This window comes from Aristophania sp. ESL1142, from assembly GCF_058107345.1.
Genome location: NZ_JBYLUH010000001.1, coordinates 1511199 through 1568869 on the forward strand (window position 1 = coordinate 1511199; position 57671 = coordinate 1568869).

Sequence of the window (57671 nt, forward strand, 5' to 3'; positions counted from 1 at the left end):
GCCAGGAATATTCCCCTCAGCAAAATCTGCATTGGAAGATGTTTTACGATAGATTGAGAATTCATTCAGAACAGCTTCAGCCCCACTCATATTATGTTCGCATTGGTAAAGTGCCTGAACCGATGCCACACGAGCGATTGTCCGGCTCCGTTTGCGTGGTGAAGAAGAGTGGTCTTGTGATGACACGTTCATGAAGTTTCCTGAGATGTTTTTTTAAGCGTATTGGTCGGTGACGTCATATCTGCCAGAATTTTTGAAAAAGCTTCAATTTCTCGAAAATCTTCGTAAACACTTGCAAATCGGACATAAGCCACGCTGTCTACCTGACGGAGTGCGTTCATGGCAAGTTTACCGATAAATTGTGAAGAAATTTCTGAAGCACCGGACGATTCTATCGCCTTTACAAGTTCATTCACAAGCCTTTCCTGTCTGACTTCATCAACAGGGCGTTTACGCAAGGCAATACGGATCGAACGCGCCAGCTTATCACGATCAAAAGGAATACGTCGCCCGTCTGCTTTAATGACGCTTAACTCACGGAGCTGAATACGTTCTATTGTCGTAAATCGCTGGCCACATTCAGAGCAAACGCGTCTGCGTCTGATGGCAGCCCCTTCTTCGCATTGGCGACTGTCTTTAACCTGTGTTTCCTGATTCCCGCAGAAAGGACAATACATAATTCAATCCGACATTTCTCAATAAGCTTTTGTGATCTTTCTGTCGTGTAAAATCAATGGTAATACCATGAAAAATTGGACATTCCATCCAAGCTGGTAATAATATAACCGTGTTGGATACTATATAAGGTAAAAATTATCCCCTTTTAAGGATGCTTTTATGAAGAAACTTTTTTGCAATCCAGTTTATGCTTTGCGCGCTTCCTTACTCCTGGCAATGATTTCATCACCTGTTTTGGCCGATACAACACAACAGGATCAATCACATGATCTTGGCCAAAAAATCAAAGTTGAAAAAGGCGTTTTGGTACCTTTCGAACAAAATCCTGGTTTTGGACAAGGCTTCTTCGTCATTGAAAATAAAAGCTCCCACGACTTGCTTCTGCAAGGAATCAGCTCATCTGCGTGCGATCATGTCAGCGCAAATCACAGTGACGATCTGGAGCTGTCAGATCAGACTGGTGGGGATAATATCTTCAAACATCTTGCGATTCCGCGCAAATCAGTCATGGTTTTCCCCAAAGAAGGTTACCACCTTATCTGTTATGGCCTGAAACCCATCAAAAAGGACCAGACAAACATAGCTTTTACCTTTTATTTCCGGGGAGACGTCAAGGTTACAGCAGATTTTACCTATAAAGCCAAAGAAGACACCAATAAGGTTCCCTAATCATTATCAGGATTTGCTATTATAGAAAGGACGTCCTCTCCATAACGTTTTAGCTTGCTTTTGCCCACACCTTTAATGATTTCAAGCTCAGAAAGGCTGATTGGTTTAGTGCGGGCAATATCACGCAGGACGAGATCCTGAAAAATGATATAAGGCGGTATATCCTGTGCAAGTGCTTCTTTTCGGCGCCAGTTTTTTAAAGCTGCAAATAACGTCTGCTCATAAGAGGTCAGGTCTAATTCGGCACGCCCGGCACTTGCTGGACGTTTCATTATCTCTGAAAGAGTATTGTCTTCTTTAAAAGCGATTTCTACTTCTCCACGCAAAAGCGGGCGTGCTTTCTCCCTGTCCAGGGCTAGACCGCCATGCTCATTTCCTAACCTGACTGCTCCATTGGCAATAAGCTGGCGGATAATCATACGCCACCAGATCTCGCTCTTTCCTTTTCCCACACCAAAAACTGATAATTTGTCCAGCCGATATCGTTTTATGACCTCATTTGTCTGCCCCCGCAGAATATTTGCAATCAGAACTGCCCCAAAGCGCTCACCAGAACGATAGATTGCTGACATAACTTTCTGGGCTGCCTCAAGACCGTTAAAGGTTGTAACCGGATGTGTGCAATTATCACAGTGGCCGCATTTATCAGGCATGATTTCCCCAAAGCAGGCCAATATTGTTTTTGTCCTACAATGGGCAGTTTCTGTTAAGGCAATCATTTTCTCAAGACGTGAACGCATGATATGACGTTCACTTTCTGGCGCTGTTGACTGATCCAGCCAGTATCTGGCACGAGCAATATCATTGCCGCCATACAGCAGAAGTGTATGAGCATAATCGCCATCCCGACCCGCCCTGCCTATCTGCTGATAATAGGCCTCAGGGGAATGAGGCATGTCTAGATGTATAACAAGACGGACATCAGGACGGTCAATCCCCATTCCAAAGGCAATAGTAGCCACGATGACAAGGGATTCTCCTGAACGAAACCGTATTAATAATGCTTTCTTTTCAAGCGTTGACAACCCGGCGTGAAAAGGAAGAGCAGTATATCCTTTTGTTGAAAGGGACATAGCAATACGTTCTGTTCTTTGTCGACTTCCACAATAGATAATGGCAGCCCCCTCTTTGAATTTCGCCTCAAGGGTTTTGATAAGCTGCCTTGTTTCTGAATATTTTGGCTTTACTTCTATATAAAGATTGGGACGATGAAAGCTGGCAGTTAGAACCAGCGCCTCAGACATATTCAGGACATCAAGCAGGTCCAGTCTTGTCCGTTCATCAGCAGTCGCTGTCAGCGCGATACGTGGTACACCGGGGAAATGCACCGTTAATGCAGAAAGCTCACGATATTCCGGGCGAAAGTCATGTCCCCAAGCTGAGACGCAATGAGCCTCATCAATTGCAATCAATGATATAGGAACTTTTTTCAGAAATCCGAGCGTTGCCTGAGATAGAAGACCTTCAGGTGAAATAAAAAGAATTTCTATTTCAGAACGTTTTAGTTGGTTCCATAACGTAAGACGCTCTTCATAGGTTAATTCCGAATGAAGCGCAGCTGCTTTTACACCTGCCTGCTTCAGACCTGCAACCTGATCTTCCATCAAGGCAATCAGAGGAGAGATAACCAACCCCATTCCATGACGGCATAGGGCCGGAACCTGATAACACAGACTCTTTCCCCCACCTGTAGGCATAAGCAGGAGAACGTCTTTTCCCTGCATGAGGGCATTAATGGCCTCTTCCTGTAATCCTCTGAAATGGTCAAACCCGAAAACGCTCTTCAGGATCTCCTTTGGAGACGCTATTTCCGTAACCTTATCAAACAACAGGAAAAGACCTTTATAATTTCATATTTTATTTGGCTATCTTGATAGAGACACGTCGATAAGCCAACGCAGAATCCTCTACATCCTTTATGGGAAGCTTATCTTTGGAAATAAGGTTGGGATCAATACCATTTATTTCCAGGAGCTCTACAATTGCCAAAGCCCTTGTTGTTGCCAATTCCCTGATAGCAGCGGGGTCTCCTGCTTTTTCAGCTGAGCCATACACATAAATATGGTGAGCATGCATGGTAAGAGCTGCGTCGGCGGCTTGTTTCACAACTGCCTCTCCTACCTCGTCAAGCTTTACTGAATCATGCTGAAAAAAGACAACATAGCTGTCTCTCGCTGTCGGTGTTGCACATCCCGCCAGCAGGGCAACCGTCGCCAGAGGGATAGCTGACTTCAAGAAACGCTGACGTAATTTATCAAACTGATGAGACATCATAGCCTCCCTAAGTTAAATTATTTCTCTTTAACCTGCCTGTCCTGAAGACGAGGGTCAATCTTTAAATAAAAAAACAGATTATTATACAGGACAAGAACTGAGGGTTTTAGCATCCATTTTTAAAACACGATTTACTTTCTCAAGTCCTGTTATCCTATGTGTGATAATCAGGATTGATACTTTGTTATCAAGGCAATTCAATGTGTTGATAAATTCTTTTTGTGCCTCACGATCAAGCCCTTCTGTCGGTTCATCTAAAATCAGAATCGACGCTTTGCTCATTAAAACACGCGCTAATGCAAGACGACGACCCTGCCCCCCCGATAAAGTGGAACCGTTTTCCCCTATCCAACTATCAAGCCCTTCAGGCAGGGATCTTACAAACTCTGCTAATTGTGCCTTTTCCAAAGCTGCCCAAAGCTCCTGCTCTGCAATATCAGTCCTTCCCAAAAGCAGGTTATTACGGATCGTATCGTCAAAAAGATGACTGGACTGGGAAAGCCAGCCAATTTTTTTTCGTAAGGAATTTGAATCAATTTCAGAAACCGGAATATTCCCTAAAGTGATCTCTCCTTTCCATGGTTTTGCAAGTCCCATCAGAAGTATCGTCAAGCTTGATTTGCCATTTCCTGAGCCACCAAGAAGAAGGACGCGCTCGCCTTCTTTCAGTGTGAATGAAATATCTTCAAAAAGTGGTTTGCTCTCTTCCCAGCCAAAAGTAAGATGTTCTGCTATCAATTCATAAGAAACAGGCGCACCAACTCCTCCATGATCTGAAATCTGTCCCTTACTGTCTAAAGGTTCTGTCACTCTTTGTGCAGCATGAAGGGCCTGACCGGCGAGGAAACCTGCTCGTGGCAAATCCGCAAATTGATCGAAGACAGTCATCACGACAAAGAAAAGTGTCAAGCCTCTGACAATATCAGGCTGATGAAAACAATATCCCCCCGCAAATAATAATGTCAGCAAAACCCCTATACGAGAGAAAAAACCAGCCATATTCTGACAAAAAGCCATCTGGACAGCTTCACGATGCTGTTCTTTATATAAAATCTGCTCTTCTATAAAAAACTTGGAAGCCATACGCTCTTCAGCCTGGAACAGTCGTGCTTCACGAAGACCTGTCGCTATATCAAGTGATTGCGCATAAAGAGAAGAGCGTGCTTTTAATAAACGCGGCCCGATCTGATAGGCATATACCCCCGCAAGGAAGGGGATCCCTATGATCATACATGCTAAAAGAGCGGTAATGATAAAAGCAAACCCTATATTTTCCCGAACACAGAAAAGGAAGAGGAATGGGAGTGCGACAAACCCAACAGTGAGAGGGACGAGAATTCTTATATAAAGATTATCCAGATTCTGGATATCAGCCACTAATTTGGAGAGAAGATCTCCAGAGCGCTTACGCCCGATACCTAAGGATGAAGAACGTGCAAGCTTGCGAAAAAACCAAACGCGCACATCAGAGAGTGCACGAAACAGCGCATCATGTGTGACATATCTTTCACAATAGCGCAGGACCAGCCTTGAGAGACCGGAAAAACGCAGGAGATAAAATCCCGCACCGATGCCTAAGGCAGCCCCAGTTAACCTGGCACCTGCCTGCCCCATTAAAATCAGAGAAGCAACAAATGCCAGAACTGCTAAAACACACCCTAATAAAAGTCTGAGCGTATGAGGACGCCATAAAGAGAGGATCACCAGAACCGATTTCATGGTAACACCTCTTTACCTTTATGCTCTTCCAAGCTGGATAAATGCAGACTTTTTATATTTTCAAACAAGTCAAACTCTTCTGAATGTGTAGCGATAATAACTGTTTTATCTTTAAGAAGAGGCTCTAATGCTGCAATCACCTCTTTTTCCGTTTTCGTATCAAGGTGCGCTGTAGGCTCATCCATTAAAATGATAGATGATTTTCTGAGGTAAGCTCTTGCAATAGCAATACGCTGTATCTGTCCTCCTGAAAGACCATACCCCCCCTCACCAATCACGGTTTCCAGCCCTTCTGGTAATTGAGAGATAAATGTTTCAGCCTGAGCTGCTTTCAAAGCAGCCTGTAATTCTTCCTCTGAAGCTTCAGGATAGGCAAAAAGAATATTTTCTTTCAATGTCCCGTAAAATAAAAGCGGCTTTTGCCCAAGATAACTGATTGATCTTGCAAGAAACTCTGAAGAGAGAGCAGCACTATCCTGCCCGTTGAAATAAATATGCCCTTTTTCCGGCTTGATAAAGCCCAGCACCAATTCCAGCAGGGTTGATTTACCTGCGCCCGAAACACCAGTCAGCAGCAGAACCTCATTAGGACCAATCGTAAAACTGAGATCTTTTAAAACCCATCCCCGCTCTTCGGACCAGCGATAGCTGACCTGATCAAATCTAAGCGTGACAGGACCTGAAATTTCAGAGACATTCTTTTCAGAATGGGAGATTTCGGAAGTAACTGGCAAAGAAAGCGCGATTTCGGCCGTTTCTGTTATTTTTGCACGATCTTGATAAGAGGCAGAGAACGCTCTGAAGGGAGCAAATGCCTCAGGAACAACAAAGACAGCAAATAATGCACTTGCTGCTTGTTCGACATTCCCGCCATGTAGCAGATAATGACTTTCAGTAACGACTATCCCAATAAGAGCCACAATCATCACGAGATCAGTCGATGCCGATGTCAAAAAGGCTATACGCAGGACTTTCATGGTTCTGCGCCGCAACTCATCGGCTGATCTGCTCAATGATTGGGCCTCTTCCTCAGATCTGCCTGCCATAATGATCGTCGAAAGACCCCTAAGCCGGTCAAGAAAACGTCCCTGCAAACGACTGAGTGCCAAGAATTGTTTGCGCGAGGCCCTTCCAGTCGCAATCCCGAAAAATGCCTGAAATACAGGAAGAAAAAAGCAGCATATCCCTAAAATTATACCAGCTTTATGATCTTGCCAGTAAAGAACGAGAACAACAAACCACTGAGCAGGTGCCCATAATTTGGAAAATGGAAGCCAACGGGCAAAATATCCTTCAAGGGACTCAACATGATCGACTAGAAGGGACGCAATTTTGGCGCTATGGTGCCTTCGCAAAAGAGCTGGACCAATGGTAAATATCTTTCCCAGAAACTGGCGCCTGAGTTGTGCTCTTGTTTTCTGACTGGATCGTGAGCCAATAACTTCCTGGAAAAAACCCAGAAGTAAACGCAAAACACAAACACCCAGAAACCAGCATATGAAAGGGAGAAAACCCGTCCTGTCGGAATCGAGGATACAAGCCAGAGCATGGGCCAAAAACCAGGCCTGAAAGCAGCCCAGAATAACATTCAGAAAGCCTAGTGCAGCCAATATGTTGACGGCTTTTTTATGAATTCCGTTTTGACGGCGAACCCAGAGCTTTAATTGTTTCTTATCTACGACCATAGTCTCATCATATAAAAGCTCTGCCTCAGGATAAACAGAGTGAATTTTACCTCTGACGTAAAAATCTTTCCCTCAGCTTCTTGCAAGGATTTCAAGAAAGGCTCATGGAACGAAAAACTTTCTTTCAAGGCTTGAATTTTCCCTGATAAATTGTTCACATTCTCACCTATGTCAGCACCTATTCTTAATTTACAGAACATTTCATATACACTTGGTGGCCGCCCTCTTCTGGTTGATGCCAATCTCGCAATCGAACCGGGGCAACGTCTCTGTCTTGTCGGACGCAATGGAAGTGGCAAATCCACCTTACTGCGTATTGCAGCAGGCGAAATACTTCCCGATCATGGAAAATGCTTCCTTCAGCCTGGGCTAAAAATACGCTACCTCCCCCAAGAGCCTGATTTCAGTCAATGGAAAACAACATTTGAGGCTGTAACACAGGACCTTGCCCTGGAGGATCATTATAAGGCGCGCTCTTTCCTTTCCGAACTTGGTCTCACAGGAGAAGAACATTGCGCAACCCTTTCCGGGGGAGAAGCACGGCGGTGCGCCCTTGCGCAGGCTCTGGTACATGCCCCCGATCTACTACTGCTTGATGAGCCTACAAACCATCTGGACCTCCCTTGTATCATGTGGCTTGAGCGCGAATTATTATCCTCAGAAACAGCGCTTATTATTATCAGCCATGACAGGCGATTCCTTGAAACTCTTTGTCAGTCAGTTGTCTGGCTTCATCAGGGAAGAACATCTCGGCTCGAGGCCAATTTCTCGCAATTTGAAGAATGGCGTGACCAGCAAATGGAGCTGGCAGAGCTTGAAGCACATAAATTATCCCGACAGATTGCCCGTGAAGAAGACTGGATGCGCTATGGTGTCACAGCGAGACGAAAGCGCAATGTCAGGCGCGTTGCAGAGCTCGCCCAGCTTCGTGAACAACGACGTGAGATCAATGCCCAGAAACAGGGAACGCTCAAACTTTCAGCCCAGCAAGCAGATAATACCAGCAAAATTGTCATAGCCGCTGAAGATATATCATGGGCTTATGATGAGCGTCCTGTGGTCAAAGATCTTACACTTAAAATTCTCAAGGGAGACTGTCTCGGCCTCTGTGGAGCGAATGGCACAGGAAAAACCACCCTGCTCAAACTGTTAACGGGTCATCTTGAACCAAAAAACGGCCATGTTACTCTTAGCCCGTCCCTACAGGTCGTTTCACTTGACCAGCAAAGAACCGTGCTTGAGGAAAACCGTTCTGTTGCGGATATCCTCACAGGAGGACATGGCGAAATGGTTCAGATCGGAGACGAAAAGCGCCATGTTATTGGTTATATGAAAGAATTTCTTTTCCGTCCTGAACAGGCAAAAACCCCCGTCAACCACCTTTCCGGGGGAGAACGCGGACGCCTCGCCTTGGCATGTGCTCTTGCCAGACCATCTAACCTTCTAGTTCTGGACGAGCCGACAAATGATCTTGATCTGGAAACACTCGACCTTCTGCAGGAAATGCTCAGTGACTATAAAGGAACGATCCTGCTTGTCAGCCATGATCGCGATTTTATTGATCGTCTTGCAAGCTCTGTGCTCGTTCCTGAAGGGGACGGTTTCTGGATCAATTACGCTGGGGGATATTCCGATATGCTTGCTCAACGCGGCATAGCGGAACAAAAGGAAAAATTACAGAAAAAGGAAGAACGACAAGTACAATCCGCCATAAGTGGAAAGAAAACCTCGCCCTCTGCGCCTTCCCGGTTAAATTATAAAGAACAGCGTGAACTTGAGACACTTCCTGACAAAATTACAGCTTTAGAGTCAGATATAAAAGTCTGTCGGCGCGCTCTTTCTGACCCTGATCTCTATAAGCGTGACCCTATGAAATTCGAGAAGATCACAGTCCTTCTCAACCAAAAGGAGATAGAATTATCATCGGCCGAAGAGCGCTGGCTGGAACTTGAAGCAAGACAAGAAAATTTACAGGCGCTTTAACAACCCTGCCTGAGCCATAAGATCATAAGAGTGATGGATATTCTCTGTCACTCTTAATGCAGCGTCCAGAGCACGGATGCCTGCCTGTATGTCAACGAGCACTGATCTACCATCGAGACATGATGCTACGAATGCTGTATGTTCGGCTGTCAGATTATCGTGATCCGTCCAGCTTATGGACTCTCGCCTGTACCCTCCGCTTCCTGGCAAGGGAAGGCCTTTTTCCTTGTTTAAATAGGTCAAATTCCTTGCCATAAAATCAGCAGAAAGGTACCCTTCTGAAGAGAAAAGACGCATTTTCCTCTCAGTCTTGAGTGAAATACGGCTTGCCGTAATCGTCGCCACACTTCCATTCTCAAACCGCACCCTCGCATTGGCAATATCTTCATAATGGCTTGAGACAGCAGCCCCCAATGCATCAATCGTTAAGATCGGGCTATTGATAAGGGAAAGGATAAAATCAAGGTCATGAATCATCAGGTCTAGAACGACTGAGACATCTGTTCCACGCGTCTTGAAAGGCGCAAGACGTGTTGCCTCGATATAAAGAGGCTTGCTGATACGCTGCGCAATCGCCTCATACTCAGCCGAATAGCGAAGTAAATGGCCTATTTGTACGACAAGATTTTTTTCTTTAGCAATTTTCTCAAGAATGAGGGCTTCTTCTACATTTGAAGAGACAGGTTTCTCAATCAGCAAGTGCTTTCCAGCGATAAGCGCCTGTCTGGCCAGTTCAAAATGTGTTTCAGCAGGCGTTGCAATAATAACCGAGTCAACAGACTCTAATAAAGCTTCATATGACGAAAAAACATGACAGTGAATCTCATGGACCAGTTTCTGGCATGAACGCTCCGAAATATCGTAAATGCCAACAAGGACTTCACGGGGATTCTGTATGGATTTTAACACATGAAAGCGGCCAAAATGACCAGCTCCAATAATACCGACCTTGAGCATTTTATCCTTTTTCATGCTTTCTCTTTAACCTGTTTTTTCAGATTTAGACATTCCCCAGATGAAAGATATCAGACTAATCTTGAGCGGGGCCTTGCATATTAAATCAGGAGAGGGCATTTTCATTTTCGAAATTTTCTGGATCACTTAAGGTTATTCATCCCTTTATGATGTATTATAGTCGCCTGAAAATGTTGGGGGTTGTCGGTGTCTGCCTAGTCGGCCTTCTGCTATGCCTGCCCAATTTCATCAAAAATCCTATTCGAGCCCTTCCCTGGCATCAGGTGCACCTTGGCCTTGATCTGAAAGGTGGGTCTTATCTCCTCCTTCAACTCGATACGGATACGTTGAAACATGATCGGCTCCAGTCCCTAGAAGGACAGATCCGCCAAGGGCTGATCGCTGCGCATCTTGGCTTTATTGGCATTAAACGTGATGATTCAACCAATAGCGTCAGTTTCCTGCCACGTGCTGAAAGTGAACGTGATCCAGCACGTAAGGTTCTTGAAAACATTCCTCAGGCTGCTCCAGATGAATTTATAATCAGTGAGCAAAACCGTCGCCTTACTTTAACCCTTCAGCCGAAGGCCGTTCAGCAACGCGCCAGAGAAGCTGTAACACGTTCTATTGAGATCGTGCGGCGCCGTATTGATAGCACCGGCGCCATAGATCCCAGCATCGCTCGTGAGGGAGAGGACCGGATTGTTCTCGAACTTCCTGGTATCAGTGATCCTGAACGTATTAAAACGCTTCTCGGCACAACTGCCCGAATGACCTTCCATCTATTGGCTCCCAACCCTACCCAGCCCTATCCTAGTGCCACCATGCTGCCAACCCCTGATGGAAATGGGCAACTAGCTGTTATGGACCAGATTGAAGTTGATGGTGCCAATCTTGCTGATGCAGCCGCCACGATGAGTGAAGGGAAATGGGCCGTACATCTAAAGTTTGACAATAAGGGTGCTGATGATTTCGCCCGTATCACAACGGCAAATGTTGGAAAGCCTTTTGCGATCGTTCTGGATGGGAAAATTATTACTGATCCTGTTATTAACGGCCCCATAACAGCCGGATCAGGCGAGATTACAGGTAATTTTACCGCCCGAACAGCCTCTGACCTGGCTTTGCTATTACGAGCCGGAGCACTGCCAGCACCTTTAAGTGTTATCGAGCAGCGTACAATTGGCCCAAGCCTCGGGGTTGCCTCTATTCATGCTGGTATGATCAGCCTTGCCGTAGGCTTTGTATTTGTCGTAATTTTCATGCTACTTTTTTACGGACGTTTCGGTCTTTATGCTGACTGGGCCCTTCTGGCCAACCTCGTCCTTATGCTTGCAGTTCTTTCCTTGTTCCAGGCAACTTTAACGCTTCCAGGCATGGCAGGGATATTGCTGACACTTGGCATGGCCGTCGATGCCAATATCCTTATTAATGAACGCATTCGTGAAGAAGTGAAACGCGGACGCGCTCCCTTGCAGGCACTTCAGGTTGGCTTTGAGCGCGCCACAGGAACAATCATTGATAGTAATGCAACAGCCTTTCTCGCCCATGTAATGCTCTTTGTGTTCGGAAGTGGCGCCGTCAAGAACTTTGCCCTTACAATTACCATTGGCATTGCCACCACCTTATTCACCACACTTGTTTTTTCGCGCTTACTCATCATCAGATGGTATGCTCATACTCGCTCTAAAGAATTGCCGGTCTAAATCCTATGCTTTCTCGTCCACTTTTTCGATTTGTTCGTGATGATCGGAAGATTGACTTCATGCGTGGCCGGCATGCTGGCCTTATCGTATCAGCCATTCTCTCCATCGCTTCTGTCATTCTCTTTTTTACGCCAGGATTAAATCTCGGCCTTGATTTCAGAGGTGGCATTATTGTCGAAACACACGCACCATCGCAGCAGGATCCTGCCCATATCAGGGAAATTCTTGAAAAAGCCCGAATTGATGCAGCCTCCGTGCAAAGTTTTGGCTCTCCTAATGATATTCGTATCGCCATTAACCTGCCTCGTGGTAAAGGAAATGGCGAAGAAAAACAAACGCAGGCTCTGGTCGATCATGTTAAAACAACACTGGTTGATGCTGTGCCGAATATACAAATTCAACGAGCAGATGCTGTAGGAGCTTCAGTTTCCTCTGAGTTATTCAGAAATGGTATGCTGGCTTTATTTTTCAGCTTGGCCATGATCCTAATTTATATATGGGTCCGTTTTGAAAAAGAATTCGCTTTAAGCGCTGTTGTGACACTAATCCTTGACCTTACAAAGACAATCGGATTCCTTGCCTTAACCCGTATTGAATTTGACCTTGTCATGGTCGCTGCTCTTTTGACCATTCTGGGATATTCGACGAATGATAAGGTCGTTGTCTATGACCGCATACGTGAAAATATGCGCAAATACAGGACCATGCCTTTCAAAGAGCTTTTAAATCTCTCAATCAATGAGACATTGAACCGCACTTTGGGCACTTCCATGACTGTTTTCCTGGCAGCCCTTCCTCTTGCCTTATTCGGGGGCAGTACCCTCACAGGCTTTGCTACTGTCATGTTATTTGGAATTGTTGTCGGGACATCATCTTCAGTTTTTATTGCCGCCCCCCTCCTGTTGATCCTTGAGCATCTTAAAGGCCGGGAATAACTCCAGAGGATATTAAGGGTTTCGAATTTCAGACAGGTAACGCGTTAAAACAATATCTGTCTGAAATTCATTCTGTTCCTTTTTATGCCCCATAAGAGCAAGAACTGCTTTACGGGCTTTTTTATCTTCAGATTCCATGGCAGGGAGATCTTTTTTACTTTTCTCTCCTGTTAAAAAAGCGCCCTGTGCGATTCCATTGATCATGAGATAGGTATAAAAACGTGCATTAGGCGAGAGAGGATATTGATTCGGCCTCAGATCCGCCCGCGAATTGCTGCAGCCCATCAGTGAATTCACACCGACAATCATTATCAAAAAAAATGCTGGAAATGTCTTTGTGTAATTCACTGAGAATTGTTTTTTCATTAACGCGACCGAGAAGCGAGTATATCTCTGATTTCAGATAAAAGAACCTCTTCACGACTTGGTGGTGGAGGTTCTACGGTTTTAGTGTCTTCTTTCTCGTTTCGTACCAACTTTCCGACAAGTCTTGTCAGCCAGAAAATACAAAAAGCAATTATTAAGAATTGTATAATGGCATTCAGAAAAACGCCAATATTAAGTGTAACCGCCCCTGCTTTTTGGGCTTCTTCCAAAGTACTTTTAACAGGCCCTTTCAGCGTTATGAATAAATTGGAGAAATCCACACCTCCAATCACAGCCCCCAGAACTGGCGTGAGAAGGTCTTTTACGAGGCTGTTGACGATTGCCGTGAAAGCAGATCCAATAACGACACCAACGGCCAGATCAAGAACATTCCCACGCATAATAAATTTACGGAAATCACTCACCCATTCGGGCATCTGAATTAATTTTGTATCTTTCTTTGGATCCATGACGTTTAGACTCCTCTGGCAAAATATGACACAGAATGAATAACTGTCTGGCTATAATTCTGTATTTATTTAACGGAAAAACTTTCTTTTTTCCAGTAAACTTCTTTTTTAAGATATTTTTCCCAAAGAATTGATAATATTTCCCGGATGAAAAACATTTTTCATATAGCGTGCTTTTATTTTTTCAAAAATTCCTTTATGAGAAGGCGAGTTTTTTGCCCCGGTCGGTATCGAGGCTCCAGATAAGGTTAGAAAATACGATGAAATCCGGTATTCACCCTGATTATCACGAAATTACTGTCATTATGTCTGATGGCAGTGAGTTCAAAACCCGCTCATGCTACGGAGAAGCTGGTGCTTCCCTCCGTCTTGATGTGGACCCCAAAACACATCCAGCCTGGACAGGCGTCCAGCGCATTATGGATACCGGGGGACAGGTTGCCAAATTCAACAAGCGTTTTGCCGGTATTGGGGCAATCAAGAAATAAGCCTCTTTCAAAAGCCAGTCTTAAAAGACTGGCTTTTTTTACTTACTTGAAATTACGTTAATAATACCTATTTATCTTCTAGATGTTCTAATGCCTTTCTGGGTTAGAACAGATGAAACTTCACTTTTGTTTTCGCCATATTGATGGGAAGACGCAAAGTGATCCTGCCGCATTGGAGGATAATTATGGATTATGATTTTGCGCCACTTTTTAGAAGTGCCATTGGTTTTGACCGTATGATAAGGCTTGCCGGCAATGCCGCAAATGCCCAGTCTCCCTCAAGCTATCCCCCCTATAATATCGAGAAAACCAGCGACACGGATTATGCCCTGACAATGGCCATTGCCGGTTTCAGAATTGATGATCTTGAAATTACACTTGAGGATAATAGTCTCATCATCAAAGGAAACACACCTGATAGTGACCGCCAGAAAAACTGGCTATATAGGGGCATTGCAACCCGGGCTTTTGAACGGCGTTTTACCATTGCAGACCATACGGAAGTCCAGGAAGCATGCCTGGAAAATGGGTTGCTGATGATTACGCTAAGACGTTTGATCCCTGAAGCATCAAAACCCAGGCGTATCCCTATTAATAATAACAAGACTTCGGGAGCATCCTTTCACAAAAATACTTGTCCTCAAGGCAACGCAACCTCTCAGGCAGCATAAAACGAACAAAACAGAGGGGTTAGATACGTTTATACGTGTTTAACCTCTTGACCGTAGCAAAGCTCTGTCGCATTTTATAGGGCGTCGCCATGCAGTTTAGCAGGTGCCTTTCCCGGTCAGGACAGGTTAATTTCAGAGTGGCCCAGGTGGTGTCTGCGCTCTGCAAGGCGCTCACTTGATCTGCCGTGAAGGAATAAGCCGACATGACTCTGCCTTTAATGCCCAAAGCGACCGCCGTTTGGTTAATCGAAAAAACAGGCTTAACATTTACACAGATCGCAGAATTCTGCGGCATGCACCCACTTGAAGTCCAGGCAATTGCCGATGGTGAAGTGGCTGGCGGAATTAATGGGTATGACCCGGTCAAAAATAACCAGCTTACGCTCATTGAGATCAAACGTTGTGAAGCTGATCCTAAAGCCAAGTTAAAAATCAAATCATCAGAAAATCCTGTTGCCCGTAGAGCAAAAGGGGCACGTTACACGCCCGTTTCCAAGCGGAATGACCGGCCTGATGCGATTGCGTTCCTGCTTCGTCAATTCCCTCAATTAACAGATACACAAATTGTCCGTCTCTTGGGAACGACGAAAGACACCATCGCCAAAATTCGCGATAAACAGCATTGGAACAGCCCCAATATCAAACCACGTGACCCTGTGATACTGGGGCTCTGCACACAGATGGACCTTAATGCAGCCGTTGCTGAAGCGACAGAACATAACCCTGTTATGGAAGAAACGCCGGAAGATCCATTCGCTGCTGCTGAAAAATTATTTTCTTCCTCACATGGCTCCGAAGCATAAGTTCTGGCGATTTTTATGACATCAGAAAGCCTTTCTCCACGCATTGGTGTAATTATGGGCAGTCAGTCCGATTGGGATACAATGCGTCATGGGTGTGAAAAACTTGACGAGCTTCATATTCCTTATGAAGTGAAAATCGTTTCAGCACATCGCACACCTGACCGTTTGGCACATTATGCTAAATCTGCTGCCGAGCGAGGCCTTCAAGTCATTATTGCTGGTGCTGGGGGCGCTGCTCATCTCCCCGGTATGTGCGCAGCCTGGACACATCTTCCTGTACTAGGTGTTCCGGTTGAAAGCAGAGTCCTTAAAGGACAGGATAGTTTATTATCAATTGTCCAGATGCCTGCCGGAATTCCGGTCGGAACATTGGCTATCGGAAAAGCGGGTGCTGTCAATGCCGCTCTTTTAGGAGCTTCAATTCTGGCTCTTAATGATAAACCTTTAAATGAGCGTCTGCAAAAATTCCGCCAGGCTCAAACTGACAGTGTTGCCGAAAGCCCTGTAAAATGAAACCATTAAGTTCTGGGGGACGGATCGGCATTATCGGGGGTGGGCAACTTGGTCGCATGAGTGCCATAGCAGCTGCTCGTTTGGGCTTTAAGGCACATATCTATACTGATATTGCTCCTTCCCCTGCGGGAGAAGTTTCTGAGCAATGCACAGTAGCCACTTATGATGATGCAGAGGCTCTGAAGGCCTTTGCCATGAACTGTGACGTTATCACATTCGAGTTTGAAAATATAAGCCATGATGGGCTTAAAATCCTTGAAAGCTATTGTCCGGTAGCACCCTCAAGCCGGATTCTTGAGATCAGTCAGAACCGGATTACTGAAAAAGAGATGCTTACCCAGGCGGGCCTGCCTATTGCTCCATGGAAAGCACTTTATAACAAAGCTGACCTACTCACATTAAGTGAGTTTGGTTTCCCTTGCATCATAAAGACTGCCCGAATGGGTTATGACGGAAAGGGGCAATACAGGCTTGCTGATAGAACAGACCTAGAAGACCTGCTGGTTCAAGAGGAGAGTCTCTCCTATCCATTAGTTGCAGAGCGTATGATCCCGTTTGAGCGCGAAATCAGTGTTATGATTGCACGCGATCATGCAGGACATTATCGCTGTTTTGATCCTGCCGAGAATATCCATAAAAACGGCATTTTACGTATTTCCCTTGCGCCGGCGCCTATTATGCCTCAGCTTGCCAAACGTGCTCAGGAACTTGCCATCATGATTGCTGAAAAGTTAAATCTGGTCGGCATTATGGGCATAGAAATGTTTCATGATGAAAATGGAACACTCTTAATTAATGAAATTGCACCACGGCCCCATAATTCTGGCCATTGGACGATGGATGGATGTGCTGTAGATCAATTTGAAATGCATATCAGAGCTGTAGCCAGTCTGCCCCTCCCTTCAACGAGAAGACATTCTGACGTGATCATGCATAATCTAATTGGCCCTGAGGATATGGCTCTGATCCCGCAAATTCTGAAAGAAGATGAAGCATGCCTCCACCTTTACGGAAAAAAGGAAGCAAAAACAGGTCGTAAAATGGGACATGTAAACAGGATATTTCCCAGAGGGAGTCTCCCTGGAAGCCTCGTTCTCTCCCAGCTGACGCCTGCTCTTTTTGACAAACCGTGATTTTATAATAACCCTAGGGCCTTGAAACTAGAGTAAGTGGACCTCGCTATAATATAGTGATCGATGACATTTACCTTGATAAGGGAAAGAGCCTGTTGCACATGTTGTGTCATGATGACATCTGCTTCGGAGGGAATTGCTGCACCACTGGGGTGATTATGTGCCAAAATAACCGCACTAGCCCGTAATTCTCTGCAGCGACGTGTTATTTCTCTTGGGTAAACAGGGGTTTGATTAACAGTTCCCTTTCCTTGGATTTCATCGAGAATAAGGGTGTTTTTCTTATCAAGAAAAAGGACCCGGAATTGCTCAATACGTTCACGAGCCATGCAGCTCATCAGATAATTGATGAGTAATTCCTCATTATGAGTCAAGTCTCCAGAGGGAAGACTAGCCTGGTTAAATCTTCGAGCCGCTTCTCTCAAGAGCTGCATGGCAATGAAAAAATTCTGATCCTTTATCCTGAATGTTTTCCACTCCTGATGGGAGATACATAAAAGATGTGCCAGACTATCATATCTTTCTAATAGAATTGCCTTCAAACCCTCACGCTCTCCTTTGCTCCGGCAGAATAAGGCAATAAGATCTGAGAAGGTAACCTCTCTATCTTCAGGGTTTGAATTATTATTTACAATGTCCTTAGGCATGTTTTCGGTAGACGCATCTTCATTAATCATGTTCATTTAATAACCCTTCCTGATAAAGGGTCATTTTCCAGTTATCACCAATCAGCAAAACATCATAAATCTCAATAGAAAGAGAACGTAAAGCATGACGTAACCCAAGAATCTGCTGGGCAATGACAGTTGCTGGCCTCTGAGGTGCAATATAGATCAGAATAAGAGCCGTTGCATTTACGTCAAGTGCAAGCTCTGCAATAGGACGATGAAACGATACCACGTCGCCTTCTTCGGTTAAAAAATGATCCATCAGAAGTTCGTTACGGTTATTCAGATAAATCACTCTGATACCAGAGGCTGTATTTTTCTGAGTGTATCGCTCAGCGTAACTCATCAGGCGTTCCCAATCTGCAAAACAAAATTGGGTTTGCACATCAGTACTCGCCAGAGAAACTGCTCCCAGACGGATAAAATGTAACATGGAAATTGTTTTCGGATGCAGATCACATTTTTCCAATTCTTCAATGCTGGCCTGACATAATGAGAGCAATGAGCCAAAATGTTTTATCAGTGATTTTGCCAATGGCTTGGTATCGCGTCTTGGAATGACATGAAATAATAACATTTCAAGCAACTCATAATCGGCAAGAGCTGCTGTGCCATGATCCAGAACTTTCTGGCGCATCCTGCGCCTATGACCAGATGCCTCCGTTTTTATTGCCGAAATTGAAGGATAACTCTTGGCCATTAAGGTTGCTCCGCACTATAATTCGGCCTGTGACTAATCATAACATACATACCCCCTCCGCCCTGTTATCGCCAGATTATCTGGCCCGGCTTAACCCAGAACAAAAGCAGGCCGTAGAAACGACAGAAGGCCCATTGCTTATTCTCGCTGGTGCTGGAACAGGAAAAACACGTGTTTTAACAACACGTTTCGCTCATATTCTGCTACAGAATCTTGCCTGGCCAGAGCAGATTCTGGCGGTGACTTTTACAAATAAAGCCGCCAGAGAAATGAAAGAGCGGATCAGTGCTATTTTAGGTCACCCTGTTGAGGGATTATGGTTGGGTACTTTTCACTCACTTTGTGCAAGAATGTTAAGACGTCATGCCACTCTGGCCGGATTAGAACATAATTTTACAATTATTGATACAGACGATCAGCTTCGTCTCCTTAAACAGATTATGGCTGGTTATGGCTGTGATTTAAAACGTACGTCCTCTGCCCAGCTTTTAAACCAGATTCAGGACTGGAAGGATAAAGCACTCCTTCCTAGTGATATCACAGCTGCGCATGAAACAAAGGGCGGAGATGGAAAAGCAGTGGCAATTTATGAGGCTTATCAAAAACGCCTTATAGCCTTGAATGCCTGTGATTTTGGCGATCTCATGCTGCATATGGTGACTATATTCCGCCAACAACCCCAAATTCTGGAGCAATATCACAAGCGCTTTCGTTATATTCTTGTCGATGAATATCAGGACACTAACACAATCCAGTATTTATGGCTGCGTTTGCTAGCCAAACGTACGGGAGAAGAAAGCGCCAATATAGCCTGCGTTGGCGATGACGATCAGTCCATATACTCATGGCGTGGTGCTGATATTGGTAATATCATGCGTTTTGAAAAGGATTTTCCAGGCGCTACCATCATCCGGCTTGAACGTAATTATCGCTCCACACCACGTATCTTAGCGGCTGCTGCCGGTATTATCAGGCATAATGAAGAGCGATTGGGCAAAACATTACAGGCAGCTGGCACAGATGAGCCGGGTGATTATATTGAAGTTTTGAGCCTTTCTGATTCAGACGAAGAAGCCCGCACTATCGCAACACGCATTGGAAAACTACATCAGAATGGTGAATCATTTGCTGAAACTGCCGTTTTGGTCAGAGCAGGCTTTCAGACCCGCCCAATTGAAGAAGCCTTATTGCGGGCAAATATTCCATATCAGGTCATAGGCGGGTTACGCTTCTATGAAAGATCAGAAATAAGAGATGCAATTGCTTATTTACGTGCCTTGCAACAACCTCAGGATGATCTGGCATTTGAACGGATTGTTAACCTACCCAAAAGGGGCTTTGGTACAGTAGCTCTTAACAAATTGCGTCATGAAGCCTCCGAGAAAGGAAGCAGTCTTCAGATAACGCTTAAAGCCCTGCTTGATGATAAAAAAATAAAAGGGAAATCTGCCGACAGCCTGAATGATTTACTTGAAACATTTGATCGCACCCGTGAAACTTTGAACAAAGAAGGTCACGTTGTCGCTACAGAACAATTACTAGAACGCAGCGGTTATTTGCAAATGTGGCGTGAAGATAAGTCCGTCGAAGCACCCGGACGCCTTGATAATATTCACGAACTGATCCGTGCACTTGCCGACTTTCCGACATTGGAAGCGTTTTTGGAACATATTGCCTTGGTTATGGATTCTGATTCTGTTGACCAGAATAAAGAACGTGTCAGCCTTATGACCCTTCATGCCGCCAAGGGGCTTGAATTTAATGTCGTCTTCCTGCCTGGATGGGAAGAAGGTCTCTTTCCGTCACAACGCTCACTCGATGAAGGGGGCAATGCCGCCTTGGAAGAGGAAAGACGACTTGCCTATGTGGGACTGACCCGTGCACGGAAGAAAGCCATTATCGCCCATGCTGCAAGCAGGCGTATATACGCTAACTGGCAGGATTCAATCCCAAGTCGTTTTATTGATGAACTTCCCGATGAGCTTATAAAACGTTCTGCCGTTCCGAAACGCACCTCTTCATTTGGACATACGTCCTGGCAAAACCGTCACTATGGGCAAAAGTCCCTTTCTTTTACAAAATCAACTTTTCCCACTTCCTCTGTAGCCATTCCTATCGGAAGCAAGGTAAAACATCCCCGCTTTGGAGAGGGTATTGTTATTGAAGCGGATGGAGGCAGTTTATTGATTAATTTTGAAACACAGGGTGCCAAACGCATTCTTGCTGATTTTGTGGAGATTCTTAAGTGAAGCCTACCCGTTCCATCGCCCCACGTCATATAGGCTCGCGCCATGCCACTGCATTGGAAACTGTTTCAGTAACAGTAGAAGAAAAATTCACTCCTCTTTTTGAGCAGGCCTTATTAACAGCTTGCGAAACGGTTGGCATCTTCGAAGAAGATGATGAACAGATTTTTTGGCGCTTAGAAGGTGTGAAAGAACGCGGCCAGAAAGATGAGGAGCTTGACTCTGCCCTTGAATTGGCCCGTGCCTTAACGGGAGCCGATGCTGTTCTGACACGTTCTGAAACAGAAGCAGAAGGCTGGCTTGCACGCACGCAGGAAGCTTTCCCTCCTCAGGAAATAGGGCGTTCTTTCTGTATCCGTGGGACACATTTGCAGGATCCTGCCCCTAACAACCGCCTGGCAATTACGCTTGATGCAGGTATTGCCTTTGGCTCTGGTGAGCATGGCTCAACCAGAGGATGTATTCGTGCTCTCGAAAAAATTGCTTATCGTAAGCCTCGTAAGATCCTTGATATGGGATGTGGGTCTGGGATACTGGCAATGGCTGCTGCCAAATTATTGAAACGCCCTGTTCTGGCTGTTGATATCGAGCCCTGGTCTGTCAGAGTTGCGGCCTCTAATGCAAAATTAAATAACATTGGTCCTTTGCTTGATTGCCGGTTTGGAAATGGCTGGCATACAGAAGCTGTACGTAAAAAGGCACCTTATGATCTGGTATTTGCCAATATTTTAGCCCGCCCCCTCTGCCGCATGGCGCGCTCTCTGGCTTTATCACTCGCTCCGGGAGGGACAGTTATTCTGGCAGGCCTGCTTCAGACGCAGGCACGCATGGTCTGTCAGGCTCATCAGCGTCAGGGGCTGGTTCTTGAAGAAATCCTTACTGAAGGACCATGGGCGACCCTTATCATCAGAAAACCCTATAATTTATAGGATTTATTATGGCTGATCCGACTGCATCACTCCTCCATGAACGTGTGCAAAAAACACGCGATATGATTAAAAAAATGGGTGTATCAGGTTTTCTGATTACCCGCGGAGATGAATATCTCGGTGAATATGTCGCCCCTTACGCTGAAAGGCTGGCTTGGCTGACAGGATTTACGGGAAGTGCCGGGTTAGCCATTCTTCTTGAGGATCAGGGTGTTGTCTTTTCTGACGGACGTTATATTGTACAGATGGAGCAACAGGTTCCCCACAAATTATGGGAACGCTACCATATCTGTAAATTTCCACCCCGATCGTGGCTTGAACAGATTGCAAAAAAGAAAAATCAAAAATTAAGAATAGGTTTTGATCCTAAGCTCGTCAGTCAAAACCAGTATGACTCGTGGCAGAATGATCACGTTGAATTTGTTCCTTTAGCTGAAAACCCGATTGACCTAGCATGGGAAGATCAGCCCCTCCCTCCTTCACAAGCAGTCTTACTGCATGAATTACAATATACCGGTGAGAAAAGTCTTTCCAAAAGGCAGAAAATCGCCAGACAGATGAAAGATTCTGGCCAGAAAGCCATGATCATCGCTGATGGTACCTCTTTGGCATGGTTACTGAATATAAGAAGTCATGACGTACCTATGACGCCCGTCGCTCATGCTTATGGTTTATTATATGACGATGCTAGCTTCGATTTTTTTATAAAATCAGACAGAATAGAATCCCCCCTGGATGAACTGGTCAACATAATTCCACCAGAATCTCTCCTAGATAAACTCTCCAGATTGAGAGCAGAGACCGTAAGGATAGATCCGGCAACTACGCCTTTATGGTTTATCCTTACGTTAAGGGCAGCAAAAGCTAATATTGTTTTTGCACAAGATCTATGCACGCTCCCTAAAGCCATTAAAAATCATGTCGAACAGGAAGGCGCCAGAAAAGCACATTTGCAGGATGCCCTTGCCATGGTCCGTTTTCTGCATTGGCTTGAACAGGAGGGTGTAGGAAAAAGTGAAACCGAACTCGCAGCCAGACTAAGGGCATTTCGTGCTCTCTCTCCCGATTACCGGGAAGATAGTTTTGAGACAATTTCTGCTCTTGGGCCTAATGGCGCTTATCCACATTACCGCGCCATAAAAGGTCAGGACAGCTTTGTTTGTGGCAATCAGGTTTATCTTGTCGATAGTGGTGGTCAATATCCCTATGGCACGACCGATCTTACGCGTACAATATGGATTGGTCCTGCTGCCCCTCCCTCTTCCTTATGCATAGCCTATACAAATGTTCTGAAAGGACATATCGCCTTGGCACAGGCACGTTTTCCACGCGCTATGCCTGGCTACAGGTTAGACAGTCTTGCACGCCAGTATCTCTGGCAGGTAGGGCTGGATTATGATCATGGCACGGGACATGGAATTGGGTCCTATCTTTCAGTCCATGAAGGCCCTCAGTCAATCTCCCCCGCCCCTCGCCCAGCGGGACTGGAAGCTGGCATGATCCTGTCAAACGAGCCAGGCTATTATAAAGAAGGCCATTATGGCATCAGGATTGAAAACCTGCTTTTAATCAGAGAAAGCACCATTGACAGTGCAGAAGGTAACTTCCTTGAATTTGAAATCCTGAGCTATACACCCATTGATAAGAGAATGATTGATCTGAGTCTTCTGACGCCTTCAGAACGTGATTGGCTGAATAACTATCACGCTAAGGTTCAGGAAATGGTCCTACCCTCTCTGGATCAATCACTTCATTCCTGGCTGATGGAAAGCTGTGCACCCATTATGTGAGTGCACAACCAGACTATCTTTAAGCCTCTGGCAGATCTTCTTCCAACACAGTGATGTTGATGGCATACGAAACTTCGCCTTCATCCTCATCACGATAGACAGTGCCAATGACTTCGCCATCAACAGCGACTTCCACACTCATTCCTTTGCGTGGAGGTTTGACAACGGTCAATTTGGGCGACCCTAACAAGCGTTTTAATGCCTGCTGTAATCGGGCCATTTCAGAAGATGACATCTCAGCCATAAATATCTCTCTTATATAAACACAATACTTACTCTTTCTATCGCATAGTCACTTTTTACGAAACCCATTCTTCAGAGGCGATCCTTTCTGTGAGGCTCTTTTTATGATATTGGGCGACTTCATCTTTGAGATTTAAACAATGTCAGGCCGAAATTTTGAAACGCTCTGATTTTACGAAAATCGCTTCATCGCTCCTCTTTTCCTTTCTATTGGAAGGATGTGGCTATTTTGATGCCCGTGAGGCACATCGTGCTCAATATGAGATGATAGGGATGACAAGCTATGACCTCCAGGCTTGTGCAGGTACTCCCAAAAGTAGCAAAAAACTTAATGATACAACTGAACTCTGGCAGTACGAAGTCTCTCGTAAAGTCTCGGTTCCTCAAGATTCATCTTTAATCCCTATCGGTGGGGTTATTGAGCTTTATCAGGCATTCTCTGGCCCTCCCGGCTCTAACTGCCTCATGATAGTAAGGCTTGATCATGAACGTGTCTCGGAAATTCATTATGCTGGTGATGATGATGAATATATCGGCACAGATGGTATTTGCTCCATGATTACACGAGGATGCGCACGTCAGATTGAGGCAACGATGCATGAAGTGAAAGCAACCTGGCCTTTTGGACCAATTTCCGCTTTCCATCCTGGCAGAACTCCTCCCCAGAGTTCTACTGCTACCTATTCCGACCAATCAGGAAAGTATGTACCATATTTTGATAAAGATCTTACCAAGCCGCTTATCAGACCAGCACAAACGGAAAAAAAACCGGTCTCTTTACAAAATCCATAATTATATGAGCAAGTCCTTCATATGACGGACAGAGTTTTCCAGACCCGTAAAGAGAGCCTGACAGATAAGAAAGTGCCCTATATTAAGTTCTGCCAGTCCTGAGAGCATTGTGATGGGTGTAACATTATCGTAAGTCAGTCCATGCCCTGCATGAATTTCGAGACCTTTTTCCTGTCCCTTTGAAGCAGCTTTTTGTAGTCTTTCCAGCTCACCCTTTTTCCCCTGGGCATAAGCCCCTGTATGAAGTTCAATGACAGGGACTCCTAGACGACAGGCTGTTTCAATCTGTACCAGATCAGGGTCTATAAACAAGGAGACACGAATACCGGACTTTTTCAGGCGTTCTATTTTAGGACGAAGATCACTTTCAAGCTCATTAATATTCAGCCCCCCTTCAGTTGTAAGTTCCTCTCTCTTTTCTGGAACCAGACAGCAGGCATGAGGTTTAACCTCACAGGCTATGGAAACCATTTCTTCCGTCGCTGCCATTTCAAAATTCAACGGAACCGGAAGCTGGCGCAAACGCTTAATATCCTCATCACGAATGTGCCGACGATCCTCACGCAAATGCGCTGTTATGCCATCAGCCCCCCCTTTAATAGCGTAACGTGCTGCCTCTACAGGGTCAGGATAGGATTCACCACGGGCATTTCTTAATGTCGCAACATGATCAATATTAACACCTAGACGAATCATTTTTTCCTCCTGAAATCCTGTCTTTTCCGGCTCATTTCATCAGCCATTTGCACTGCTGCATATAAACTTTCTGGACTGATCTGATCGATCTTATGAGTCCTGACAAGATCAAAGGCTGTCCCATGATCTGGAGACGTACGTATAAGAGGAAGCCCGAGGGTCACATTCACCCCTCTGATCATATCAAGTGTTTTGACAGGAATCAGACCTTGATCATGATAATGGCAAACCGCCACGTCATAGCGAGGTCTCATCACAGCGCTAAATAAGGTGTCAGGAGGGAAAGGACCAGAAACATCAAGACCTTTATCACGAAGGCTTTTCACTGCTGGTTCTATAATAAGCATTTCCTCATCGCCCATTAGCCCCTTCTCTCCAGCGTGAGGATTAATCCCGGCTATGGCAATCCGTGGAGAATGAATACCAAAATCACACTGCAAACTCTCATAAGTCCGCAAAGCCACTTCAATGATATGGTCCTGATTTAACCCCTCCAGCGCCCGGCGTAAGGAAACATGCACACTTGTCAGGACAACTTTCAGATCAGGGCAGGCCAGCATCATGATTTCCTGACCTGAAACACCGCAAAGATGTGCCAGATACTCCGTATGACCAGGATATTTGAACCCGGTCTCTGCCAGAATATGTTTTGCAATAGGATTGGTTACAACCGCACCTGCCTGTCCCTTCTGGACAGCCTGTACAGCATAGTCAATGCTCGAGATAACTGCCTCAGCATTCCTGGAATCTGGCTGCCCTGGCCTGACCCCAACACGACAGGAGAGAGCTATAACGGGCAAAAACTCGTCAAATAAGACCGTAGCCTGCTCCGGCGAATCAATAACTTTAACAGGGACATCTTTGCCTATTAAAGAGGGGTCACCTACCCAGAAAAAAACCGTCCCTGTTTTTCTAAAATGCTTCCAGGCCTTTCCTGCCAGAAATGGTCCTATCCCTGCCGGGTCTCCCATCGTCATGGCAAGAGGAAGAGGTATGTCTACAGCCTTCATCTCTGGGACAGTTTATCAAGAATACGCACCCATGACCTTATCCCCTTGCGAAATGACTCAAGACCATATTGCTCGTTCGGTGAATGAATCCGGTCATCATTTTGTGCAAACCCAATCATTAAACTATCTATTGAGAGGGCCTCTCTCATATCACCAGCCACCGGAATGGAACCACCTGATCCAACCTCCACAGCTTCATGCTCCCATTCTTCACTCAATGCCTCAAGTGCCTGTGGGAGAAAGCCTTTATTATCAGAAAAGGCAAACCCCGGTGAGGCGCCGTGAGATATAAAGACAATTTCAGTATCCTCTGGCAGATGATCTTTTATAAATTTACGGAACTTCTCACGCAGAACTTCAGGATTTTGCCCGGGTACAAGGCGAAATGAAATTTTCGCAGATGCTTCAGCGGGGATAACGGTTTTAAAACCTTCTCCTTCATAGCCACCTGAAATACCATTAATTTCGAAGCTCGGTCGCGCCCAGACCTGCTCAATTGCACTATATCCCTTCTCTCCCGCAGCATGTGCAAGACCGACCTCATCTAATAAAGAAAGATCATCCGGGAAAAGAGCAGACCATTGTTTGCGTTTATATTCCGACGGTTCTTCAACCCCATCATAAAAGCCAGGGATCATGATACGGCCGTTTTCATCACGGATTTTTGCAAATAAATTACATAAAACCTCAATAGGATTACGTGCGGCATTACCATATATGCCCGAATGCAAATCCTGTGCTGCACATTTAACGATGATTTCTTCAGCCAATAAACCCCGCAAGGACGTCGTAATGGCTGGCGTGGTGCGATCAGCCATTGAAGTGTCACAGATCAGCGCAACATCTGCTTTGAGCCGCTCTTTATGGGCTTCAAGAAACGGCCGCAAATTCCCGCCGCCACATTCTTCTTCACCTTCCAATATGACCGTGACATCAACAGGCAGATGCCCTGTAACATCTTTCCAGGCACGGCAGGCTTCGAGAAAAGTCATTAACTGACCTTTATCATCACTAGCTCCTCTGGCAACAATGACCTTGCGTCCGTTTACATCCTGAAGCACGGGCTCAAAAGGAGGCGATAGCCATAAATTTTCCGGATCTACAGGCTGTACATCATAATGACCGTAAAACAGCACATGCGTCTTGAAAGGGAAACGGGCATGCTGCACCCCAACAACCATTGGATGACCAGGAGCTGCCCATGTAACTGGCTCCACAGATGACTTAAACCCTGAAATCGCAAGCTCACTTTTAAGCCATTCTGCAGCTTTCAGGCAGTGTTCTTTATGTATAGGTTGGGTAGAAATACTCGGTATCCGTAAAAGAGACCATAACCGTTCCAGCGCCCCTTCAAGAGTCTGATCCACATGATTCAAAACTTCGGAAAGTTTGTTTATCTCTTTCATAATAGGCCTTCTTTTATGTCTCTAATGTAACACCAAGTTTAATATCTGGCTCACGTTCATCGATCTCTTCGACCTCCACCTCAATTTCACTAGAAGCTAGAACCAGAGGCGCTGGCTGGAAATACCGCTTTCGGCGTAAAGGCTCAGCTTTTAGAGGAACATCCTGAAAAATAACGTCATCAAGTTGCCTCAACAAAGCCGTAATAGCGTCTTTGAAACAGTTTTTACTAAAATTTCTGCTCACCTTCTCTGACGCTGCCTGAGCAAGCCTATTCCAAACAGACTCATTATTATAAAGTTCGGCAATAGCTAGCGCAAAGGTTTCAGGGTCATTAAAACCGCCCTCCATTCCTTCTTCCGCGTTAAACCCTATCCCTTCCATGACTGGCAAACTCATAACAGCTGGCAGGGCAGCACCCATCACATCCATAATTTCCGGCGTAACTGTCGTTGCAATCCGGGTAGGAATAACAGCAAGGCGGCATTGAGCCATTTTTTCTTCTAAGGAAAGAGAGTCTGTAATACCTTTTATCGGTGTAAATCTCTCATAAAACCTCAGATCCACAGCAGGATGATGGTAACTACTAATCCATAAAGGAAGCTCTTCTGGTATGATGTCCCTAAGAATAGGCGTTACTTTTAGGCAAAACCACTCCAACCCATCATGTGCAGGATCGCCCATTTTATAAATTGGGAGTGGAAACAGCAAACCTGTCCGCTCTTTCATCTGTGGAGCGAAATCCAACGGACGAAAAGAGTTTGGAATTACGAGGACATTAAAACATTCAGCCATCCTTATATAATTAGCTTCCTGCTCATTATCGGTAACGATAGCCCGGCAAAGCCAGCTTTCTGAAAGCTCTTCTTTTATTTCCTCAATTAAAAGAGCCAGATCATTCTCTCCCGTAAGAGAGCGCCTCAAAAAGGCTTCTGTAGAACGTAATCCACTTCCTTCCTGATCCGTAATATCCAAAATAAAATCCTGTGAAGACCTTATTGATGGTTTTAAAAACCCTAAAAGCTGACGTGCAACTGACGAGCTATTCACCCACACAAGATCAAATTCTGTTGTCTTTTGGCAGAAAAAATCCTGCAGATAATGTTCTCCCACAAACCACTTAACACTAAGAGGATATGACTGCCGTAACAGGAGCCTGTCTTCAGAACCTTCATGCAGGGCAAGTAACGTGATGTCCCATCCTTCTTCGTCAAATATCTCCAGCAAATCAAAAGCACGACGTGCCAGACCACCTTCTATTTTAAGAGGAAGGTGCTGATAGACAAACAGAACAGTCTTTTTCTTTTGTTTGTATAAAGGTAAGGCCTGATCTGATGGGAGAGGTCTAGCTGCTAAATATAGGGGAAAATTCTGCTTTAAGCGCTCAGAAACGGAAGAAGGCGGCGTGAAGCTCTGCATCGTTTCCAGGTCAGTCATAACTAGTTCAGGGCAGTAAAGAAGCTTTTTCCCGAGAGCACTTAATAAAGTTGTGAGCCGCAAGAAGCCTGTTTCATTATCAAAGGTCATCAACTCTGCCAAAACAGGCTGTACAACATCTTTCCGGGCAAAAAATGCGCCTCTTTGAAAACCTTCAACCTGCCGGATAAATGAAATAGGAGCAGAAAAGGCTTTATCACCCTGCCCATAAATTTTCAGTGACCCATCACGGAAAACATGAACACCTGCTTCAAGAACTTTCTGATTGGCAGCTATAACCTGACCACCACCTCCTGATATGGTTTCATCAGCCAAGCATGATGAAATAACTGAAAATGCATTGTGGTGAAGCGTCGTACCTGCATAAATGAACAATAATTTTTCACTACGTGCTTTTTGGACGCCTTCAAGGAATAATGCGCTCTCTGTCTTCCACTCAGAAAAAGATATCACTGAGATATTCCTGAAGGTCAGTTTCAGGCGCCCCTGTTCATGAAGGCTCCCTCTGGTAATAATGATAATTTCCTGATCCGAAAATCCTTGCTCGTATAACGAAAGTAACGTTGCAGTAACTGAAAGATAATCACCCTGGGAAAAAAGAATGACACTTAATTCTGGCTCGGCTACTGGCTCAAAAACAAGCGGTTTCCGGTAAAGAGCTGGTAAATGCGCTTCCAGCCGCATGATCGCAAGCTTGCGCGCAGCTTCAACTGAACATGTCAGGTTGGTTAATGGAAAATTTTCCTCTTTCTGCCTGACAAAAAGAGCAAACGCATCCCTGACATTATGGTCAATCAGAAGATGGGCCTTATCCCCTTTCATCACGTCCAGATCGAGCTCTATTGAGGCCTGAGGGTGTCGCCCTTCATAAAGGCCTGCTGATAAAAAATGTTCATAACCATTGCGGTAACGCCCATCTTCTATGGCCCTTTCAATATCTGGATATTGGGCGAGGTAATAAGCTTCCTTAAAATAAGGGTTCGGGTCAAAACGTGTCGGCTCGTGATTGCAGAGATAATGCTCAAGCGGCAGAGCATAACGCCCTGTTCTGAGCAGTTCTTCAACTTCTGGATAACGTTTAAGATACCATTGCGGGTCAAAATACCACGAAGTACGCAAAAACCCACATTGAGTATTTTCCAGAGACAGGAAAATACTCAATGGCCCTAAGGTGCTATCAATATCTAGCCCTTCACGAATTGCCTGGCTGACAAACAGTTCCGGCTGAAAATACAGGCTGACCTGCCTGCCTTCCCGGTCCCCAATACGGATATAATGGTCATATCCATTAACAAAACCATCAGATAATAAGGCCCTGTAGCTTAAATCGGGATTTTTCCTGAAATAATCTTCTTCCCGAAAAAGCCAGTGAGGCGAACATCCGCCAAAACCTATCTCTTCATAATGCTGGAAACCTGTCTCAAAAATGCTTCCTGCACGGATTACACGACCGATATCACTATTATAAGAGAGATACCATTCTTCATCAAAGAACCGGTTTGGAGAGCGTCCGGCCCTGCTTGTCGTCTCACGCCATATTTCTTCAAGTCTGGTGGGATCGGCTTGTTTTTCTTCCTCGCTTAAAACTGACTGATAACGCCTGCAATACCATTCAGCGTCAAACTTCTTCCATTCTGGCATAGGTGATGGTTTTTCAGTCGAGGGAACAATATTTTTATCATCTGCCAGATCTACCACGAACATTCTCTTTTAAAATGATTTTATGCTTACATATTAAAAATAAGTTCCAAAATTTTATAAATCAGGACATCATTTTTTACAAAAATAAAAATCATTCCTCCCTATAATACCGGCTTGCCTAACCTTTATCGGACACGCTAGGAAGAAACTATGATAAGACTTGTAATTATTGTATGCCTTCTGGCACTACTCACCGTTTTTTCTCTGTCTAATCCCGCCCCTTCAGAGATGTGGGTTATTTCCAAAGGCTTTCATATGTCTGTAGGACTGCTAGCTTTCGGGCTTTCAGTCTTTTTTCTCCTTATCGGGCTTCTTATCGGTTGGGCCGGAGAGCTTAAACAGAGAAGCCGCGCTCGTCGTGCAGAGAATCAGTCACGCACATACGAAAAACAAATTGCTGAGCTCCAGCAACAGATAAACTCTCAAAAAGCACTACGACCATCTGTTACTGAAACGCCCGCACCTGTTCAAACCTCTATTATTCCGGAACAAAGCCCCTCTTCATGACCACCCGCCGTACCAAACTGATTGCCGCTCTCGATACTGCCGACAAAAATCAGGCCCATCATTGGGTTTCTACTCTTCAGGGAGCAGTTGACGCTTTCAAATTAGGATTAGAATTTACCTATAGTTGCGGCTTGAATGCTGTAAAAGAGGTAACAGACGGTCAGACATTGTTTCTTGATCTGAAACTTCATGATATTCCCAATACGGTAGCATCCGGTCTGCGGTCTCTCCTTTCCTCGCTTACACCAGAATTAATGACAATCCATGCTCTTGGTGGGCCGGAAATGATCTCCCGCTCTCGTGAAGCGCTGGAACAGGTCACTCCCTCTGCGACCCGACCAAAGCTCCTTGCTGTCACTGTCCTGACCAGCATGAATGAGCAGTCACTCCAGGCTATCGGAATTAATGACACGCCCTTGAATGAAGTCATACGTCTCGGGAAAATGGCTATAAATTCTGGCGCTGATGGTCTTGTTTGCTCTGCTCACGAGATCAGTGCCTTACGTGATGCTTTGGGGGAAGAGCCTGTTCTCGTCGTACCTGGTATACGTCCGGCGGGCTCTCATTCCAATGATCAGAAGCGTGTTATGACACCTCATCAGGCAGCCCATGCTGGCGCTGACTGGATTGTTGTAGGGCGCCCTATTACAACAGCGCCTGACCCTCTTCAGGTCGCCAAGGCAATCCAGTCAGAACTGGAAGGCTGATGATTGACGTCAAAATTTGTGGTTTGAAACACCCAGAAGAGATGCAGCTATGCTCTATCCTGGGCGTAAAATGGGTAGGATTTGTCTTTTATCCACCCTCTCCCCGCTTTATTACAGCGCAGCATGCTCTTGCACTCCACCAGGCAACAGCTTCTTCTCAAGCAGGAGGACCACAAAGGGTGGGACTGTTCGTCAACCCGAGCTTTAATGAAATTGAAGCAACTCTTCGCGTGCTCCCTCTCGATATATTGCAGTTATATGGCCCAATAGAACAAGTCCTGGCGATCAAACAGCATTTTCACTGCCCTGTTTGGCAGGCAAGGGGCATAAAAAGCACCGTAGATCTTCCTTCAGAGGTAAATAACCTCGATGGATACGTCCTAGAAGCCCCGGCAGACACACATGAATCGCAACCGGGTGGTCTGGGAAAAAGCTTCGACTGGAGCCTGACCAAAAACTGGACACCTCCTGCCCCATGGCTCCTCGCAGGTGGACTTACGCCGGATAATGTGGCCTATGCCATTCAAACAAGCGGGGCGCCTGCTGTAGATGTTTCGTCTGGTGTAGAAGAAAGCCGTGGTATTAAATCATTAGAAAAAATAGAAAAATTTGTGCTTAATGCGCAGAATGGGGTTGCAAGAAATTTAAACCCTGCTATGTTCCCCAAGCCTTAAACGGAGAGATGGCCGAGCGGCTTAAGGCGCACGCTTGGAAAGCGTGTGTACGTTAATAGCGTACCGAGGGTTCGAATCCCTCTCTCTCCGCCACGGAATTCCAGACACATTGATGAACCGCCATTTTTTAGGTGATGTTTTACTCTTCGCATCCGCTCAACGGCCTCTCTAGCAAGGCATTTCTGATCGAAGGAACGAGTATAAAGTTCGACTTCTACCAACCGTAAATGCCCTATGATCGCCTTTCCAGGCTTGCTCAGCTATACATCTTCTGCCTCATTCCCAGCATTATACTGTCTAACATCGTTCACATATTCTCAAGCAGAACAGAAAGTAATTGCCCGTCAACGTGTTGAACTTTAACTGATCTCATTCTATTTAAGGTTCAATCACGATTTGATCATAGAAATCGTTCAAAAAATTTGGCCTTTATGACGACTGCTAACTAGCTGATAGAAACAAAGACCGTTACTGCCTACAAAATTAGATATGGTTTTTATCAAAGAGCATACAAAGAGCTGCTAGCTGAGCAGTTTCTTACACTCACAACCTACGCAGATGGACGCAATATCTACTATTATTTAGACCCGAAATATAAAGTGGACAAAAAAACTCTCTTAAATATTTATATGTACGGCCTAATATCAGAGTAAAATAGCACAAAAACTTTGGATATAAATACAGAAAAGAGGTTAATTACCGTTTATACAACTCCATATGTTGGCTTAATTTTTTACTATACTAAATTTTTACTTATACTTGTTATAATATTAGAAGAAAATTTCTGGTTTAATTGCTCTAACCTTTCTCCACTCCCTTCAAAAGATCAACACCACTTCCGCAGGTAATTGTCTATCATGAATCTTATTAGGCATATATGACCACTTATGCTTTTATATGCACAGATATTTAACCTACTTTCTTAAATTTATTTTAAAGTAATAGATTTTTATATTTAAAAATAGCAACCATGAAGAGTAATTAATTTAAAATAATATCGATGATTTAATTATAATATATTATTATAAATTAATATTGTTTATTTTAACATATAAATATACAATTTGTATTAACAATTATTATATGACAGTGATAAAATAAGTCTAAAAAGTATTAATTTATATTTTTCATAAAATTATAAATGATTTATAAATATATTTTTTACTATTTATTTACTTATGTGAATGTATATAATGATCTAAATTTAATATGAATTTTAGCAATCGTCAGTTTTTATTCGGGCCTCCTATGCTTTCTAACGAGCCTATAATTGCCTGTTGGGGTATCTCTTGGTGGAAACAGAAACGCATTCGTTCTTTCCTGGAGCGAAGAATGCCCGTACGTTTTTTCCTATCGCCAGAGCGAGCCCTTTCATATGCCTATAAAAAAGAAGGAGCATTGGGGGTGTGGGCAAGTCATGTAACACCTGAACTACAAAAAAAAGCAAAAAATCTTGGTGTGCCCCTCTATTTTATAGAGGATGGTTTTATTCGCTCTATAGGACTTGGTAGTGGTTTCCTTCCCCCTTCCTCGATCATTGTGGATCGTCGGGGTGCTTATGTTGACCCGTCCCATCCTAGCGACTTGGAAACTATGCTTTCCACGGTTCATATATCAGCTAGCTTGCATAAGCGCGCGGAAAAACTTATCGACCTCCTACGCACATTACATATCTCTAAATATGCAGCTACGGCAGAACATGGAATGCTGATAAACGCACCTTCTCACTCTCGAATTCTTTTAGTTCCGGGACAAGTTGCGGGTGACCTTTCTGTCATAAAAGGAGGGGGAGAAATTACTGATAATTTTTCGTTACTCCGCGAAGTCCGCGCAAAAAATCCAGATTCGTGGATTATTTACCGTCCACATCCCGACGTGGAAGCGGGACATCGGTCAGGTAGTCTATCCGATAGTGTTATTTATAAATATGCGAATATGATCCATCGCGGTGGGAATATGAGCACTCTTCTTGAGCAGGTTCATGAAGTTCATACTCTGACTTCCCTTACAGGATTTGAAGCCTTATTACGTGGCAAGAAAGTAATAACATACGGCGCCCCTTTTTATGCCGGCTGGGGACTGACAACACATCTTGGCCCCCCATTACCACGACGTGGAAGGTTACGGAATATTATCGATCTCGCTGCCATCACACTTATTCTCTATCCCCGTTATTTTAACCCGGAAACACAACGATGTTGTGAAGTTGAGGAACTAATTGCCTGCTTTGGTAAAGCAGAACTCTGGCGCCCCACTCTGGCGATGCGCTTGCGTGAAAAGCAGGGGCAGATACGCCGCTTTTTTACGCGTCTTTTCGCTCATTATCGGGCACCTCAAGCCTAGATAATTCATGATATTCTGACTTATTGAAACCATTTTATGTCTATTTCATCTAAAACATCTCCATTTGAAAATCCTGCTTTAACAGAAACAGATACAATTATACCTGCCTCTTTAACAGGCAAAACTAAAACACCGCGGCGTTTTCTGCTCTTGCAAGGTTTAATGGGGCCTTTTTTCCAAAATATCGGTCGTGCCTTAAAAAAAAGGGGACATAAAGTTTGGAAAATCAATTTTAATGGTGGTGATGAACTTTTCTGGCGTTTAAATGGTGGCATTGCATTCCGAAGTAATTATGGGACATGGCCAGCATTTTTAGGACAAGTTTTAAAACGTCACTCAATTTCAGATGTTATCTTATTTGGTGATTGCCGTGAGCTTCATCGTCAGGCTATTCTCATATGTCGTGAGATGAATATTGCCGTTCACGTGTTTGAAGAAGGCTATATCCGCCCTGATTGGGTTACATTAGAACTTGGCGGGGTGAATGGGAATTCTTCACTCCCCAAAGATCCTGAATGGTATTTGAAAAGGGCTGAAGCACTTCCACCAGCAGCGCCCCATGAATCCGTACCATCTTCTTTTAAACGTCGTGCCTTGGAAGGGATTGCTTATAATAGCGCCACTATATTATTGAAATGGCGTTTCCCTTACTGGACCGATTATCGCCCCTGGCCCCCTCTCGTCGAAGGTATAGGCTGGCTTCGACGCCTTCTGCGCCGTAAAAAAGCTCAGAAAAGAAGTAAGGCTTTAACTAAATGGCTTACCGTTGGTCCCAAGCCTTATATGCTTCTCCCATTGCAGCTAGATGCAGATGCCCAGTTACGCTTACATTCTTCCTATTCGGGCGTTGCTGAGGTCATCACAGAAGTTTTGGTCTCATTTGCTCGACACGCCCCTTTGGATTTGCGCCTCGTTATTAAAGAACATCCCCTCGATAATGGCGTCCAGGACTGGAAAAGCCTTGTAAAGCGCCTGGCTGCCGCTCATGGTGTTAGTAACCGTGTCGATTATATGGAACTTGGTGATATCGCCCTACTCGTCCGGCATGCGCGCGGCGTAGTAACGGTTAATAGCACAACAGGGACACTTGCTTTGGCTTGTAATGTACCTACGAAAACATTAGGTCATGCCATTTATAATATGCCAGGTCTTACTGACCAATCTACACTCGAAAAATTCTGGCAATCACCGCAACCACCAGATGCCATCACCTTCGCAGCTTTTCGCCGTGTTTTAATTGACCAATGTTTGATTCCCGGCGGATTTTTCTCAGAAGAAGGATTAGAAAAACTTACCAAAAGTGCCATTATACGCCTTGAAAATTATCAAAAGCAGGATAGAATATGAGCCAGAAATCCCCCCGCTTTATCCTTGATATATCACGCCTGCTTTCGCGTGCTGGACAAACTGTGCCTACCGGCATTGACCGTGTGGAGTTAGCTTATGCTGAGCATTTGCTTGGCTATTATCCCCATCAAATCCAATTTACAGCTCTATCCTTGGCCGGTTGGATGGGGGCTTTGCCTATGCACAAAGCCCGCTTATTTATCAATGCATTATCAGAGGTATGGAATTCAGGCCATATAGAAAGCCTATCCACCGTTAGGACAATAGCACGACAACTCAAAGGACTTTTGTTTCTTGGTCGGAGAATCCCAAAATGGGAAGGACCATCTTATTATCTACTATTATCACACCATCATTTAATGAATATAGATCTTATTCATCGGTTCTTAAAACAAACAGGTGCAAAATTTGTGCCCATGGTGCATGATCTGATACCCATTGATTATCCAGAATATGCCACTCCGCGCGAGCCAAATCGTCATAAAGCACGTATTAAGACCGTAACCGCATTAGCAGATGCCGTGATCGTTCCAACTTATGCCGTACGTAACTCTCTGGCACCTCACTTTGAGTATGCTCAACGTACGAATGTCCCTATTTGGACAATTTCTCATGGCGTAAATGATTACGCCATAAATAATGATGTCGCTTCTACTGTAGGTCACCAACGAAACGATTTCCACCCCTATTTTGTATGTTTAAGCACAATCGAACCTCGCAAGAACCACCTCCTCCTGCTTCAATTATGGCGTAGGATGGTCGAAGAGCGCGAAAAAGAAAACGTCCCGCGCCTTATTCTCGTTGGAAAACGTGGATGGGAAAACGAAAACATATTAGACCTTCTGGAACGTTCTCTCTCTTTGAAAGAGACTGTCCTGGAAAAAAATCATCTTTCTGATGAAGAAGTTACTTCATTATTAAAGCACTCTAATGGACTAGTTTTTCCCAGTTTCGTGGAAGGATACGGTTTACCTTTAATAGAAGCTATGAGCTTAGGCATACCAAGTATTTGTGCCGATATTCCGGTTTTAAGAGAAGTAGGAGGAACAATCCCCCATTATTGCGATCCGTTAGATGCGCCAGCATGGCAAAGAGCCGTCGATGATTTTACTATCCATGGTCCCCTTTGGCAAAAACAAAAAAATGCTCTGGAAAACTGGCAACCTTATCTTTGGAAAGAGAGCGTTACCTCTGCCTTAAGCCATTGCTGTAATTTATAATGAGTTTTCCAATGAATATTATTAACGATCCAGATTATATTAAAAAAAATATTTCGATCGTAATACAAGGCCCTGTGATACAAAGTAATATTTCCAACATTGCCAATCATTGTTTTCATTGGCGTCAAATACTACCTGAAGCAGAAATAATACTCTCAATATCTACGACAGACTGTTTGATTTTCAATAATATAAATAACGAAAATCACTTGATAAAATCAATTAATAATGTTTTTATTGTTGACTTTACATTATCTAATCCTATAAATATTATAAAAAAAACGTGCAATATCATTATCTTTGATGAATTTTCTCTTGTGAATTCATTGCCGCCAATTAAAGATGATACAACAGAAAGTAATAATATAAATTTTTTAATTAAAAGTTCTCAGGACGGTCTTTCTGTTGTTAGTAATCCTTATGTCTTACGTATTCGTAATGATGCTGTTTTTTTGAATACAAATTTTATTGATTTATATTGTAAAAATTATGCATACCCTCGTAAAGAGGCTAGTTTAGTCTTTAAGCAGCGTGTTCTAGTATCCTGGATCTACACTCTCAACCCTTATTCTGAAGAACGCTTTCCTTTACATATAAGCGACTGGCTGAATTTCGGCTTAACTGAAGATGTGAAAAAAATTTGGGACATCCCGTTCTATACCTTCAAAGACGCCGTTTATTACGAAGAGTATAAACGTGATGATGTTAACTTTTATGAAAGAAAATTCAATCTACGTTTAGCAGTTGAACAATATATTTATTCAACTGTGTTTAAAAAATTAGGAAAAAAATTTCATCTTGATTATATTAACGATAAACGTTCTGTAGATTATTGTATGGATCTATTAGTAGATAATTTTTATATTAGTGGTAATAAATTTCTTTCACTGAGAATTAATAAAGACTATCAAAAGGAGCTTGCCAATCCATATAAACGATCACTGTGCATATCAGAAGATGCGTGGCGCTTTATGCTACTTAATCGCGAAATTTCATATAAAGATATTCTAAAAGGAAATGTAGATAATAATATTAAAAAACTTTCAAAAAATACTTTTTTATTAGAAAAAAATTTACCAAACAAATCCCCGCTACACTATGGGAACGGAAAATTTAGAAAAATAATATTCTCTTTTTACTCTATAATACTTTCAGATAAAATGAAAAGTAAATTTATTTTTTCTCCTGATAAATTTTTTAATGATTCACGATCTTTAATTACAAAAAAAATTGGTTATTATTACTTAAAAAATAAAGTAAAATAAATTATCGAGTGATATTAATCAAAATTATATCGTTAAATTCTTTATTTAAAATCACTCAAAATTAAAATAAGTAAAGTTTACAGAACTTATAAATATGGATGGTAAAATTACCAAGAAAGGAATTATTATCTCTATTTAAAATAAAATTCGCCAAATTTTCTTAATAATCCAAACCTAGAATCACGGAAAAAATTTACCGGGTCATTAATGAGTTTTCTTTTTCTATTGTTATCGTTGATTTTTAAAAGTAAATAAAAAATAATTTTACATATTAATGGTTTGAAATAAACCGAATTACTCATAAATATGTTAGACTCAGAATATTTCTTCCAAGCGTGATCTTTATTTCGTTGTGATAAAGGTGGGATTCCAGTTAAATTACTTTCTTTGACAATTAATTTTTTATTAACAAATTTATTGCTTTTTCCCCAAAAAGAAATCACATAGTTGTCATCTTGTTTAAAGAAAAATTTTTTCGCATCATGATAATAATTAAACACTCCCTCAAATGTAAAAGGAATTGCACTCCATACAAAAAAATTTTTCTTAAACTGATTTACAGTAACAGATGGATTGTTATCATCAATAACGATTTCTAGCCAACTCTGGCTGAAAAAATTTTTTTTATATAATATAAAACAAACATTAGGAAAATTTTCGAGCATTATTGTTTCCATAGATTTTTCTTTCTCAAGAAAATATTCTGTTAAATCGCATGCAACTGGTAAATTATCAGTCTTAGACCACCATACATGTTCTTGATGATCTAAGACTCTATTAATCTCTCTAATGCGCATGGGAAGTTCACGCATTAGCGCATAAGGAATATCGACTAAAACAGGTTTAATATTATTTGTTAATATATTCTTTAACAAGATATATTCTGGGTTAAAGAAAAGAGTTCTAATATTTTCTTTAATAAATGAAAAAGTAGAAAAATATATTTTCATAGATGACACGTGACCAATAGCTATCTGATCATTTATGCCTTTTGAATGAAAATTTTGGGGCACATATATAGAGTTATTTATATAATCACCAATATCCGTTATTTTCACTAATATCTCTTTTAATGAAATATCAGGATAAATATCGGGTCTAATTCTTACTACAAAATCGTAATCATCAATATTATCTTCAAGAAGTTTGAAAGTCTTCTCTAAACTATAAAACATAGACAATGATCCATTATCACGTCCCGGCTTAATGTTTGGTTCCTTATAGGTTATCATATAGACTAATTCCGAAAAATCTTTTCGTTCTTCAAAAAGATATTTTTTCGGTTTTAACTCATTAATAATTAATGCCTCAGAAGTAGAACGCCAACCATGAATAAAAATATCACATTCAACACCAGATAAAAAAGATTTAATCATCCTTACCTGCTGTTCAGGAACGCGGTGAATTATGTGCCTAAATTCTCCAGATATACATACTGCAATTTTCTTCCTTAACCAGTTTGCATGATGCGAGGAAATCGTTGCAATCAAATATGGTAGATCTTTTAATTGGGTGAAATACTGTGAACTAAAAAAAGGAGGTTCTAATCGTAAAAAAGGTAATTTAAATTTCTTTAAAAACGGCGTTAATTCTTTGACCTCATCTGGTGTAACTATATTTAATAGGTAATCGTTCCCAAAAAGAGAAAATGGAAGCTCATTTAAAATGAAGCGTCCGGCGATTTTTTTAGGAAGTAATTTATCAAGCTCATCTTTTAAATTATAGAATGTATACTCATTACTATAGTTTTTCCATAAAAACCCATAATATAAAATATTTTCAAAAAAATCTACATGTCTTCCTTCATATAAAAAACTCTTATAATTTTTTCTTTTTCCTATGACATAGGAATAAAAGATAGATTTTTTACATTGTTTCAACAATTCATTTACTTTTTTTGTTTCATAAAACCAATGAAAACATTCCATAAACCAACGAGAGGAAATATCAAATTGTAATACTTGGGTAGTATTTTTATTAACTTGATGTGCTAATGAGTTTAACCACAAATCACCACGAGGTTTGGTATCAGTATATATGACATATTTACATCCCAGATAATCTTTTAAAACGTTCTTTATAGAAAATTCTTTTAAGAAAAGTCCTTCACTATCAAGAACTATAGACCAATCTGTCTTTATATACTTAAATACTCCTAGTTTTTTAACTGTTTGAAAAGTAAATTTCCCAACACGCTTTAAAAAGGCTGAAGGTTGTTCGTTAACATTAAAATCGGATAAAATTGTCTCTGTTTCAATAATCCTAAAATTCTTTATATTTTTATCATTAAATTTTTTCTTAAATAATTCATAATTATTCCGCTCAACAATAACAACAAATTCTATAACATCAAAATCTATACAATATTTTTTAATACTCTCAAGCATATCAAAATATTGCTCAACATGTTTTTCATAGCTTGGAGTTATTATAGTAATATGATCATTAAGCATTATTTTGTCTCACTTTTCCATTTTTTTACATAATACCACAGGATATCATCTAGTCAAAATTGATAATTTTATAATCAATAATTCCTAATTTTCGAATTTCATTTTCTATAAACTGAATTGTATTTTGAACATCCCTTGCAATAAAAAGAAATTTTTCTTTCTTAAAATAATGAGAGAAGCTCATAATTGAGCGCCGAAAAACAGAATGTCCCGCTAAGGGTAACATATATTTTGGTTTATCATAACAAGCTTTCGCGAAACGACTAGAAAGACCAGCCATCGGTATTACTATCATAAGATTTAACCTTTTATTTCTGCATAAAGTCTAATGGCATTTGCAAGAAAAGCTTTTTGTCTATCTGGACGGTCCGCATGTAGTGGCAACATAGATATAAATAGTAAAGCAGTAATAGCCTGTATCTCATTGCTTGATACATTTATACCAGCAATATTAATTTTCGAAAATTCATGCTTTAACCAATCCCGAATTGGCGCAGGCTCAAATGTAAGATTCATATCATAGGGTGAAGAATTGTGTAAAACATAACGCCCAGCAATAATTAAATCGTAAAACCCATTAATAGAATGTGAGAGCTTAGCAATATCGTATCGTAGATCTCCATATATTTCAGCATTAGATGCAAAAACATATCCTCTTGGATCAATTACAGAAATACGTTGATTCCTTGAATTATATAAAATATTGCTAAAACAAAAATCCCCATGCATAACCGTTGAAATGATATCATTATCGGTAGTTACGTAACTTTGTAATTTTTTAATAATTTCTCGCATGCTGGGCAATAGAATACCATTAAATCTCAATGAATGATCAATGTTAAAATCAGAGTATTTAATATATTGATTTATTCGTTCATTAGTTTTTTCATCAACTAATTTAGATAAATAATAATCTCTATTCTTATTTCCCTTATATTTTGCACATATTTTTAGAAAATCAACACACGATTCTAATATTTTCTTCCATGTTAAACGCCCAACTTTAGAAAATACAAAAAGCTCCGCTAAATTAGGCGCGTATTGATAGTCTGTTGAGTAGCAAGTTTTAGAACAATCATCAGTAACACCGTGATCAAAGACACGAACACTATAAGGTTGTAAACTATTAGGTATATTTTCTAACCAGTGTACCTCAGCATTCATCTTAAAATGGTCCGATGAAGATTTCTCAACAGTAAATTTTGTAATCTTCATCGAATTAAAAGAACGCACCGTTGTAACCAGACGACGAGAACGAAAATAATTTTGCAAATGCCCAAAGTCATACCAACGGCTAACCATAATTATTAACATTTTATTAATATCATTATATAAATTTAAAGCATTAACAAAATCGTACTTTGATATAATGAGGCAACGTATTAAAGAAATAGAATCGGAAAAACTAAAAAAACCGCATGCAACAAGTGATGTAACAGCTTCTTCTGATGAAGGTTTTGTTTGAAAGAAACTCTCTACGTTACCGTCTTTGTGCTTAACACCAGCCCAAGCATAATCATCGAAATCTACGTCTGTAATGACACAATCCATATTGACAGGCAATTCATCAAACATAGTGTCGCCATTTAAAATTCGTACTGACACACTCCTATTAGTTAGCATGTTTACGGCATAGATAATTGCTTCACCTAGGGTTTTATCGTCTGGGACAAATAGCAAAGACACATTTTTTTCGCGTAATATATTTAGATCATATTGAGACGCTTCAAAAGATTCTGGCAATGTTAGGTAAATTTTTTCATTAGAATCTAATATTTTTTTATATAACTCAATCTGCAAATCATAAAGCCGCCCAACACCAACAGGTAAGAATGCTGGAGGAAGCATACCAAATTCAGCGGTAAGCTCCTGTCCTACATAAGCGCCTGACATAATCAAATTAAGTGAGGACATCAAACTTATCTTCCTTTATCTAACGAGCCATTATTATCTTCCTTTATTTAATAAATCGTTAATTTTCATAGCAGAAAGCTTTTCAAATTCAGAAAGTCGTACAACTCTATCATCAACATAAAATCTTTCTCTACCAAACTACTGCTTGCAGATATAAATTTTGCCATCAATAACTATATGATTTATTGGTATAACTTCGGGTATTAAAAAAATATTTTTGTTCTCGTCATCTAGTTACAATTCTGTGTTTTTTAATTCGATGATGATTACAAAGTAAGGTATATTATGTTTATCGATCTAATGAATAATACTAGGTAAAGTGTACACGTTAAATTTGCCTATATTACCATCATAAATTTCCATATTCTGGAAAGTATGAATCGCAATTTTAAAACCTTGATTTTTATATTCCATTAAACGCTGAACAGTCACAGGATTGACTTCTTTTGCAGAATAACTATCGCTTAAATTTATGTATCGTCACTGTGTTATCTAAATCAATAATAATAAATTTCATATATAATCCATCTACAATCATATCTTACAATATTTCTATTAACGAATCTTAGTGATGGGATTAATAAAACCTTTATAAATTATGATAACGATCAATACCCTCTTCAACAGAAGAACATTCATGTATTTTCTTATCATGTATCAAAATAGATCTGTTACATGTATTTCTAATAAATTCCATACTATGTGAGACAATAATTAAAGTTCTATCTGCTCTTTTGCCAAATAACTCATCCTCACAACGCGCAGCAAATCGTGCATCACCAACCATAATTACTTCATCTATTAAATAACAATCAAACTCTATTGCCAATGACAAGGCAAATGCAAGACGCGCATGCATGCCCGATGAATAAGTTTTAACGGGATGATAAAATTGTTTCCCTAATTGAGCAAATCCTTCGACATAGTCTAATGTTTCTTTATAATCCAAGTCATAAACTCTACAAACAAACCGCAGGTTATCATGACCTGAAAGACTACCTTGAAAGGCACCACCAAACGCTAAAGGCCATGAAACTGTCATACCTCTAACAATTTTACCGGATGTAGGATACTCAACGCCCCCAATAAGCTTGATAAGTGTTGATTTTCCTGCACCATTTCTTCCTAATATACCTAACTTATCTCCTTTATTAACTGTTAAATTTACGCTATCAAGAATCAGATGTTTTTCTTTATTAACGTGAAATGTTTTACTTAAATTAATGCATTGCAATGTTTCTGACATAAATACTTTACCCCATCTTAATATAAGGGCGAATTTTTTTAGAACAATACAAACCCAAAGTTAATTGTATCGTACAAAATGAAAACAAATACTCTATAGAATAATGTGGAACGACCTGTATTCCAAACTCTCCTCCTCTTATCATCTCAATGGCATTTGCCAAAGGAGAAGCTTCTAAAATAAACCTATACCTTGGTGGTAGCCAGTCCGTCATTGCAAAGGCTCCCGTCAAAGGAAGGGATAAATACGAGAAAATAGAAAGTGCCTTTTCAAGAAACTCTGAACGCTCAGTTCCTGCTGCGAGTAATAACCCCCAACCATAACAAAAATATATTACAAAACCCATTCCAGCGTAAACCAGTCCCCAATTTTCTGGTGTACGCATATACCCCAAAGATACTGAACCAAAAACCACAAGGAATCCAGCCAATAAAGTTCCAAAAATTTCCAAGGTAGAACGTGCAATCACAATATCAAAAGGAGTCACCAGCCTATGGTACAAAAGACTTGAATTAACTGAATAAGCCATTGCTGATCGCATCATAACATGCCGCCACATGGTTAAAGGAATATAGCCCGTTACAACCATTGCTGTCATTTGCAAGCCGTGTTCATGCGAAGGTCGTATTGCCGTCCACACAATAGCAACACCAGCGCAAAACAAAATTGGCTCACCTATGACCCATAAAAATCCGATATTTTCTCGCCCATATCGCGTATGTATTTCGCGCATAATAAGAGCATGAATCACGCGTATCTGCGTTATGACAGCCTGGTGTAACGTTGGATCAACATGCCGCGAAGCATTGTATCTATGATGTTTGTGCTTCATAATACCATTATCATTGGAGCGCATGTTCACGTGCCCCTGAAACTAAAAGAGCGCCAGTTGCATAAACTATCAGCATCGTGGAAAAAGTAATAATTATGAAAATCGTATCATATGGGTATTCTGGATAATCGGGCAAACTTGGTTTCGCTACGACCGTTACATATAGCATTTGTCTATCTGCTTGCGCTTTAGCCATCTCAAGAGCCGTCGTCTCAGCGGCAAGCCGCCTTTCAAGGATAGTGCGTTTTACCTCAAGCTCATCATATCCAAGCAATTTCGGTACCAGGGAGTTTGAATTTCCATCTTTTCCAGTTATATGCGCATGCGCCTGTTGAATTTGAGCTTGAATAGAAGCAATCCTCTGAGCATAAACTTTTCTCAAAGGACTATGAGGCGCAGAGCTATCAAGCTGTTTCTTTTCCTCCTGCATCATTGACAATGTTGTCTCTAATGACAAAGCCGTCCCGACCATTGGGATTGCCTGTTTCATTGGATCAATAATGGCATTTTCATAGCGATAGGCAGCTAATTGCATTTCCGTATCATGCAAATCCTTCAGACTAGCATCTAATTCAGCTTTAGCGGCATGCAAGGTATTATAACGTTGTCTGTCATTTATGTCATTGACAAGCCTCTCACCTGCATCCAATAACGCCTGGGCGACACGTTGTGAATCATGAGCAGAAAATGTACGCACTTTAAGATGTGAAATACCTGTTTCTTCGTCAATCTGGGCCTTCACATGGCGTTGATAATATTTATAAAAACTTTCAAAATCTTTTCTGGTAAAAATAGACGGAAAATGTGCAAAAAAATCAGCGTAGGGACGATTATAAATATTTTTTATATTAACTTTTTGTTCAAGCATATGCAAAGCATCACGGGATTTCATGTAATCCTGCACAGCATATGTATCAAGACTTCCACCGTGACTTGATTCTAACAAACTACTTAGGCCACCTATGGATGCATTACCAGGAGATTTTCCGCGTACCAGGAAATGAGTCTCTGATATATATTGTGGTGCAGCAATAACCCAAAGATAAAAGGCTACAACAAAAGTGGGTAACAACACGACAAGCGAGAATATCCATTGACGACGCAACCATTGCGTTATCTTTAAAAGATACTTGCTTAAAATATTATAAAATTGAGAATATCCTCTCATATTCCTTTCAGGGAAAACATGATTTTCACTTCCGTTAGAAGAGTCCCTTAATTCCTGTTGTTCATTATATTTTGGAGAGAAGTGTTCCAAACTATGCTCCTTATGCTCCCTAGGCTGTAGAATTATCTTTCTACTTTGCTAGACATGGTCTTATCAAGGTGAAATATTTCTTGCAAGATAGTCTTTTATTAACCTATTTGTGGAATTTTAAAGTCAAAATCTCTCTCTATAAAACTTGCTTTTCATTAGAAAGATATATACGAAAATCGCTAAATTAAAGTTAGCACATAACAGGATAAAGTGATGTTTGACTCTTTTTCTCATAGAAAAAATGATTCTCGTGAGATGGTTACATCTAAAATTATACTGAAAAGCGCTTTTACACTCACAGCTCTTTTAATGGCGGGCTGTAGCTGGGTTCCTCGCTCCAGTCCAACACAAAAACAGGTGCATAATTATACTAAATCAAAGCATAATAGAATGGCTATAGATTATAAATTATTTGCACTAACTCCTGAGATAGCTGATATTCTTGCGTCCGAAATAAAACCAATGATTTCAACGCTAGATAAAAAAAATCTCAGAACAACACTAAACGACCGTATTGGAGCAGGAGATATTCTGGGAATTACCATTTTCGAACTAGGAAATGGCTTGTTCTCGGCATCAGACAGAAGTATCAGCGGCACTAACGTAAGTGGTGGTGGTGCACTAGGTGGGACCCCGCGTATTACTGCTCAAAATCTTCCTCCAACACAGGTCGAAGGTGATGGTAGCATAATGGTACCTTATGTAGGGCGCCTTAATGTACTTGGTAAGACGCCAAACCAAGTAGCGACCCTCATCCAAAATAATCTCAAAGGAAAGTCTCAAGATCCACAGGTCATGGTACGTATTCAAAATGACATTGGAAACACCGTAATTGTTTCTGGAGAGATTAATCGACCAGGACGCGTTGTTCTTTCCTTAGCTGATGAGAATCTTTCTGATGTTATTGCTATCGCTGGTGGTGCAAAATATCCCCCGAAAGATTCCCAGGTCGAACTAGTCCGCAATGGCAAGATAGCCGCAACTGACTTGGCTACGTTAGAAAACCACCCTGAAGAAGATATCCGTGCCGATCCAGGAGACCGTATTCGTGTCATCTATCAACCCCGGACATTTACCGCATTTGGTGCTGTAGGACAGACTCAACAACGCAATGAGGTTAAATTTAGTACAGCAAATTTAACGCTTGCTAGTGCTCTTTCCCGAATTGGCGGCCCCGCTGATAACCGGGCAGATGGGAATGCTGTTTATCTAATTCGTTACGAAGATGCTGATATATGTAAACGACTCGGCGTTCCTGTAAAACAGGGGGCACGCAATGCCCCTGTTGTCTATGAAATTGATATGTTGAATCCTACCCAATATTTTCTTGCACAAAAAGTCCCTATGAAGGATCATGATGTCATCCTGATCGCAGATGCTGCTACGGATGCTATTTATAAAATTGACATGCTGATCGGAACATTTATGGGGCAAGCAGCAACCATTGGTCTTTATGGAGTCCGGTAATGCCTATGTTTGATTTCTGTGCTCAATTAAATCCAATAGCAAGGGATAATAATGCTCTCTTTTGAAGCATAAGATATCAGAGAGCACTAGCAGTTACGCAGTACTCTGAGAAATTATCCTCATTACTTTGTAGCTAACTCCTTAAGGCGCGTTGCTGTTATGCTTGATTCACCTTCACGGCTTATAAGAACATCTGATCCTACACAGCCTACAGCGCCACATCATAGAATTTCCGGTCAACAGCCTCCTGTCAGAATTTTTCAGAAAAATTGGCAGGAGGCCTTTACCTTAATTTCGTTTAGAACATTTCTTATATTTTCTTTTATCTTTGAGGTTATTATTTTAGCTGTATCTATATGTTACAAAAAATCATTATCTTCTATGTGTATATATTTTACCCTAGGAATTCCTATATGGCTTCTGACAGAATACGTAATGCACCGCTTCATCTTCCACTTTGCTAGTGAGAAACCTCGTATTCAGAGACTTGTTTATATTTTCCATGGCAACCACCACATACAACCCAACCATCCTTACCGGACGTTAATGCCTCTTATCGTCACTCTACCAACGGGAATGTTGCTATGGGGCCTTAGTATTTCTATTTTAGGTATAGGATTAGGAAGTATTTTATTTTGCGGCTTCTTCACTGGTTATGTATGCTATGACACAATTCATTACGCCACCCATAATTTTAAAATGAAGGTCTTTCCTCTATCACTTTTGAAACGCCATCATTTATTACATCATTATGGAAATGAAGAGCACAACTACGCTATCTCATTTCCCTGGATGGATATTTTATTCAAGACAAAATATAAGTAAAATATATTTATACAATTAACATAGCAACCCACTCCTTAAGAGAAGGTCGCTATGTTAATGATAATCACTTCTTCAGCCAGTATTTATAATCCACTCTACGTTTATATTGGTGAGCGTGTTTGGTAACTGGAGCGAAACCCAGGATTTCAAGAAGATCTCTTGCAGCATCAATGTGCCAGTTCTGAATTTCAGTCAGCCTTAAATTCGGGAAAATCATACCAACGACTGCATGAGCGAATACTGCACCATCTCCTACTGCTTCCAAAGCGCTCATAATTTTCCCAAATTGTGAATTAGGCACGGCATAAGCGGGATCATAAGCTTTAGCTAAAGCATCTCTGTTATATTTCATTGCAGACATTTTTTATAATTACTCCACAGTTGAAAAATACTTAATGGTATATAGCTAACTCGTAAGGAAAAATACAGCATTCTGATTGTGTATATAATAAGATTTTATCATATATCCACATTTCTTAGATTCGAAAATATTTATCTTTCTTTTAAATAAATACATGATAACCTATTAGAATTGTTCAGAATTATGAGGATAAACTCCGTGGCTGACAAAATTACAGACCCTTTTTATCAGGAAGTTAAAGACGCACTCGAGAAAGTCCGTAAAAATAACGATGATAAAGTCTCACGCTGGTTTCATGAGAACGCTGCTTCTATCCGTGAAAAAATTGACGCCAAGCTCCGTGAAATCATTGAAGCTGATTTTTTATCCAGCAAAGCAGAAGTTGCTTTTCGGGCTGGTAAAATCGAAAAGCCTAAAAAACTTGAAGTGTTACTCTCGCAAAAAGAACGTGAAAGCAAACAAAAGCATCCAGACTTCAAAAGCCCTGATGTTATTTTCGCCATTTTAGGCACAGAATCGCAGTCCCCTCTCTTCATGGCTTGGGACACATTAAAACATGAAGTCGCTGTTCAGTCTAAACACGTGCTCCACCACGACTAAGCGTCATAATACAGCACTTGATACAGACTATAAATGGCCCCTTTTCATATGGGATAGGGGCTGTTTTAACATCTAGACATTTCCTGATAAATCAAAGATAAACTTGCACTCCTTGCAGCTGAGACAGGTTTATGATGATTGGCATAGATCATAGTGACTCAACATCAAAAACCCAGCTCAAAGGAGCTTCACTAGTTCTATGTTCACTCATCATCCAAAATATTGGTGCAAGTTGCGCTAAACATCTGTTTGTAATCGTTGGAGCCTCTGGGGTTGCTGCTTTACGCATAGGACTGGCGGCCTTTATCCTTCTGATGATCAGGCGCCCATGGAAACGGGGATTTCCTCTAACCTGCTGGCGCCCCCTGATCTTTTATGGAGCGGGCCTTGGTTTTATGAACCTTATGTTTTATCAGGCTTTTTCCCGTATTCCGATTGGTCTTGCCATCGCAATTGAGGTTGCCGGACCCGTCCTGATTTCCCTTTTCGGTTCCCGCACAATAAAAGATTTTTTCTGGATAGGGGTTATTATAATCGGGCTTCTGTTCCTCCTGCCCGTTCATACAAAAAACAATCTTGACCCCATCGGGATCCTGTTCGCTGCCGGAGCAGGCTTATGCTGGGTTTTATACGTCCTCTTCGGCAAGTCGGTTTCATCACGTTTGGGCATGGATGCCCCTGCCTGGGGAATGAGTATTGCAACGCTCTTAATCGTTCCCATTGGTATCCACTCCGCTGGTACAAGCCTTTTCCTTCCTTGGATCCTCTTTCAGGGATTGATTGTTGCGATACTTTCCAGCGCCCTCCCTTATTCTATTGAGATCAAGGCCCTCCATCTTCTTCCTGCTTCTTTGTTTAGTACTTTTTTAAGCACCTCTCCAGCTATTGGATCACTGGCAGGATTTTTCATCCTGGGAGAACATCTGACCCTCCAGCAAATCAGTGCAATTTTTTGTATTACACTCGCTGCTGTTGGGAGTAGTTTGACTATAAACAACATCAAAAAAACATAAAAATACATTTAAATAATTTTAAAAAATATATAATTGAATCTTAAATATACCAAATACTTATAATAGTAATATATTCTACATATTTACATTATTACTTTAATATAATATTTTTACTCGTTAAAAAACTATATTTACAAACTTAATCTTTCGTAATATATAACGTTTCCATTCATGTTTATCTCATGTCTGAAGAAGAAAGGGTTCGAGCACTCTCGTAGGACCCTGTAACGACGCATTCTGCACTTTCGTCCCACAATGAGGTGGGAGGTTGCAAGTCCGAAATGCGCTTTAATTGCTGGAGAGACAGTTAATGTCCATCGTGACGACTGAAAAAACAGCCCTGATTGAACGCCTGGGCATCCCCGCCCCTCTTCTATGGGCCTTTATCGGCCTCCTTTTATTCATGATCGGTGATGGTGTCGAAGCTGGTTATCTCGACACCTATATGCTTCATAATGGTCACTCACAAAATTTTGTGAACCAGCTTTTCACCTTTTATGGCGTAACCGTCATGATCTCGGCCTGGTTTTCCGGCCCTTTATCGGATCTCTGGGGTCCTAAGAAGGTCATGTGGATGGGTCTCATTTTATGGACCCTGATTGAAAGCTGCTTTCTGATCTTTGGCCTTGGTCCCAATAATGGACCACTCATCATGTTATTTTATACACTCAGAGGCTTTGCTTACCCCCTCTTCGCCTATGGATTTCTCGTCTGGATTGCAGCGGCAACACCGCCGCGTTTGCTAGGCTCGGCTGCTGGCTGGTTCTGGTTTTCATTTTCTGCAGGATTACCTACATTAGGCTCACAATTTGCCCGTTATGCCATACCGGAAATTGGTGAATTAAATACGTTCTGGTCTTCTCTCGGGTTAGTTCTTCTCGGAGGATTGATTGCCCTTCTTTTCACTAACGAACCTACAGGAAAAAAACGCCTGCTTCCCGCACATATCCCTACAAGACAAATATTTTTCGGCTCCCTCTCTATCATGTGGCGTGAGCCTAAAACATTGATTGCAGGCATTGTCAGAACAATTGACACCTCGTCTGAATATGCCTTTCTGGCAATTATGCCTGCATTTTTTGTCGATCATCTGGGTTTTTCCCTGGGCGACTGGCTTAACCTGCTTTCAATCATTTTTTTAAGCAATATTATTTTTAATCTGGTTTCGGGAATGGTTGCCCACCGCTTTGGCTATCGTCATATAGTCGCCATATTCGGAGGGATTGGTGGCTTTATTACAATTCCACTCTTCTATTACGTGCCATTATGGTTCCCTGGGAATTTCTGGGCCGCAGCCGGCGTTGGCGTTCTCTATGGTGCGTCAATAGCAGCTTTTGTCCCACTTTCAGGATTAATGCCACAAATCTGTCCTAAAGAAAAAGCGGCAGCGCTCTCAGTGCTAGGACTTGGGGCTGGAGCTTCCACATGGTTTGGGCCAGCAATTGTTACAGCCTGTAGTGCTCTGTTTGGCTCTAGCCTAACTTATGTAATCTGGGCCTTTGCCATCCTCTATCTGATCTCTGCCGGTTTAACGATGATGCTGACCATTTCACCAGAAGCACGGCATATCATGCAGACAGCCCATAACAACAAGAGAAGAGCAGCTCAGCAAACAGCCTGACAGAAACTCATTTTTACAGAACAAAAAGCCACGTTTATAATATGACGTGGCTTTTCAAGACTGCATTCATCGTCAATTTACAGACGATCCAGCTTCAATACAGCTTTGGCAATCGAATCAGTCGTAGCGAGCGTTGTAATTGTCCCTGTCCTTAAAGCTGCTAGGATGGAAACAAGCTTGGAACTTTCACTCGCAATGGCAGCAACATTGGGAATGCGACGCAGATCTTCCAAAGAAAGACCAATAACACGCCCCTGAGTCGGCACGTTAGCAGGTTTACCTTCCAGTGTAATAAAATCATAGCCCATCATGTCGCCGACAGTTCCAGCCAACTTTGATTCTGCTATTTCCTGCGGTGTAAACCACCCCATCCTTACCATGTTGCTATCTTCATTAACATCACCAATCCCGATCAGGGCAATATCAGCACGCCGCGCACGGTGAAGTGTGCTCTGCACAGCATCATTTTCCATCAGAGCACGACGCAACTCGGCATCCGCGACCAGGGCCGGAGCATATAAAGTCTCACTCACACCACCAAAACGTGCAGCCAATTTTCGGCAAATATGATCTGAACTAATGGAATCTCCTGCTCGCGGAGAGCCTCCAATTGCTGATACAAATGTAATAGAGCGCCCCCCACAGCCTACGCCAATCTGTTCAGCAATGGCGGCAATGTTACGCCCCATTCCAACGGCAACCACCATATTATCACGTAAAATACTTCCCAGATAATCCGCCATCAAAGCAGCAACCCCCAGACGTTGCGCCTCTGGTTGGCGTTGTTCAACGGCTGTCAAAAGTCGAGAAAGACCAAAGCGCTTCTGAAATTCCTGCTCAAGCTCCTGCGCTGATTCAGGGCGTGTCAGAACACGTATCTCGACAATCCCTTCTTCTCGGGCACGTTTCAGTAACTTACTAATGGATGGGCGAGATAGGGCAAAGCGTTTGGACAATTCCTCCTGCGTCACCTGCTCCAGATAATAAAGAGCAGCAAGCTCGGTCAATTGATCTGGCTGAAGGTCAATCCGGTTACGCCGCTTATCGCCCCCTATTGCCTTTTCATCATCATCAGGAGAGGAAAAAAAAGACTGTGTTCCTTCTGAAACCACCCCTCTTACTCACGCGCCAATTTTTCATAATATTGGATGCGCTCAACTTTCTGAGTGGAATTTCCACCACTAAATTCTGAAGAAAGATAAGCTTTCACAATAAATTTAGCGAGTTCTGGACCGATCACGCGCGCACCAAGTGTGATGATCTGGGCATTATTGCTCTTCATGGCACGCTCTGCTGAAAATGTGTCATGCGTCTGGGCCGCCCTGATTCCAAGAACCTTGTTTGCGCTAATCGCCATGCCAATCCCCGTGCCGCAAAGCAGAATACCACGCTCATGCTTGCCATCCATGATCGCTCTGGCAACAGACACAGCAATATCAGGATATAAAACAGGCTCATTATCATGTGTGCCATAATCGGTTACTTCATGACCGGCTGCCTCAACCTCCTTTTTTATAATCTCCTTTAAACCGGTAGCAGCTTCATCACATCCAATGGCTATTCTCATTTTTCAACCCTTTTACGTTAGAACCCTCACAAGAGTACCTCGTTAAACGTCTGATAACTTAGTCACCAGACTCCCTCTTTGTTACTTTGATCTCTATCTTGAACAAAAGCAAACTATTTGGAACATTAAGAAATAATAGAAATGATAAGATAGTAATCATTTTTTTATAAATCACGCTTTAGTGAAGTGAAGATTGCCAATTTCTATGCTTAAAATTCCAAAGAAGATTTTTTTCTTTGAAAAGTTGTTAACTCATAATGCCAAAATTTCCGAAGGGATTCTGCCCCATCGTGACTGATTCAGAATGCAAGCGGACAAACGGTAATCGATAAAAATAAAAAGGGTTCATGATATGACGGATGATAAAAAACGCTCCATTCACAAACTGGATCGCATTTATAATAATCCCGATTACATCGTCGAAGATGGAGTACGCGGCTACCTGCTTGCCCACCCGAATATTCTTGCTCCAACAGATAATCCACGCGTTATCAAACGCAAGGAAGGAAGCGTTGTAAGAAAAGTAGGTGTCATTACCGGAGGCGGGTCAGGTCATGAACCGGCCTTCTTGGGCTATGTCGGCTCCGGGATGCTTGATTCAGTCGCTATTGGTGAAATTTTCTCCTCCCCTACAGCTGCAAGCTTCCTGGATGCCATGCGTGCGGCAGATATGGGGGCCGGCGTTGCCTGCCTCTTTGGTAATTATGCCGGAGACATCATGAATGTACGTCTGGCTGTCAGTGACGCTGAGAAGGAAGGGATCACAGTTGGGACAGTCGTTGCCAATGATGATGTTGCCTCTGCCCCGAAAGAGGATGCAGCCCGCAGGAGAGGCGTAGCAGGCGAAATCCTTATGTGGAAAGCCGGTGGCGCACGCGCCGAAGAAGGCGGCTCGCTTGAAGAAGTACTCGCAGCCGCCCAGAAAGCGATAGATAATACGCGCTCTATTGGTGTAGGACTTTCTCCTTGTACGATTGTCGCTAATGGTCATGCCAATTTCACCATTGAGCCAGGGACAATGGAAGTCGGGATCGGCCATCATGGAGAGCCAGGGGTAGAAGTCCGCCCTCTGGAAAGCTCACGTAACATTGCCATAATGATGGCTGATTACGTTCTCAAGGATCTTCCTTTCCAACAGGGTGATAACGTCGCAATCCTGCTCTCGGGACTTGGTGCGACACCAGTTATTGAGCTTTACGTCCTTTTTGCCGATCTTTCGGATATCTTCGCTGAAAAAGGAATCACGATCCAGCACAGCTTTGTCGGTAACTATTTCACCTCACTGGAAATGAAAGGAGCGACACTGACTGTTATGCGGCTGGATGAAGAACTTGACCGTCTGATGTCCCACCCTACCCATACAGTCGGATTGACCCGTGTTGGCTCTTTCTATCCGAACTCCCATAAAACAGCCCCCGCCATTGCCAAGGTCCTGCATTCAGGCAAGACCGATAAAAAATTTGTCACTTCTTACAGGGCAAGCAGTGGGATTCCCTTAAAAAACACTACAACTATAGTTCCAGCCCTGGTCGCAACCATTATTGAAGCCCGTGACTGGCTCAGTGAAATTGACGGGAAAATCGGCGATGGTGACCATGGGATCAATATGGCCAAAGGCTTTGAACGGTGTGGAGAAGCTTTAGGCAAAAATCCACCCCCTTTAAAGGAAGCCCTTGAAGTTCTTTCAGACTCTCTTCTTGCCGGTATCGGTGGGTCTATGGGGCCACTTTATGGCCGGTTCTTCTCTGGAATGGCAGATGCACTGGCGGGAAATGACTATATTGACGCCAAATTATTTGGCCTCATGATGGATGGTGCTGAGGCAGGAATACGTTCACTAGGCAATGCTGATGTTGGCGATAAAACCCTTATGGACACACTGGTTCCGTCTGTCAGAGCGGCTCACGCTACTGAAAAAGACGGGCTAAAAGCAAGTCTGGCAGCCGTTATAGAGGCCGCTGAAAAAGGGCGTGATTCCACCATTGATCTTGTTGCCCGTATCGGGCGCGCCAGCCGCCTGGGAGAGCGCTCAAGAGGCGTCATGGATGCAGGGGCAACATCCTGTTGTCTTATCCTTCAAACAATGGCCCGTAAATTAATGACCCTGGAACAATGAACCATATAATGCATTAACTGGATTCCCCAGATATCTGGCAAGGCCTGGAGGGGAAACCCGCAAATTGGGTGATATTATGACCGAAACAGCCCGCTTTAACCCGTCTCAACCAGAGGCAATAATTCCTTCTTCAGAAGTAACTCATGGCGCCTGGGAACGCTTCCTTACAAAAATAGGAATTCCGCCGGCATTGTTCTGGGGATTTGTCGGTCTTTTGATCTTCATGTCAGGTGACGGTGCAGAGAGTGGCTATCTGGCTTCCTATCTCGTTACTCACGGACAGGCAGAACATAATGTCGCCCTTCTTTTTACAGTTTACGGTATAAGCGCTGCCATCTCATCATGGTTGTCAGGCGCTTTATCTGATGTATGGGGGCCACGCCGTGTCATGACAGTGGGTCTCATGATCTGGGTTATCCTACAGGTTTGCTTTCTAGGAATGGCTATTCCCTCTCATTCCCTCCTGTTAATGACATTATTTTACGGCATAAGAGGATTTGGTTACCCGCTTTTTGCCTTTGGCTTTCTTGTATGGGTTGTGACCACTGTCACACCTACAAAGCTTGGTTCCGCTGTTGGATGGTTCTGGTTCTGCTTTGCTACGGGCCTGCCAACACTAGGTGCCGTTTTCGCACGCTATATGATCCCCTGGATCGGCTCAGTTTACACATTATGGGCGGCCCTGGGTCTTGTAATTGCCGGAGGCACTCTGGCACTTTGCGGCATTAAGGATAAACATGGTTCTGTCAATAATCCTGGAAGTGATAAAGACATTTTCAAAACGCTGTTTTCATCACTTTCCATCGCATGGAAACGCCCCAAAGTGGGGATCGGCAGCATTGTAAGGGCAATTGATACATCGGCTGAATTCGGATTTCTCGTTTGCTTACCTATCTATTTTACACGCGATCTTCACTTCACATTAAATCAATGGCTTTTGATCTTGCAGGCGCTCGCTTTATCAAATGTGATCTGGAATCTTCTTTTCGGAATCCTCAGTGATAAATTAAGCTGGCGTGGCACAGTCATGATTTGCGGTGGTTTTGGATCTACCATCACAACATTACTCCTTTACTGGACCCCTACTTATTTTGGTCCTGACCATATTGTACCAACTCTGATCGTCGGAGCACTTTACGGAATGACACTTGCAGCTTATGCTCCCCTTTCAGCCTTGATGCCATATCTGGCACCGGAAGATAAACCCGCTGCAATGTCGCTTTTAAACCTGGGCGCTGGTGCAAGTGTATGGATTGGCCCAGCTATTGTTTATCTTGTTCAACCTTTCTTCGGGGTTCTGGGCGTTATAATAACGTTTGCCATCATTTATTTTATCAGTGGCATTCTAACTTATTTCCTTACTCTTGATCCAGACGTGCAAGCAGAGATCGACCAATTAAAAAAGGAAAAAAAATCAGCTCTTTCCTCACCCGAAAAGATTGATGAACAACCAATCGTCTAACTTTTATAATTATAAGGATTTTGAAAATGACACCTTTTTCCACTCTTATGTCTCTTAAAGGCCGTACAGCTCTCGTAACAGGTGGCGCTTCTGGAATTGGTTTTGCAATCGCCCAAAGACTGGCAGAACAGGGAGCTCGTCTTTGTCTGGTTGATCTCAGCTCCTCTGTTTCAGAAGCTGCGGGGAAATTAGGTCCTGATCATATAGGGA

General features: G+C 42.6%; 53 protein-coding genes and 1 tRNA gene (2 of these 54 cut by a window edge). 29 read left to right on the forward strand and 25 right to left on the reverse strand.

Annotation, left to right across the window (positions count from 1 at the left end; genetic code table 11):
* Window positions 1-192, reverse strand: partial view of a transcription antitermination factor NusB gene (gene nusB, locus AC3B6P_RS07085; RefSeq protein WP_489805392.1) — the beginning only. Its footprint begins 294 nt before the window's first position; only the first 192 of its 486 coding nucleotides appear in the window; its start codon is at window positions 190-192; its stop codon lies beyond the left edge, outside the window.
* On the reverse strand, window positions 189-677 hold the full coding sequence (nrdR, locus tag AC3B6P_RS07090) for a transcriptional regulator NrdR (protein ID WP_489805393.1): 489 nt from the start codon (window positions 675-677) through the stop codon (window positions 189-191). The genes nusB and nrdR overlap by 4 nt, the downstream gene beginning before the upstream one ends.
* Before the next feature lie 160 nt (window positions 678-837).
* Between nrdR and AC3B6P_RS07095 the strand changes: the two genes are divergently transcribed.
* On the forward strand, window positions 838-1347 hold the full coding sequence (locus AC3B6P_RS07095) for a copper chaperone PCu(A)C (RefSeq protein WP_489805394.1): 510 nt from the start codon (window positions 838-840) through the stop codon (window positions 1345-1347).
* Here AC3B6P_RS07095 and recQ read toward each other — a convergent pair.
* The 4 genes from recQ to cydD all read right to left on the reverse strand — a co-directional run bounded on the left by recQ (window position 1344) and on the right by cydD (window position 7025).
* The gene (gene recQ, locus AC3B6P_RS07100) at window positions 1344-3176 is read right to left on the reverse strand and encodes a DNA helicase RecQ (RefSeq protein ID WP_489805395.1); all 1833 of its coding nucleotides are present in this window, start codon (window positions 3174-3176) and stop codon (window positions 1344-1346) included. The two genes, AC3B6P_RS07095 and recQ, sit on opposite strands and share 4 nt — an antisense overlap.
* Before the next feature lie 28 nt (window positions 3177-3204).
* The gene (locus tag AC3B6P_RS07105) at window positions 3205-3621 is read right to left on the reverse strand and encodes an OmpA family protein (protein ID WP_489805396.1); all 417 of its coding nucleotides are present in this window, start codon (window positions 3619-3621) and stop codon (window positions 3205-3207) included.
* A gap of 81 nt (window positions 3622-3702) precedes the next feature.
* Window positions 3703-5340 (reverse strand): thiol reductant ABC exporter subunit CydC, encoded by a 1638-nt coding sequence (gene cydC, locus AC3B6P_RS07110; RefSeq protein WP_489805397.1) that lies wholly within the window; start codon window positions 5338-5340, stop codon window positions 3703-3705.
* Window positions 5337-7025, reverse strand: a complete 1689-nt coding sequence (gene cydD / locus AC3B6P_RS07115; protein ID WP_489805398.1) for a thiol reductant ABC exporter subunit CydD — start codon at window positions 7023-7025, stop codon at window positions 5337-5339. The genes cydC and cydD overlap by 4 nt, the downstream gene beginning before the upstream one ends.
* Before the next feature lie 168 nt (window positions 7026-7193).
* Between cydD and AC3B6P_RS07120 the strand changes: the two genes are divergently transcribed.
* Window positions 7194-9008 carry an ABC-F family ATP-binding cassette domain-containing protein gene (locus AC3B6P_RS07120; RefSeq protein WP_489805399.1) on the forward strand — a complete coding sequence of 605 codons (1815 nt, stop codon included), beginning with the start codon at window positions 7194-7196 and terminating at the stop codon, window positions 9006-9008.
* On the opposite strand, the gene AC3B6P_RS07125 is transcribed toward AC3B6P_RS07120, so the two are convergent.
* A complete protein-coding gene (locus AC3B6P_RS07125; protein ID WP_489805400.1) occupies window positions 8994-9980 on the reverse strand; it encodes a Gfo/Idh/MocA family protein in 987 nt (328 codons plus the stop codon). The two genes, AC3B6P_RS07120 and AC3B6P_RS07125, sit on opposite strands and share 15 nt — an antisense overlap.
* A gap of 149 nt (window positions 9981-10129) precedes the next feature.
* Here AC3B6P_RS07125 and secD point away from each other — a divergent pair, with 149 nt between their 5' ends.
* The gene (secD, locus tag AC3B6P_RS07130; protein ID WP_489805401.1) at window positions 10130-11668 is read left to right on the forward strand and encodes a protein translocase subunit SecD; all 1539 of its coding nucleotides are present in this window, start codon (window positions 10130-10132) and stop codon (window positions 11666-11668) included.
* A gap of 5 nt (window positions 11669-11673) precedes the next feature.
* Window positions 11674-12603, forward strand: a complete 930-nt coding sequence (gene secF / locus AC3B6P_RS07135; protein WP_489805402.1) for a protein translocase subunit SecF — start codon at window positions 11674-11676, stop codon at window positions 12601-12603.
* Between the two features lie 12 nt (window positions 12604-12615).
* Here secF and AC3B6P_RS07140 read toward each other — a convergent pair whose 3' ends face one another.
* Both AC3B6P_RS07140 and mscL read right to left on the reverse strand, forming a co-directional pair.
* A complete protein-coding gene (locus AC3B6P_RS07140) occupies window positions 12616-12900 on the reverse strand; it encodes a hypothetical protein (RefSeq protein ID WP_489805403.1) in 285 nt (94 codons plus the stop codon).
* A 68-nt stretch (window positions 12901-12968) separates the two neighbouring features.
* Entirely contained in the window at window positions 12969-13439 is a 471-nt protein-coding gene (mscL, locus tag AC3B6P_RS07145) for a large-conductance mechanosensitive channel protein MscL (RefSeq protein ID WP_489805404.1), read from the reverse strand.
* Between the two features lie 260 nt (window positions 13440-13699).
* On the opposite strand from mscL, the gene rpmE reads away from it, so the two are divergent.
* The 5 genes from rpmE to AC3B6P_RS07170 all read left to right on the forward strand — a co-directional run bounded on the left by rpmE (window position 13700) and on the right by AC3B6P_RS07170 (window position 17047).
* A complete protein-coding gene (gene rpmE, locus AC3B6P_RS07150) occupies window positions 13700-13927 on the forward strand; it encodes a 50S ribosomal protein L31 (protein ID WP_489805405.1) in 228 nt (75 codons plus the stop codon).
* A 185-nt stretch (window positions 13928-14112) separates the two neighbouring features.
* Window positions 14113-14598: an Hsp20 family protein gene (locus tag AC3B6P_RS07155; RefSeq protein ID WP_489805406.1), complete on the forward strand. Its 486-nt coding sequence runs from the start codon at window positions 14113-14115 to the stop codon at window positions 14596-14598.
* Between the two features lie 203 nt (window positions 14599-14801).
* Window positions 14802-15401 carry a DUF1013 domain-containing protein gene (locus AC3B6P_RS07160; RefSeq protein WP_489805407.1) on the forward strand — a complete coding sequence of 200 codons (600 nt, stop codon included), beginning with the start codon at window positions 14802-14804 and terminating at the stop codon, window positions 15399-15401.
* 15 nt (window positions 15402-15416) lie between these two features.
* A complete protein-coding gene (gene purE / locus AC3B6P_RS07165; protein WP_489805408.1) occupies window positions 15417-15914 on the forward strand; it encodes a 5-(carboxyamino)imidazole ribonucleotide mutase in 498 nt (165 codons plus the stop codon).
* Window positions 15911-17047 (forward strand): 5-(carboxyamino)imidazole ribonucleotide synthase, encoded by a 1137-nt coding sequence (locus AC3B6P_RS07170; RefSeq protein WP_489805409.1) that lies wholly within the window; start codon window positions 15911-15913, stop codon window positions 17045-17047. Before purE ends, AC3B6P_RS07170 begins: the two co-directional genes overlap by 4 nt.
* A gap of 2 nt (window positions 17048-17049) precedes the next feature.
* On the opposite strand, the gene AC3B6P_RS07175 is transcribed toward AC3B6P_RS07170, so the two are convergent.
* Entirely contained in the window at window positions 17050-17730 is a 681-nt protein-coding gene (locus tag AC3B6P_RS07175; RefSeq protein ID WP_489805410.1) for a JAB domain-containing protein, read from the reverse strand.
* On the reverse strand, window positions 17717-18352 hold the full coding sequence (locus AC3B6P_RS07180) for a JAB domain-containing protein (RefSeq protein ID WP_489805411.1): 636 nt from the start codon (window positions 18350-18352) through the stop codon (window positions 17717-17719). The genes AC3B6P_RS07175 and AC3B6P_RS07180 overlap by 14 nt, the downstream gene beginning before the upstream one ends.
* Before the next feature lie 92 nt (window positions 18353-18444).
* Between AC3B6P_RS07180 and AC3B6P_RS07185 the strand changes: the two genes are divergently transcribed.
* Genes AC3B6P_RS07185 through AC3B6P_RS07195 form a run of 3 tightly spaced genes read left to right on the forward strand, consistent with a single transcriptional unit; the run spans window position 18445 to window position 23380 of the window.
* A complete protein-coding gene (locus AC3B6P_RS07185; protein WP_489805412.1) occupies window positions 18445-20664 on the forward strand; it encodes an ATP-dependent helicase in 2220 nt (739 codons plus the stop codon).
* 14 nt (window positions 20665-20678) lie between these two features.
* Window positions 20679-21590, forward strand: coding sequence for a 50S ribosomal protein L11 methyltransferase (locus AC3B6P_RS07190; RefSeq protein ID WP_489805563.1), 912 nt, complete (start codon window positions 20679-20681; stop codon window positions 21588-21590).
* 8 nt (window positions 21591-21598) lie between these two features.
* Entirely contained in the window at window positions 21599-23380 is a 1782-nt protein-coding gene (locus tag AC3B6P_RS07195; RefSeq protein ID WP_489805413.1) for an aminopeptidase P family protein, read from the forward strand.
* Window positions 23381-23399: 19 nt separating this feature from the next.
* On the opposite strand, the gene AC3B6P_RS07200 is transcribed toward AC3B6P_RS07195, so the two are convergent.
* Window positions 23400-23624: a DUF3126 family protein gene (locus AC3B6P_RS07200; protein WP_489805414.1), complete on the reverse strand. Its 225-nt coding sequence runs from the start codon at window positions 23622-23624 to the stop codon at window positions 23400-23402.
* 155 nt (window positions 23625-23779) lie between these two features.
* Here AC3B6P_RS07200 and AC3B6P_RS07205 point away from each other — a divergent pair, with 155 nt between their 5' ends.
* Window positions 23780-24415, forward strand: coding sequence for a hypothetical protein (locus AC3B6P_RS07205; RefSeq protein ID WP_489805415.1), 636 nt, complete (start codon window positions 23780-23782; stop codon window positions 24413-24415).
* Here AC3B6P_RS07205 and AC3B6P_RS07210 read toward each other — a convergent pair whose 3' ends face one another.
* Genes AC3B6P_RS07210 through AC3B6P_RS07225 form a run of 4 tightly spaced genes read right to left on the reverse strand, consistent with a single transcriptional unit; the run spans window position 24416 to window position 30666 of the window.
* Window positions 24416-25111 carry a pyridoxine 5'-phosphate synthase gene (locus tag AC3B6P_RS07210; RefSeq protein WP_489805416.1) on the reverse strand — a complete coding sequence of 232 codons (696 nt, stop codon included), beginning with the start codon at window positions 25109-25111 and terminating at the stop codon, window positions 24416-24418. It abuts the gene before it with no gap.
* A complete protein-coding gene (pdxA, locus tag AC3B6P_RS07215; protein WP_489805417.1) occupies window positions 25108-26121 on the reverse strand; it encodes a 4-hydroxythreonine-4-phosphate dehydrogenase PdxA in 1014 nt (337 codons plus the stop codon). The genes AC3B6P_RS07210 and pdxA overlap by 4 nt, the downstream gene beginning before the upstream one ends.
* Window positions 26118-27527 carry a M20/M25/M40 family metallo-hydrolase gene (locus AC3B6P_RS07220; protein WP_489805418.1) on the reverse strand — a complete coding sequence of 470 codons (1410 nt, stop codon included), beginning with the start codon at window positions 27525-27527 and terminating at the stop codon, window positions 26118-26120. Before AC3B6P_RS07220 ends, pdxA begins: the two co-directional genes overlap by 4 nt.
* A 13-nt stretch (window positions 27528-27540) precedes the next feature.
* Window positions 27541-30666: a hypothetical protein gene (locus AC3B6P_RS07225; RefSeq protein ID WP_489805419.1), complete on the reverse strand. Its 3126-nt coding sequence runs from the start codon at window positions 30664-30666 to the stop codon at window positions 27541-27543.
* 147 nt (window positions 30667-30813) lie between these two features.
* Between AC3B6P_RS07225 and AC3B6P_RS07230 the strand changes: the two genes are divergently transcribed.
* The 8 genes from AC3B6P_RS07230 to AC3B6P_RS07265 all read left to right on the forward strand — a co-directional run bounded on the left by AC3B6P_RS07230 (window position 30814) and on the right by AC3B6P_RS07265 (window position 38726).
* Entirely contained in the window at window positions 30814-31170 is a 357-nt protein-coding gene (locus AC3B6P_RS07230) for a LapA family protein (RefSeq protein WP_489805420.1), read from the forward strand.
* Window positions 31167-31877: an orotidine-5'-phosphate decarboxylase gene (pyrF, locus tag AC3B6P_RS07235; RefSeq protein ID WP_489805421.1), complete on the forward strand. Its 711-nt coding sequence runs from the start codon at window positions 31167-31169 to the stop codon at window positions 31875-31877. Before AC3B6P_RS07230 ends, pyrF begins: the two co-directional genes overlap by 4 nt.
* Window positions 31877-32551 (forward strand): phosphoribosylanthranilate isomerase, encoded by a 675-nt coding sequence (locus AC3B6P_RS07240; protein ID WP_489805422.1) that lies wholly within the window; start codon window positions 31877-31879, stop codon window positions 32549-32551. Before pyrF ends, AC3B6P_RS07240 begins: the two co-directional genes overlap by 1 nt.
* A 2-nt stretch (window positions 32552-32553) precedes the next feature.
* Window positions 32554-32644, forward strand: a tRNA-Ser gene (locus AC3B6P_RS07245).
* Between the two features lie 1239 nt (window positions 32645-33883).
* On the forward strand, window positions 33884-34894 hold the full coding sequence (locus AC3B6P_RS07250) for a capsular polysaccharide export protein, LipB/KpsS family (protein WP_489805423.1): 1011 nt from the start codon (window positions 33884-33886) through the stop codon (window positions 34892-34894).
* A gap of 36 nt (window positions 34895-34930) precedes the next feature.
* Entirely contained in the window at window positions 34931-36241 is a 1311-nt protein-coding gene (locus tag AC3B6P_RS07255) for a capsule polysaccharide biogenesis protein (protein WP_489805424.1), read from the forward strand.
* The gene (locus AC3B6P_RS07260) at window positions 36238-37461 is read left to right on the forward strand and encodes a glycosyltransferase family 4 protein (RefSeq protein ID WP_489805425.1); all 1224 of its coding nucleotides are present in this window, start codon (window positions 36238-36240) and stop codon (window positions 37459-37461) included. Before AC3B6P_RS07255 ends, AC3B6P_RS07260 begins: the two co-directional genes overlap by 4 nt.
* 11 nt (window positions 37462-37472) lie before the next feature.
* The gene (locus AC3B6P_RS07265; protein WP_489805426.1) at window positions 37473-38726 is read left to right on the forward strand and encodes a WavE lipopolysaccharide synthesis family protein; all 1254 of its coding nucleotides are present in this window, start codon (window positions 37473-37475) and stop codon (window positions 38724-38726) included.
* 131 nt (window positions 38727-38857) lie between these two features.
* On the opposite strand, the gene AC3B6P_RS07270 is transcribed toward AC3B6P_RS07265, so the two are convergent.
* The 6 genes from AC3B6P_RS07270 to AC3B6P_RS07295 form a co-directional block, all read right to left on the reverse strand.
* Complete coding sequence (locus AC3B6P_RS07270; RefSeq protein ID WP_489805427.1) at window positions 38858-41179, reverse strand: DUF6492 family protein; 2322 nt, start codon at window positions 41177-41179, stop codon at window positions 38858-38860.
* Window positions 41180-41228: 49 nt separating this feature from the next.
* Window positions 41229-41459, reverse strand: a complete 231-nt coding sequence (locus AC3B6P_RS07275) for a hypothetical protein (RefSeq protein ID WP_489805428.1) — start codon at window positions 41457-41459, stop codon at window positions 41229-41231.
* 20 nt (window positions 41460-41479) lie between these two features.
* On the reverse strand, window positions 41480-43093 hold the full coding sequence (locus AC3B6P_RS07280) for a capsular biosynthesis protein (RefSeq protein WP_489805429.1): 1614 nt from the start codon (window positions 43091-43093) through the stop codon (window positions 41480-41482).
* 589 nt (window positions 43094-43682) lie between these two features.
* Entirely contained in the window at window positions 43683-44339 is a 657-nt protein-coding gene (locus AC3B6P_RS07285) for an ABC transporter ATP-binding protein (RefSeq protein ID WP_489805430.1), read from the reverse strand.
* Between the two features lie 7 nt (window positions 44340-44346).
* On the reverse strand, window positions 44347-45195 hold the full coding sequence (locus tag AC3B6P_RS07290; RefSeq protein ID WP_489805431.1) for an ABC transporter permease: 849 nt from the start codon (window positions 45193-45195) through the stop codon (window positions 44347-44349).
* Window positions 45182-46429 (reverse strand): KpsE/RkpR family capsule polysaccharide export protein, encoded by a 1248-nt coding sequence (locus tag AC3B6P_RS07295; RefSeq protein WP_489805432.1) that lies wholly within the window; start codon window positions 46427-46429, stop codon window positions 45182-45184. The genes AC3B6P_RS07290 and AC3B6P_RS07295 overlap by 14 nt, the downstream gene beginning before the upstream one ends.
* A 390-nt stretch (window positions 46430-46819) precedes the next feature.
* On the opposite strand from AC3B6P_RS07295, the gene AC3B6P_RS07300 reads away from it, so the two are divergent.
* Both AC3B6P_RS07300 and AC3B6P_RS07305 read left to right on the forward strand, forming a co-directional pair.
* Window positions 46820-47896, forward strand: coding sequence for a polysaccharide biosynthesis/export family protein (locus tag AC3B6P_RS07300; protein ID WP_489805433.1), 1077 nt, complete (start codon window positions 46820-46822; stop codon window positions 47894-47896).
* 159 nt (window positions 47897-48055) lie between these two features.
* Entirely contained in the window at window positions 48056-48721 is a 666-nt protein-coding gene (locus AC3B6P_RS07305) for a sterol desaturase family protein (RefSeq protein WP_489805434.1), read from the forward strand.
* 64 nt (window positions 48722-48785) lie between these two features.
* Here the strand turns inward: AC3B6P_RS07305 and AC3B6P_RS07310 are convergent, their stop codons facing one another.
* Window positions 48786-49082, reverse strand: coding sequence for a hypothetical protein (locus AC3B6P_RS07310; RefSeq protein ID WP_489805435.1), 297 nt, complete (start codon window positions 49080-49082; stop codon window positions 48786-48788).
* Window positions 49083-49280: 198 nt separating this feature from the next.
* Here AC3B6P_RS07310 and AC3B6P_RS07315 point away from each other — a divergent pair, with 198 nt between their 5' ends.
* The 3 genes from AC3B6P_RS07315 to AC3B6P_RS07325 all read left to right on the forward strand — a co-directional run bounded on the left by AC3B6P_RS07315 (window position 49281) and on the right by AC3B6P_RS07325 (window position 52316).
* A complete protein-coding gene (locus AC3B6P_RS07315) occupies window positions 49281-49682 on the forward strand; it encodes a hypothetical protein (protein ID WP_489805436.1) in 402 nt (133 codons plus the stop codon).
* A gap of 131 nt (window positions 49683-49813) precedes the next feature.
* Window positions 49814-50695 carry an EamA family transporter gene (locus AC3B6P_RS07320; RefSeq protein ID WP_489805437.1) on the forward strand — a complete coding sequence of 294 codons (882 nt, stop codon included), beginning with the start codon at window positions 49814-49816 and terminating at the stop codon, window positions 50693-50695.
* 310 nt (window positions 50696-51005) lie between these two features.
* The gene (locus tag AC3B6P_RS07325) at window positions 51006-52316 is read left to right on the forward strand and encodes an MFS transporter (protein ID WP_489805438.1); all 1311 of its coding nucleotides are present in this window, start codon (window positions 51006-51008) and stop codon (window positions 52314-52316) included.
* Window positions 52317-52393: 77 nt separating this feature from the next.
* Here AC3B6P_RS07325 and AC3B6P_RS07330 read toward each other — a convergent pair whose 3' ends face one another.
* On the reverse strand, window positions 52394-53428 hold the full coding sequence (locus tag AC3B6P_RS07330) for a sugar-binding transcriptional regulator (RefSeq protein ID WP_489805439.1): 1035 nt from the start codon (window positions 53426-53428) through the stop codon (window positions 52394-52396).
* 5 nt (window positions 53429-53433) lie between these two features.
* The gene (rpiB, locus tag AC3B6P_RS07335; RefSeq protein ID WP_489805440.1) at window positions 53434-53883 is read right to left on the reverse strand and encodes a ribose 5-phosphate isomerase B; all 450 of its coding nucleotides are present in this window, start codon (window positions 53881-53883) and stop codon (window positions 53434-53436) included.
* Between the two features lie 352 nt (window positions 53884-54235).
* On the opposite strand from rpiB, the gene dhaL reads away from it, so the two are divergent.
* The 3 genes from dhaL to AC3B6P_RS07350 form a co-directional block, all read left to right on the forward strand.
* The gene (gene dhaL / locus AC3B6P_RS07340) at window positions 54236-55999 is read left to right on the forward strand and encodes a dihydroxyacetone kinase subunit DhaL (RefSeq protein WP_489805441.1); all 1764 of its coding nucleotides are present in this window, start codon (window positions 54236-54238) and stop codon (window positions 55997-55999) included.
* Window positions 56000-56075: 76 nt separating this feature from the next.
* The gene (locus tag AC3B6P_RS07345; protein ID WP_489805442.1) at window positions 56076-57461 is read left to right on the forward strand and encodes an MFS transporter; all 1386 of its coding nucleotides are present in this window, start codon (window positions 56076-56078) and stop codon (window positions 57459-57461) included.
* Between the two features lie 26 nt (window positions 57462-57487).
* On the forward strand, window positions 57488-57671 hold the start of the coding sequence (locus AC3B6P_RS07350) for a GolD/DthD family dehydrogenase (RefSeq protein ID WP_489805443.1). Its footprint extends 572 nt past the window's final position; the window shows 184 of its 756 coding nt (coding positions 1-184); the start codon lies at window positions 57488-57490; its stop codon lies beyond the right edge, outside the window.

What these genes read in the sequence shown, in the direction of transcription:
- mscL (WP_489805404.1), bottom strand. Translation starts at nt 13,439, where the DNA reads ATGGATCCAAAGAAAGATACAAAATTAATTCAGATGCCCGAATGGGTG.
- cydD (WP_489805398.1), bottom strand. Translation starts at nt 7,025, where the DNA reads ATGGTCGTAGATAAGAAACAATTAAAGCTCTGGGTTCGCCGTCAAAAC.
- AC3B6P_RS07195 (WP_489805413.1), top strand. Translation starts at nt 21,599, where the DNA reads ATGGCTGATCCGACTGCATCACTCCTCCATGAACGTGTGCAAAAAACA.
- AC3B6P_RS07095 (WP_489805394.1), top strand. Translation starts at nt 838, where the DNA reads ATGAAGAAACTTTTTTGCAATCCAGTTTATGCTTTGCGCGCTTCCTTA.
- AC3B6P_RS07305 (WP_489805434.1), top strand. Translation starts at nt 48,056, where the DNA reads ATGCTTGATTCACCTTCACGGCTTATAAGAACATCTGATCCTACACAG.
- pdxA (WP_489805417.1), bottom strand. Translation starts at nt 26,121, where the DNA reads ATGAAGGCTGTAGACATACCTCTTCCTCTTGCCATGACGATGGGAGAC.
- AC3B6P_RS07230 (WP_489805420.1), top strand. Translation starts at nt 30,814, where the DNA reads ATGATAAGACTTGTAATTATTGTATGCCTTCTGGCACTACTCACCGTT.
- AC3B6P_RS07300 (WP_489805433.1), top strand. Translation starts at nt 46,820, where the DNA reads ATGGCTATAGATTATAAATTATTTGCACTAACTCCTGAGATAGCTGAT.
- AC3B6P_RS07265 (WP_489805426.1), top strand. Translation starts at nt 37,473, where the DNA reads ATGAATATTATTAACGATCCAGATTATATTAAAAAAAATATTTCGATC.
- AC3B6P_RS07260 (WP_489805425.1), top strand. Translation starts at nt 36,238, where the DNA reads ATGAGCCAGAAATCCCCCCGCTTTATCCTTGATATATCACGCCTGCTT.
- AC3B6P_RS07120 (WP_489805399.1), top strand. Translation starts at nt 7,194, where the DNA reads ATGTCAGCACCTATTCTTAATTTACAGAACATTTCATATACACTTGGT.
- rpmE (WP_489805405.1), top strand. Translation starts at nt 13,700, where the DNA reads ATGAAATCCGGTATTCACCCTGATTATCACGAAATTACTGTCATTATG.
- AC3B6P_RS07240 (WP_489805422.1), top strand. Translation starts at nt 31,877, where the DNA reads ATGATTGACGTCAAAATTTGTGGTTTGAAACACCCAGAAGAGATGCAG.
- AC3B6P_RS07170 (WP_489805409.1), top strand. Translation starts at nt 15,911, where the DNA reads ATGAAACCATTAAGTTCTGGGGGACGGATCGGCATTATCGGGGGTGGG.
- AC3B6P_RS07285 (WP_489805430.1), bottom strand. Translation starts at nt 44,339, where the DNA reads ATGTCAGAAACATTGCAATGCATTAATTTAAGTAAAACATTTCACGTT.
- rpiB (WP_489805440.1), bottom strand. Translation starts at nt 53,883, where the DNA reads ATGAGAATAGCCATTGGATGTGATGAAGCTGCTACCGGTTTAAAGGAG.
- AC3B6P_RS07270 (WP_489805427.1), bottom strand. Translation starts at nt 41,179, where the DNA reads ATGCTTAATGATCATATTACTATAATAACTCCAAGCTATGAAAAACAT.
- cydC (WP_489805397.1), bottom strand. Translation starts at nt 5,340, where the DNA reads ATGAAATCGGTTCTGGTGATCCTCTCTTTATGGCGTCCTCATACGCTC.
- AC3B6P_RS07325 (WP_489805438.1), top strand. Translation starts at nt 51,006, where the DNA reads ATGTCCATCGTGACGACTGAAAAAACAGCCCTGATTGAACGCCTGGGC.
- AC3B6P_RS07125 (WP_489805400.1), bottom strand. Translation starts at nt 9,980, where the DNA reads ATGAAAAAGGATAAAATGCTCAAGGTCGGTATTATTGGAGCTGGTCAT.
- nrdR (WP_489805393.1), bottom strand. Translation starts at nt 677, where the DNA reads ATGTATTGTCCTTTCTGCGGGAATCAGGAAACACAGGTTAAAGACAGT.
- AC3B6P_RS07105 (WP_489805396.1), bottom strand. Translation starts at nt 3,621, where the DNA reads ATGATGTCTCATCAGTTTGATAAATTACGTCAGCGTTTCTTGAAGTCA.
- AC3B6P_RS07345 (WP_489805442.1), top strand. Translation starts at nt 56,076, where the DNA reads ATGACCGAAACAGCCCGCTTTAACCCGTCTCAACCAGAGGCAATAATT.
- AC3B6P_RS07255 (WP_489805424.1), top strand. Translation starts at nt 34,931, where the DNA reads ATGTCTATTTCATCTAAAACATCTCCATTTGAAAATCCTGCTTTAACA.
- purE (WP_489805408.1), top strand. Translation starts at nt 15,417, where the DNA reads ATGACATCAGAAAGCCTTTCTCCACGCATTGGTGTAATTATGGGCAGT.
- AC3B6P_RS07275 (WP_489805428.1), bottom strand. Translation starts at nt 41,459, where the DNA reads ATGGCTGGTCTTTCTAGTCGTTTCGCGAAAGCTTGTTATGATAAACCA.
- AC3B6P_RS07250 (WP_489805423.1), top strand. Translation starts at nt 33,884, where the DNA reads ATGCCCGTACGTTTTTTCCTATCGCCAGAGCGAGCCCTTTCATATGCC.
- AC3B6P_RS07155 (WP_489805406.1), top strand. Translation starts at nt 14,113, where the DNA reads ATGGATTATGATTTTGCGCCACTTTTTAGAAGTGCCATTGGTTTTGAC.
- AC3B6P_RS07210 (WP_489805416.1), bottom strand. Translation starts at nt 25,111, where the DNA reads ATGATTCGTCTAGGTGTTAATATTGATCATGTTGCGACATTAAGAAAT.
- AC3B6P_RS07200 (WP_489805414.1), bottom strand. Translation starts at nt 23,624, where the DNA reads ATGGCTGAGATGTCATCTTCTGAAATGGCCCGATTACAGCAGGCATTA.
- secD (WP_489805401.1), top strand. Translation starts at nt 10,130, where the DNA reads ATGATGTATTATAGTCGCCTGAAAATGTTGGGGGTTGTCGGTGTCTGC.
- AC3B6P_RS07320 (WP_489805437.1), top strand. Translation starts at nt 49,814, where the DNA reads ATGATGATTGGCATAGATCATAGTGACTCAACATCAAAAACCCAGCTC.
- AC3B6P_RS07180 (WP_489805411.1), bottom strand. Translation starts at nt 18,352, where the DNA reads ATGCGCCAGAAAGTTCTGGATCATGGCACAGCAGCTCTTGCCGATTAT.
- secF (WP_489805402.1), top strand. Translation starts at nt 11,674, where the DNA reads ATGCTTTCTCGTCCACTTTTTCGATTTGTTCGTGATGATCGGAAGATT.
- dhaL (WP_489805441.1), top strand. Translation starts at nt 54,236, where the DNA reads ATGACGGATGATAAAAAACGCTCCATTCACAAACTGGATCGCATTTAT.
- AC3B6P_RS07225 (WP_489805419.1), bottom strand. Translation starts at nt 30,666, where the DNA reads ATGTTCGTGGTAGATCTGGCAGATGATAAAAATATTGTTCCCTCGACT.
- AC3B6P_RS07280 (WP_489805429.1), bottom strand. Translation starts at nt 43,093, where the DNA reads ATGTCCTCACTTAATTTGATTATGTCAGGCGCTTATGTAGGACAGGAG.
- AC3B6P_RS07310 (WP_489805435.1), bottom strand. Translation starts at nt 49,082, where the DNA reads ATGTCTGCAATGAAATATAACAGAGATGCTTTAGCTAAAGCTTATGAT.
- AC3B6P_RS07220 (WP_489805418.1), bottom strand. Translation starts at nt 27,527, where the DNA reads ATGAAAGAGATAAACAAACTTTCCGAAGTTTTGAATCATGTGGATCAG.
- AC3B6P_RS07175 (WP_489805410.1), bottom strand. Translation starts at nt 17,730, where the DNA reads ATGAACATGATTAATGAAGATGCGTCTACCGAAAACATGCCTAAGGAC.
- AC3B6P_RS07160 (WP_489805407.1), top strand. Translation starts at nt 14,802, where the DNA reads ATGACTCTGCCTTTAATGCCCAAAGCGACCGCCGTTTGGTTAATCGAA.
- pyrF (WP_489805421.1), top strand. Translation starts at nt 31,167, where the DNA reads ATGACCACCCGCCGTACCAAACTGATTGCCGCTCTCGATACTGCCGAC.
- AC3B6P_RS07290 (WP_489805431.1), bottom strand. Translation starts at nt 45,195, where the DNA reads ATGCGCTCCAATGATAATGGTATTATGAAGCACAAACATCATAGATAC.